This is a genomic window from Paenibacillus sp. FW104-T2, assembly GCF_058789975.1.
Map to the genome: position 1 here is coordinate 1 of NZ_JBYTCE010000009.1, position 57,671 is coordinate 57,671.

The window sequence follows — 57,671 nt, forward strand, 5'->3', positions numbered from 1 at the left end:
AAAACAATCTGTACCTAAGTGTATCCATTAAACTACTTTAAATTGATATCGCTTACATTCAAAATATTTAGTATGCAGTGGGGGTGAAATTTCTGAAAGGGTTTCGATAGAAAGAAGTGAAGATGGGAGCTGTCATGAAGTACTTTTAATTTTATCAAGTTTATTTGATCGGAGTGAATCAGATATGAAGTCAGAAACTGCTAAAACCACGCTTACGATGACCTCATTACGCAAAGAAAGCAGGTTGAGAACGGCTGGAGCCTTACTCCGCAAAGATTGGCAGCTGTATTCACTATTAATACTTCCAGTGATCTATCTGATAATTTTTAAATACGGGCCCATGATTGGTAATGTGATTGCCTTTAGAAGATTTGTACCCGGAGGCAGCATTTTTGGTGAAACCTGGGTTGGGTTAAGGTATTTTCAGATGTTCGTTCAGGACCCTACATTCTGGAAAGTATTTGGGAACACACTCATTTTAGGTGGGCTTGCATTACTCTTCACTTTCCCGGTTCCCATTATCTTTGCTCTGCTTTTGAATGAAGTAAAAAGTAAACGCTTCAAAAAGTTCGTTCAGACTGCATCCTATCTGCCGCATTTCTTATCGATCGTTATCGTAGCCGGTATGATTTTGCAACTTACGGCAGTGAATGGATCCATTAATGGCTTGGTTGCATTCTTTACTGGAGACAACATTCCTTTTATGCAGCGCGCCGAATGGTTCAGAACGATCTATATAACCTCTGAAATTTGGCAAGGCATGGGCTGGGGAGCCATTTTATATCTTGCCGCATTAACAACAATCGATGATTCTTTGTATGAAGCTGCACGGATTGACGGTGCTAATCGCTGGAAACAGACGATCCATGTAACCATCCCAGGCATTTTGCCAACGATTGTTACATTGTTAATTCTGAATATGGGTAATTTTCTTGCTGTCGGATTTGAGAAAATTCTCCTCCTTTACAATCCGCTTATCTATGATACATCAGACGTGATTTCCACTTATCTGTATCGTGTAGGTTTGCAATCCAGCAACTTCAGTTACGCTACTGCGATTGGGTTATTCGAATCACTCATCGGACTGATCTTGGTATTCTCGGTAAATGCAATCTCACGCAGACTAACACAACGAAGCTTGTGGTAAAGGAGGGGCAACATGCAGGAATCAAAATCATACAAAGTGTTCAAAGTGTTCAACGCCATCTTTTTGCTGCTCGTGGTATTCGTCACACTCTATCCGTTCCTGAATGTCGTAGCACAATCTTTCAGTAGCGAATCCTATATCAATTCCGGGAAAGTCAGTATCATCCCGAGAGGGTTCAATGTGGAAACCTATAAGACCATCTCGCGTGACAGCATGTTCTGGACCAATTATAAAAATACAGTTATCTACACCGTGGTAGGTACGTTGATATCCATGTTTATGACAACCATATTCGCGTATGCGATTTCTAAAAGGAGATTAATGGGACGCAAGTTCTGGACAATGTTTGCCGTGTTCACCATGTTTTTCAGTGGCGGATTGATTCCAAACTATGTCCTGATTAATTCCCTTGGCATGAACAATACGATGTGGGCATTAGTTGTACCTGGAGCAATCAGCATTTATAACATGTTAATTATGAAATCATTTTTCGAAAACATGCCTGAGGAGCTGGAGGAAGCAGCAGCCATCGACGGTTTAAACACATATGGTATTTTACTTCGTATCATATTGCCGCTAAGTAAGGCTGTAATGGCTACAATGGTTCTGTTCTACGCAGTGGGACACTGGAACTCATGGTTCCCGGCATTCCTATATCTCGACAAAAAGGAACTGTTCCCTGTGACCATTTATTTGCGGAACATGATTGCAGGTGCAACAGGAGGAGCTTCTGCTGGAGCGTCGGCTGATAATTTGACTCAAATCTCAGCCAATATCAAGTCGGTAACGATGGTACTTACAATTCTGCCTATCCTTACGATTTATCCGTTTGTGCAAAGATACTTTGTAACCGGTATCATGTTGGGATCTGTCAAGCAGTAATTCCAAGTGCATATAGTTAACATCTCTTAGACGCAAGGCCAATCTAAACCACATGCAGGGGGACAATGGAATGAAAAAGAGACCACGCAAGCTTGTAGGCAAGATGGTTTTGGCAACAATGATGAGTGTTGTTTTGGCAGCATGCAGCAGCGGAGCGGGAACCGAGAAGGCCGAACCTGAATCCAAAGGGGCTATGGAGTCCTACGGAGTGGGTGAAACGTTTAAAGCCTCGGAGCCATTCAACTTATCCATACTTTATAGTGATCAGCCAGCATATCCATATAAGAAAGATTGGTTGCTTTTCCAAAAAATCACCGAGCTGACGGGTGTGACCTTGGATCCTACCATTGTACCGATGTCTGACTATCCGCAAAAAAGATCTCTTTTGATCAGTTCGGGAGATGCACCTCTCGTAATCCCTAAAACCTATCCGGGTGAAGAATCTGCCTTCGTATCTTCTGGAGCCATATTACCCGTAAGTGACTATGTTGACTTGATGCCTAATTTCAAGGACAAGATAGAGAAATGGGGACTTGAGGATGAACTGGAGGGTCTCCGTCAGGAAGACGGGAAGTATTATGTTCTCCCTGGTTTGCATGAAGAAGTATGGCCAGACTATACACTGATTGTTAGAACGGATGTCTTCGAGGAAAACAACATTCCTATCCCAACAACTTGGGATGAACTATATGATGCTGCCAAGAAGTTGAAAGAGATCTACCCAGATTCGATTCCGTTCTCTGACCGATTTGAATTTAACAGTACGTTGAATATTGCGGCTGCTGGTTTTGGAACCAAGGGCGGGTGGGGTTTCGGCAATGGTCTTACGTATAAGGAAGACAAGGATGAATTCGTATATACATCCACTACTCCTGAGTACAAAGAAATGCTGACTTACTTCAACAAAATGGTGTCCGAAGGATTGCTGGACAAGGAAAGTTTCACTCAAGATGATGATCAAGCGACACAAAAATTTGTCTCTGGCAAGTCGTTTATCATTAACGGTAACTCTCAAACGTTAGTGCTGCATCGCAATGATATGAATAAAACGTTGGGTGAAGGAAAATTCTCCATTGCTAAAATTACGGTTCCGGGTGGTCCGAAAGGACAATTAATGTCTGGATCAAGACTTGAAAACGGTGTCATGATTTCCGGTAAAATCAAAGATAGTGAAAATTTCAAAGCAACAATGCAATTTATTGACTGGTTATACTACAGTGATGAAGGACAGGAGTTTGCCAAATGGGGAGTTGAAGGAGAGACCTTCACGAAACAGGATGGGATTCGCAAGCTTGCGGATGATGTGAACTATAATGGATTGAATCCTAAAGGCACAAAAGATCTGCGTATTGATTACGGTTTCTCTGGTGGCGTGTTTGCTTATGGTGGAACAACGGATCTGCTGCACTCCATGTTTAGTGAAGAAGAATTGAAATTCCAGCAGGACATGAAGGATACCAAGGAAGTTATTCCTGCTGAACCTCCAATCCCGTACTCAGATCTTGACCGTGAACAGGTGACATTGCTTAGTACTCCACTTAAGGACTACTCGGACCAAAATACCCTTAAATTTATTCTGGGCGAACGCAGTCTTGACGAGTTCGATGCATTTGTACAGGAGCTGGAAGGACAAGGGTTGTCTCAGTACTTGCAGATTTCCAACGATACGTACAAAAAGTATAAAGAGAACAAACAGCAGTAGCATGATAGACAAAGTTTAATCGATTGCCGTTTCGCTGAGCTCATTTTAGTGAAACGGCAATTTATGCTAAGATGAATGAATACGGCTGAGAGGAAGAGGTTAAGGCATGTCACTTAATCAAAAGATTAGAGGTTCGACCCGGGCTTATTCATATGAGCTGATAAAGGAAAGAATTTTGCACCTTGAGCTTAAACCTGGTACGAAGATTTCAGAGAAAGAAATAGCGGATGAACTTGAGGTTAGCAGAACACCCGTTCGTGAAGCTTTTATGAAGCTTGCTGAAGAGGAACTTTTGGATATTATCCCGCAGAGTGGAACAATCGTCTCACATATTAATCTGGAGCATGTGGAAGAAGGCAGATTTATGCGAGAAAAAATAGAAAAGGAAATTGTAGCGCTGGCGTGTGCCTCATTTGCAGAAGAATTCAAATTCAGATTGGAAACCAATATCGCCATGCAGGAAGTGTGCATGGATAAGAATAACTTCTATCGACTGTTTGAACTGGATGAGGAGTTTCATCAGATCCTGTTTCAGGGAACTGGAAAAATGAGAACGTGGAAAATGCTCCAGCAGCTTAACATTCCGTTTAATCGTCTGCGTATCCTTCGCTTGTCCGAAGACATGAATTCCGAAATTATTATCTCCCAACACAAGGAAATCTACCAGCTCATCAAGGAGCGCCAAACAGAACAAGCGATGAAGGTGATGGAAGCTCACCTTAGACTTGTCGTCGTTGAACAGGAGACGGTCAAAGCAAAGTATCCACATTATTTTATATAATCCATCTAATGTTGTATAATGATCCAAACCGCAACAAACCCCTGTTCAAATGGACAGGGGTTTGTTGAATGAACGATATCCGTAATATAAGATTAGGCCTGCTTAATGAACGTAGGATCCGGATACGGGTCAGCAACCCAGCCGTCTTTTTCGATAAAGAGACGGACAGCAATAATTTGCTTGTTCTCCATCAAAGTGAAGAAATGCGGAGTGTTTTCGGGTACGGAAATGACGTCTCCAGGAGACAATTCTACATTAAAGTAACCTACATCATCAGTACCTTTGATAACAAAGATCCCTTTACCAGCGACAATGGCACGGATTTCATCTTCGGCATGTGTGTGGATTTCCTCGAACTTGGCCAATTTTTCTTCGATATCTGGCGTTTGTTCGGAGAGGGTGATGACATCCCAGATTTGATATCCGCGACGTGCAGCGAGGTCTTTGATTTCATAATCAAAGGTTTCCAAGACCTGGTTTTTCTGATCATCAGTCAATCCAAAGTTATTTTGCAATTCAGCACTTAATTTGGATGCGTCCCATTTTTCATAGAGCACTTCATATTTGTCCAAGAAATTTCGAACATTTTCGTCTCCAGTGATACGTTCGTTCGTATTTCTGATCACAATTTCAGCCATGTTCTTTCCCTCTTTTCCACTTGGTTTAATAGATATTATATCGGATGTCTACCTTTTTGTCGATTCGCAAATTCGACCTTAATCGTCTGAAACCCGCCATACAGCTGAATAAAACCGATCTTTCACAATAAGTAAGTTTCTGTTAAACTAAGATTTAACGTTTTGCGGGGGTGAAGTTATTGGATAAGCTTAGTCTACATGATGCATTAAAACAACGAATATTAATCCTCGACGGTGCGATGGGGACCATGATTCAACAAGTTGATCTCACTGGTGCAGATTTTGGCGGAGAGGATCTGGATGGCTGTAATGAAATGTTGGTACTTACACGTCCAGAACTCATCCAGCGCATTCATGAAGAATATCTGGAAGCTGGTGCAGATTTAATCGAAACCAATACATTCGGAGCTACTTCGGTTGTATTGGCCGAATACGATATCCAGGATCGTGCCCGCGAGATTAACCTCGAAGCTGCTCGAATTGCGAGAGCTGCGGCAGATCGGTTTTCAACTCCAGAGTCCCCACGGTATGTGGTAGGTGCGATGGGACCAACAACGAAGACGCTCTCAGTTACGGGCGGCGTAACGTTTCAGGAGCTCATCGACAGTTATTCCGAGCAAGCGCTCGCTTTAATTGAGGGAGGCGTTGATGCGCTACTGCTTGAAACTTCGCAGGATACCCTTAATGTCAAAGCAGGCAGCATAGGTATCCAGCAAGCATTCGAGCAGAGCGGAATTAAGCTCCCTTTGATGATTTCAGGGACAATTGAACCGATGGGCACAACCCTTGCGGGTCAAAACATCGAATCCTTTTATATATCCCTAGAACACCTTAACCCAATTTCAGTGGGACTAAACTGTGCTACAGGCCCGGAATTTATGCGTGACCACATCCGTTCTCTTTCCGGAATGGCTTCAGTAGCAGTCAGCTGTTATCCGAATGCAGGTCTACCTGATGAAAATGGTAATTATCATGAATCACCTGATTCACTCGCTCAGAAAATTGGAGCATTTGCCGAACAGGGATGGTTAAACATTGCCGGAGGTTGCTGCGGTACAACTCCAGCACATATTCGGGCGATGCGTGATACGCTTGCCAAGTACCCCCCAAGAGAAATGAACGGAACACATCCGCCAGCATTATCCGGTATCGATCCCGTATATATAGAGCAGGATAATCGTCCATATATGGTTGGTGAACGGACCAACGTGCTTGGATCTCGGAAATTCAAGCGCCTGATCGTTGAAGGGAAATACGAGGAAGCTTCGGAAATTGCACGCGCTCAGGTGAAAAATGGAGCACATGTTGTCGACGTTTGTGTGCAGGACCCGGACCGCGAAGAAGCTGAGGATATGGAAAAATTCCTCGAACTGGTCGTCAAAAAAGTAAAAGTTCCGCTGATGATTGATACAACCGACGCAAAGGTGATCGATCTTGCTCTTCAGTACTCTCAAGGTAAAGCGATAATTAACTCCATTAACCTTGAGGATGGGGAAGAGAAATTCGAGCTTGTAACTCCTCTTATCCACAAATATGGCGGAGCCGTTGTAGTGGGTACCATCGATGAACGTGGACAAGCCATTAGTCGGGAAGATAAATTGGAGGTTGCCAAGCGTTCATACGATCTGCTGGTGAACAAGTATGGATTGAAGGCTGAGGACCTGATTTTTGATACTTTGGTGTTCCCTGTTGGCACCGGGGATGAGCAGTATATTGGTTCTGCCAAGGAAACCATTGAGGGGATTCGGGTTATCAAGGAAGCTATGCCTGAGTGTCATACGATTCTTGGTATCAGCAACATCTCATTTGGATTGCCTGAGGCCGGTCGGGAAGTCCTAAACTCTGTCTTTTTGTATGAATGTACGAAGGCAGGACTCGATTACGCGATTGTAAACACGGAGAAGCTGGAACGTTATGCTTCCATCCCTGAAGAAGAACGCAGATTGTCGGAAGAGCTGCTCTATAATACGAATGACGAAACACTCGCTGCATTCGTAGCGGCATTCCGGAACAAAAAGGTTGAGAAGAAAGAGAAAATTTCGAATCTTTCATTAGAAGAGCGTCTCGCCTCTTATGTTGTCGAAGGCAGCAAAGAGGGATTGTTGCCAGATTTGGAACAGGCTCTTGCCAAATACTCAGCGCTTGAAGTGATCAATGGGCCACTTATGCAGGGGATGGAAGAAGTAGGCCGACTGTTTAACAACAACGAGCTGATCGTTGCCGAGGTTCTGCAGAGTGCGGAAGTAATGAAGGCCTCAGTTGCTTATCTGGAACAATTCATGGAGAAAAATGAAACATCTGTGAAAGGCAAAATCATTCTGGCAACAGTTAAGGGTGATGTGCACGACATCGGGAAGAACCTGGTGGAGATCATCCTGTCCAATAACGGTTACCGAATCATTAATTTGGGTATAAAAGTACCACCAGAACGAATCATAGAAGCATATAGAGAAGAAAAAGTGGATGCTATCGGCTTATCCGGTTTGCTTGTCAAATCGGCACAGCAGATGATTGTCACCGCGCAAGATTTGCGTACAGCGGGTATCGACGTACCTATCATGGTGGGCGGAGCAGCACTTACGCGCAAATTCACCAAGAACCGGATTCGTCCTGAATATGACGGAATGGTTGTATACGCAAAGGACGCGATGGACGGTCTGGATTTGGCTAACAAGCTGATGAACCCGGTTTCCCGTGAAGCCATGCAGCTGGAGATGGAGGCTGAAAAAGAAGCGGATGCGTCCAGCACAGAAGCGGTTAAACCGCTACCGGAGCTTACGCGAGTAGAGCGGTCGGATATCGCAATCGACAATCCTGTTCTTGTTCCTCCGGATCTTGAGCGGCACACGCTGCGTAATTATCCACTGTCGCACATTTTGCCGTATGTAAACATGCAGATGCTGCTTGGTCATCATCTTGGCCTTCGCGGTTCTGTGGAGCAGCTGCTCGCTTCGGGTGATCCCAAAGCTACCGATCTCAAAGCGGTTGTAGACGGAATTATGCAAGAAGCAGTCCGGGATGGAATTATCCAGGCACATGCGATGTATCGCTTCTTCCCAGCACAATCCAGCGGCAATAGCATCATCATTTACGATCCCGAGAATACAAGCAATATTCTGCATACCTTTACATTCCCGCGGCAAAAGGTTGAACCGTTCCTGTGCCTGTCTGACTTCCTGAAGCCTGTGGAATCCGGAGAAATGGATTACGTTGGATTCATGGTTGTAACAGCCGGTCACGGTGTTCGTGAACTATCCACGGCATGGAAGGAGCAAGGGGACTACCTTCGATCACATGCTCTGCAATCTGTAGCGCTTGAAGTGGCTGAGGGATTAGCTGAACGAGTACATCATATGATGAGAGATATATGGGGCTTCCCGGATCCGGCGAACATGACCATGAAACAGCGTCATGGCGCGCGTTACCAAGGCATACGGGTGTCATTTGGATATCCGGCTTGTCCGGATTTGGAAGATCAGGGGCCACTCTTCAAGCTGATGCAGCCTGAGGATATTGGTGTGGAACTGACGGAAGGCTTCATGATGGAGCCGGAAGCTTCCGTATCCGCGATGGTGTTCAGTCATCCGCAAGCCAAATATTTTAATGTTGAAAAAGCATAGTCAATAAGAGGTCAGGCAGAGCCCTCCGCATCGTCGGAGGCTTTTTGCTGGCAACAGAAAGAGGTGCAATCCGGATGGAACTATATTTCCTGGGAACTAACGCTGGTGTACCTACACTGCAGCGGAATGTAACTTCCATTGGGCTCCGCATGTTGGATGAGCGAAGAGCTTTGTGGTTGTTTGACTGCGGGGAAGGAACCCAGCACCAAATTTTGAGTTCACCGCTAAAACTGAGTAAATTGGAGAAAATCTTCGTTACCCATCTTCATGGGGACCATGTATTCGGGCTTCCCGGCCTGCTTTCGAGCAGGGCTTACCAGGGAGGGACTACACCCCTTACGGTTTATGGACCGCCTGGGACAGAACGTATGATTACAACCGTAATGGAGTTAAGTCAGTCTCGGATTAACTATGAGTTGAAGATTGTTGAGCATACAGGTGGTTTGCTGTTTGAAGACGAGAGCTTCATTGTAGAGTCTGCTTTACTGGAACATCGGATCGACAGCTACGGCTACCGAATTACGGAAAAGGATCGTCCAGGCAGTCTCGATCAAGCCAAGCTGGCAGAGTATGGTTTGAAGCCGGGTCCTCTTTTTGGTCGTCTTAAACGCGGTGAGACGATTACCCTGGATGACGGCAAAGCTGTTCGTCCGGAGGATGTATTAGGAGCTCCCAAACGCGGCAAAGTGATAACCATTTTGGGAGATACACGACCGTGTGCAAATGTATTGCCCCTCGCTAAGCATGCAGATGTACTTGTACATGAAGCAACATTTATGGACGATTTGGCAGATACCGCTCATGAGTACTATCATAGCACTGCTAAGCAAGCGGCTGAGGCGGCCAGAGCAGCAGATGTTGGAGAATTGATTATGACTCATTTTAGCTCTCGTTATAAGGATGATGAACAGCTGCAGCCCCTTTTGGACGAGGCAAAGGCCGTTTTTCCCAACTCCAGATTGGCGAATGAGCATCAGTTAATTCCTGTCATTCATCATCAGAATGGATCTCAGTTATAATTAAGGCAGTTGGACTTCAAAAAATGTTCGTTTAAAGACGGCAATTCAGGCGGGACTGAAGGGGAGAGGCCCTGAGGTCCCTTTTGCAATCTGATCGGAAAGCGTGTAGGATGGGCAATATGAGCAGGGAAATGAACCAAATTATTTTCCGGGAAAGCGCAGGAAATGACAAGCTTGTACAGAAGGCGCGCGAGTGAAAACGTCTGGGTTCGATTCGGTTCGACGTGTTGCGTGCTCATACGAGCAAGCCCGTATTATTTTTGAAATACATAGCTATGGATCAAAAAACATCAAAATGTAATTAAGGACATGAATTGTTAATGGTCTAAAAGAAAGGAAGTGCTCTGTATGATTAAGGCCTATCTAATCGATCTGGATGGAACACTCTATCATGGCAGACATCGTATTGATGGGGCAGACAAGCTTATTCAGACACTGAATGAACAGGCAGTACCTTATTTATTTGTAACAAATAATTCTTCACGTACTCCGCAAGGAGTAGCAGATCACTTGAACGAAATGGGAATTCCAGCGGAAGCATCTCAAGTTTGTACTTCTGCAGTTTCTGCTGCTGAATATGTAGCTGAAGAATCTCCTGGGGCAAGAGTTGCCTGCATTGGAGAAGCTGGTTTACTTCAGGCTATCGATGAAGCAGGATTGCAAAGGACGGAAGAAAAGCCGGAATACGTCATTCAAGGCATTGACCGAGAATTTTCCTACCAAAAACTAACCAAGGCACTGCGCTGGATTAATGATGGAGCAAAATCAATTCTGACCAACCCAGATCTGCAGCTCCCCTCTGATGATGGCTTGACTCCAGGAGCGGGTACCATTGGTGCTGCGATCGAAGCGGCTACAGGTGTTTCACCAACTGTAATCGGCAAGCCTTCCAGCATTATTATGAAGTCAGCGATTGATCGATTAAATTTAAGGGCTGATGAAGTGGCAGTGATCGGGGACAATATGCGTACAGATATTGCAGCAGGAGCAGCAGCTGGATGCGAGACATTGCTCGTATTGACCGGAGTCACAACGAAAGAAAATATGGACACTCATATTAGCGCGACCAAGATACGTCCTGATCATGTGTTTGATGATTTGCATAAACTGATTGAGTGGCTGTCGCAACAAGCGAGCCAAGCATCCAAGAAGGGATAGATACAGATGCCGGAACTGCCGGAAATGGAAAACTACCGGACATTATTGTCCGCAGAAATACTTGATTTACCTATTACTGGTGTTGTCGTTAATCGGGAAAAATCCATCAATAAAGAGCCAGAGGAATTTACGCGCGAACTTACAGGCAATCGTATTATTTTTGTCGAGCGCCGGGCGAAGCATCTTATTTTCCATTTGGCAAACGGTAAACGACTGGTGCTCCATCTCATGCTGGGAGGCATGATTTACTGGGGGACTGAGGCAGATCGTCCCGATCGGTCGACACAAGTTGAGATTCAATTTGGTGATCATATCTTGTTCTTTATTGGACTCCGATTGGGTTATTTGCACCTGCTTACATCCAAGGAAACGGAAGAAGCCATGGCCGATCTTGGACCTGAGCCACTTGATCGACGCATGAATCCTGAGCGTTTTGCTTCATTGCTGAAAGGACGCCGCGGAACGCTCAAAACGACCCTGGTTAATCAGCACATTATTGCTGGTATCGGCAATTGTTACTCGGATGAAATTGCTTTTGCTGCAGGTTTGAGACCTAGTTCCAAAACACAGAACATCGCCAGTTCACCAGAACTCACAGAGCGTTTGTTCCGTTCTATGCAGTCGGTGCTCCGTGAAGCAGCTTCGAAGGGTGGTTATATGGAAATGCCGCTGATGCAAGGGGACACGAAAACAGGAAGTTTTGATGAGCAATGTAGGGTATATGATCGCGAAGGGGAAAGCTGTCCACGTTGTGGAGGCACGATTGCACGAGTGGAAATTACGGGGAAGAAGGCTTTCTTCTGTCCGAATTGTCAGCATGAGGCCTAATTACGGAATCGGCGCACACGTCAGCACGAGAGGTGGATTTTTACAAGCAGCCAAGAGGGCATATGAGATGGGGGCAACGGCATTTCAATATTTTCCGAAGAACCCCCGGAGCCTTGGTTTGAAAGATCCTGACCTTAAAAATGCTGAATTGTGCCGGGAGTGGTGTGAGGAGAATGGCATTGCGTCCATTGCACACTCACCCTATCCGACGAATCCGGCTTTGGGCATGACCCGTGGAGAGGCGGGGTTTCATGCTACCGTAGCTTCCATAAGGAATGATCTGCACATTGCAGATGTGTGCGGTTCAGTAGGAACGGTTGTTCATTTTGGTCATCTTAAGAGTGATCAGCCGCTTGAAGGATATCAGAATCTCATTCATTGTTTGGATACGGTTTTGGAAGACTGGAATGGAGAGGCAAAGATCTTGCTCGAAAATCAGGCAGGTGACCACGGTTCAATGGGCACGACCATGGAAGAAATGATTCAGATTCGCAAGCTGAGCCAATATCCGGAGCATATTGCTTTTTGTTTTGACACATGTCATGCTTTTGCTTCAGGGATGTGGCACAGCAATAGTGAACAGGATATGCTTCAGAAAGGCAGACAGCTTGGGTACTGGGATGCACTTGCTGCTGTGCATTTTAATGATTCCAAATATGCTTCCGGCTCGTGCAAGGATCGACATGCGCGAATCGGTCAGGGATTTATAGGAAGCAAAGCGATGCAAGAATTGTTGAGTTCACCTGAGTTCCAACGGGCTGTCGTTGTGTTGGAAACCGAGACAGGTGAGGATGGGACGCACAAAGATGATATTGAGGTCATGCGTTCCTGGTTGTAAACGGGGAGAGGAGTGGTCGTATGCATGTTTTCTTGGATGATTACCGGTCATGTCCCAAGGGATTTGTCTTGGCTACCAATGCTGAAGAATGTCTGATGCTGCTCAGGGAAGGTGACGTGGATATCCTGTCCCTGGATTATGAATTGGGTCCGGATTCGCCTAATGGTGGAGAAGTTGCAGCTGCCATTGTACGGGAAGGGCTGTTTCCGCGCGAAATTTATTTACACACCTCCAGCATGTATGGCAAACGTCAGATGTACGAATTGTTATATACCAATAAACCTGACACTGTAAAGGTACACAACGGTCCGATGACAGGTGAGGTTATGCTTCGGGTTGCTGCGGGAGAGCTTAGCTGATGAAGCCCATTCATTCGAAGCTTTTGATGCGCGGTGTGTGGGAAGGTATTCCTCAAGCTGTATTTATCTACACCCCTTTATGCGGTACTTGTGCTGCAGCGAGAAGAATGCTGGAAATCGCGGAGCATTTGCTGCCTGAGAACACATTATTTGAAATGAACATTCATGATATTCCGGATCTTGTGCAGCAGTTTAAAATTTCAAGCGTACCTGCAGTGATGCTGTTTGATGGAGAGCAGGAGGTACCTAAAATGATTTACCGAATGTCCTCGGTGGAGCACCTGCTAAATGAAATTCGAAAGGCGGTCCTGAAATGAGGATTATTTCGATGGAGCATGTTTCTCTCCGCCGTGAGGATAATCAGATCCTGGATGACGTTCATCTGCATATTGAGCAGGGCGAGCATTGGGTCATTCTGGGACGTAACGGTTCAGGCAAAACAACGCTGCTGGAAATGATGAATGGATATATGTTCCCCAGTCAAGGGCGTATTGAGGTGCTGGGGAACTTATATGGGCAATGTGACGTTCGTGAAGTCAGAAAAGAGATTGGTTATATCAGTCAAACGCTGATTGAAAAACTGACATTGCGAGATCCGGTCTGGGAGGTCGTTGCGACAGGTGCATTTGCCTTTTTGCGTTTTTATCAGACCATTCCCGATGAAGTAAAGACCAGAGCCTTGAATCTTCTGGATGACATGGGCTTCGCTAAACTGGCTAATCACCCGCTCGGTACACTTTCCCAGGGCGAGCGAAAAAAAGTCATGCTGGCACGTTCACTGATGGCGGACCCTAAGTTACTAATTATGGACGAGCCGTGCGCTGGACTCGATCTGTACGAACGGGAAAAAATGTTGGCTGAAATCGACCGACTTCGTCAGCGCAATATAACAGTAGTATATGTAACACATCATGTAGAAGAGATCATGCCCTTATTTACACATGTAGCATTAATTCGCGAAGGTCGTATTGCTGCGGCTGGAAACAAACATGAAGTTTTGACACAGGATACAATTATGCATACGTATGACATTCCGGTCGACATTGAGTGGGATCACGATCGACCATGGATTCGCGTACGTTCTGGAGGGTAACACAAGTTGAGTACACAGTCGTCTAGCGGAGAAGGGAACTTCTCCCGTTTTATCTGCACAGCCAATCATGGCTTTGCACCCTATGCTCAGGAAGAACTGCGCCGTACATTTGGTGCTGTTAAGAGCACGGTACTTGTACCGGGTGAAGTCCTTCTTGCCGGCTTACCGGTAACAGAAGAAGAGGTATCGATCAAACTCCTTGAGGAAAATCCAACGTTTTTACGTCACATTCAGCCTGTTCAGTTTCAGGAGAATACGGAAGATTCTAATCAGGCGATGGAGAAACTGATTGCCTTTATTACAAACCATACGGAGTTGACCGGAACCAAAGTGGCATTACAGGTTCGTAAAACGGAAGGTTCATTTTGGCTGGAGAACGCCGCTTCATTGAAGCAATGGTTGACCGAAAAGCTGGATACACTAGGCTGTGAGTGGGTTGTTCGTGATGCAGACTCTGTTATTTCTGTGTTTGCGGCAGATGATGTATTGTATGCTGGCATATCACGACCTGAACAGAACCTTTCCGACTGGAACGGGGGAGCTGTACGCTTTCAAAAAGAGGAAGGCCAGATCTCACGAGCCAAATTCAAGATGCTTGAGGCAGAGCAGACATTTGGCATCGATTTTGCATCGTTTCACAAGGCGCTTGATATTGGTGCGGCCCCTGGTGGTTGGACTTCCTTTCTGCTGGAACGAGGACTAGAAGTCACAGCAGTGGACCCGGCCAAAATGGATGCCACACTTCTGGAATCGCCCAAACTTACGTTTTTGAAAAAGAATGCAGGTGATGTTCGGTTCCGTGAAGGTGAATTTGATCTGCTTGTCTGTGACATGAGCTGGAGTCCCAAATTGATGAGCCGACTCGTTTCGGACTTGTTATACAGTCTTCAATCCGGTGGAACAGCGGTTGTTACGGTAAAATTGCTTCATAAAAAACCACTTGCGCTGATCAAGGAAGTCATTGACACGTTTGAGCGTTCACGAATGCAGATTCAACGATCCAAACAATTGTTTCACAATCGTGAGGAAATAACACTTTATATGATTAAATATTAAGCGGGTAAAGATTTTAAATTTACTACTTTACAACATCTTGTGGCGTATACTATAATGATACCAATATTAACCATAATGAATCCAAGGGAAAGCATCCCGAGGTGGACAAGTCCGGATAACCGGACTGTTGCACTTCGGTAAGCTTTCCCTTTTTTGTTATGCAGAAAGGAGGATTATACATGAGACATCCGGCGAGGCTGGAACACGGAAGCCTGCTGGGAGGACGATATCGAATCGAGTCCGTACTGGGTACAGGTGGGATGAGTCACGTATATAAGGCAGAAGATATGAAGTTGCCAGGTAAAACCTGGGCAATAAAAGAAAGTGTTGCTACGGTACCATATGAATCGAGTATGGAGACGGAAGCTGCTCTTTTAACCTCACTCAGGCATCCCAGATTACCGTTGATTGTTGATTTTTTTGTACCGGATGAAGAGGGCTACACGTACCTGGTAATGGAATACATTGAAGGTCAGACACTGAGTGATTATCACAAGCAATGTCGCGGAAAGATTCCCCTCGAACATATGACAGATTTTGTGCTCCAATTACTTGACGTGCTCAGTTATTTGCATGGTCTGAATCCAGCAGTGATCTATCGCGATCTGAAGCCATCCAACATTATGATAACCCCAGACCATGAAGTCAGGTTGATTGATTTTGGGATTGCTCGCAGCTTCAAGGCTCAGCATACAGAGGATACGGTGAAACTGGGTACGGCAGGGTTTGCTGCTCCCGAACAATACGGTACCGGACAGACGGATGCCAGATCGGATTTGTATGGGCTCGGAGCACTGCTGCTCTACCTCATGACGGGTGGTACATATACAGAATGGATACAAGGCGTCGAAAGTTCCATACGCAGTGATGTACCTCGCACTTACATTCCGGTTGTACGGCGATTGTTGAGACAGAACCCCGAGGAACGCTTCCAATCTGCCGATGAAGTCCGCAAAGAACTGCTTCGAAGACCTGGAATAACGGAGAGTAATGATTCGACAACATTGACAATTAGCGGTGGAACTAGAGTTATTGCTCTGACAGGAGCATCTTCCGGTGTTGGGGTGACGCATACCGCCATAGCCATTAGCCATTACCTGGAGAGACAACAGTTTAAGGTGGCAGTCATCGAGATGTCGCCGCGCTCCCAATCGTTTGCAAGGATTCAGCAAGTTGCCCAAGCTGGGAAACCATTATCGGCAGGAAGACAGTTTGCAGTAGACGGAGTGCACTATTGGAAGCAGTCCGGACGAGCAGACATTTTGTCTCTGCTGGGTGGCAGCTACCAATTCATCGTTATGGATCTGGGTAGTGGTCAGGATCAGAATCGACTGGAGGAATTTCTGAGAGCAGACCTGCCTATTGTTGTGGGCTCAGGTGCTGAGTGGAAGCAGGCAGAGATTAATGCATTTGTTCGTTCGCATCATCGTTATCCGAGAGACAAATGGATTTATTGTTTGCCGCTTGCAGCCACAGATGCTGTTCAACGTGTACGTAGAACTTTGAATACATCAAGTGTGTACGGACTTCCATTGCACATTGATCCTTTTGATAGGGATTCTCAGACAGACAAGGTATTAGCCCATATATTGAATCATTTGATCGGGCAGCAGCCCAAGAAGCGTTCGTTTTTTGCAAGAAGAATAAAATCATGATTAGAGGAGCTTGTGAAAGGAGAGCCTTTTTTGTCCAAATTAAGAAAACAAAGCCGACAAATGATCTATGCCGGATTAACCGGTGCGGGAGCAGTAGGATTATTATTCGGGGGATATGTCATCTACAACGTGATTACAATGAATGACACCAAATCTGAAATGGAGTCCCAGTATGCTTCAGCTTACGAACAAAAAGAAGCTGAGCTACTGCAGCAATGGAACACAGGAGCACAAGGCTGGGTAACGGTACGTGACGTTGAAGCAGGAGAACCGATCTTACCCCAGGATATTAAGCTTATCGCGATACCTGATGCTCAAGCGCCACGTAATTTATGGTCCAGCACCAAAGAGATGGATGGGCAAGTAGCCAAAATAGAACTGAAAAAAGGAACAGCCATAACAACCGAAATGGTTTATGAAGACACGCCAGCACCGCCAGATCTAAGAAATCGTGAACTGCAGGTCGTTTTATTACCCACTTCACTTGCACAAGGCGATAATATAGACATTCGCATCCAATTTCCAACAGGTCAGGACTATATCCTTCTGTCCAAGAAGAAAGTAGAGCGCCTGAATGAAGCGACGTTGTGGATTACCATGACCGAGGAAGAGATTTTGTCGCTGTCCAGCGCAATCGTAGATGCCTATTTACATAAAGCTTCAATTTATGCACTAACGTATGTTGAGCCTCAGTTTCAGACAGCTGCAATTCCAACGTACCCTGCCAATAGTGAAGTGCTGAAACTGCTTGAAAGTGACCCGAACATTGTTCGAAGGGCAGAACAGGAGTTGTCGAGACAGGTACGGAGTTCACTTGAGAGCTCTCTGGCTGCTTCCATGACAGCGCCCTCCCAAAGCGTTGAGCAAGATGTTGCACAATCATCCGTTTCTCATAACAGCAGACCTCGCTCTAACAATATTTCGGACGAAGTCATATGGAATGACGGATCAGGAAGCAATCAGCAAACGACAAATGGAAACAATCAATCCACGGAGTCTTCCGCATATACGGATGAACAGAAAAACCTGTTGACCGGAGGAGAGTAATAGACATTCGAAATGCAAAAATATAATGCTGATAACAACGTATTAATGCATAAAAGGAAGGAGTTGAGTGTCACGTGCATACTTGGATTTTCGCTGGATTATGTGAAAAAAATGATCTTATGTTATATCTGTGCAAAATTTTAGCCACTTCAGGCAAGCGGGTGTTACTGGTTGACGGAACTTTACAACAAAAGTATGGGTACGGGGTTGGAGAAGGACACCATGCTCTACGTATCACCGAATTTGAGGGTTTTGATATTGCCTGTCACTTTGTAACTTCGGCCGCGGTTGAGAGTCATCTGGAGGCTAGTGGAGAAGGTTTGGAATCCTATGATTTTGTCCTGTATGACATGGAAACCTCCCATTTCGCCTCTAGAGAATTATGGCTCACGGCTGATATTCGAGTCTGGGTGAGTGATTATGAACGTTACAATCTGGAACGAGGAAAAGGCTGGTTGAGGCGGCTTCTTGAAGAGCAATCATTACCAACAGAGCTTTCATTTCAGCGCATTCTGATTAATGCAGTTGACTGCAAATTGGAAGAACGTTACCTATGGGCCTATCTGGAAGGAAGTCCTTTTGTTTGGACAGGCGAATCTTTGATACTTCCATGGGATGAACTGACTGCTGCGGTGAAATTGGAAAATGAACATCACCGTCGGGTGCGGTTAGGGCCTTTGTCACGGAGCTACAAAAAATCACTATGTCGTTTGTTCGAACAATTGACTGGATGGGAAAGTGTTCGTAGTCGAAGAGCGATAAAGGAAGCGGAAAGGATGAGAGCATGAGCAACATTTTGTTTTGGAGTCCTTTTGCAGGTTCGGGCAGTACGTCCAGTGCAGTAATTAGCGCCTACGCCATGGCACTTCAATACAGGATCCGAGTTTTATTAGTGAACACAGGTCCAGTCGGCAGTGGTATTGAAGCACCGCTTCCATCTATGGAATTAGGGCAGGCTGACAGTCTGTTCAGATTTGAAGAGGGTGGTTGGGATGCAGTAGAACGACTACATATAAGCGGAAGCCTCAATAAGCATAATTTGAAGGATTACGCGAAGCCGCTATTACGGGATAGATTGGATTTATTGACCGGAAGAATTAACCAGATGGAACGTACGCCCAAAGAACACATTGAAACGTTGAAAGCACTGCTGGAAGTGGCAAATGAGTACTACGATATGGTTTTGCTGGATGTGGACCGTGAGGGAATGGATGCGACCGTTCTGCTGGCTCAAGCTGATTATGTTGTAGTGAATTTGACACAAAATATGCGGGATCTGGAATTGTTTTTTGAACACAACAAACCTGATCACTTAAGTAATCAAAACATGCATGTTGTCATCAACAAGTATGATCCGCAAGCAAGGGCAACTCTTAATAACATTCGCCGACGTTTCCGTTACAAGGGCTCCATATCCATTGTGCCTTATACGACTGCATTTCTGGATGCTGTGAATCGGAGGGATACGGCTACGTATCTGCAGCTTGAAGGATTGAGTGACAGTAGAGATCTTCGAAAAGGAAGCATGGCCGCCAGTATGGCTGAACTTGCTCGCCTGATTATGGACGGTGCAGGTATGCGTACTGTTCTGAAAAGGCTGGAAAGGGGAGCCTGAACCTTCAATGCTCTGGAATACGATAGGGATCAGTTTTATTGTAATAGCTGTTTTGACATACATCTGGATCAAAACGAAATCATTCCATCGGCAAAAAAATGCAGGAACTCCTGAACGCGAGGCATTTACGATTGGAACGCTAACTGAACAGGTGAAGAACTCGCTGCATGAATTAAGTCATAGTCAGCTTGCGGATATCGGTCTTCATGAAGAAGAATATCGCAGGAGAATCAATCAGCGTGCCGAGATGAGAAAAGCGCTGAAAGGCTGCGTCTCTGGCAGCATAAGTGACAAAACCTATGTAAAGAACCTGATCGCTGACTTACTTACTCGAAACATAGGTCTGAATAAAACCAATGTGGATGAAGTCATCCTTTTTGCGGAACCCGAGCTGTTATCCGTTCAAGACCAGTTTGAAATTGTCTTTTACCTGTACCGACAGCAGTTCGGCGTCGATGCCTTGTCACGCTTGATTGACACTTACGATCTGGGCAAACTCCGATTGGAGGATGGTGCTGAGGACGGCGGTGGATATTATGTTTCCGAGGAAGATATCCGGTATGTATTTGAATGCGAGTACCGTGAACTCGGATTTAGAGAAAAAACGGATATTATCGTCCAGCGGATATACCAGCATTACAAAGGCTTCTCGGTTGTAGATGAAATCAGAGACCAGCGAATTGACGGGGTTAGCGGTGGGGTTAGCGGTATGTTGGATGCCATGCAGGATATCGGAGTTAAGCACCCGGCTTCCTGGAATGATCTGTTGGAAGATGGCTTGGAGGATACACCCGTTGCCGTTCCGCTAAGTGGTATGGAGAGTGTTTGGATTTTTTACAAAGGGAAGTCGATCCATCTTTCATTTTTATCGTTTGGTAGTACACGGGAGCTGAAGAGGGTTTGTCAGAATATTTATAAATATAATTATCCTGGTCAGTTATCTGAAGCGAATGGATATAAGGTTAACGAAATGAAGGATGGCTCTCGTGTCGTTGTGGTACGGCCTCCTTTTGCAGAATCCTGGGCGTTTTTTGTCCGGAAATTCGATATTCCCAATGCGTTGCTTGAGCAATTAATAACCGGCAGCAATGCCGAACTGCCAATCACATTACTGAAGTACCTCATGAAAGGAAGTCGTATTACAGCTGTGACTGGTGCTCAGGGATCTGGTAAAACGACGCTGCTGATGGCGATGGTCAAGCATATCTATGCCTCATACACTCTGCGTGTACAAGAAATGGCATTCGAGCTGCAGCTGCGTCGAATCTACAGTCGTCGTAATATTCTGAGCTTTCGGGAGACGGAACATATTTCAGGTCAACAAGGACTGGATTTGCAGAAAAAAACAGATGGAACAGTCAACATACTGGGAGAGGTTGCGAGTGATGAGGTTGCTGCCTGGATGATTCAAATGTCGCAGGTGGCGAGTTTGTTCACTCTGTTTACCCACCATGCCAAGACATTCCGGGATCTGGTATTCTCGCTCCGCAACTCTTTGCTCAAAACAGGCATGTTTCAACATGAGCACATTGCTGAAGAACAGGTCGTCAGTGTCATCAATTTTGATGTGCACATGAAAAAGGACCCCGAAGGACGCAGATACATAGAGCGAATTACAGAGTGCCTGCCTCGTGCTGATCAGGTGGACAGTGTGGAAGAACGGGCAGGGTTTGCTTTTCGGAATGTCATTGAATACAAGGATGGCGAATATGTGGTAACCGCTCCCCTGTCACCTAGCTGCATTATGGATATGCGGGACCAAATGACATTGCACGATGCTGCACAGTTTGAACAGTTTATTGAGCGGCACTGGGGTGATATGCATGACAACTAAATCGTGGCTTATCCTTTTGCTGGGTATATGTATCTCCGGGCTCGTGATTACGCTCCTGACTCTCCAATTCTTTCAAAAGAGGGGGAAGGGCTTAAGCGATAGAGTTCCTGGAACAACAACTCCTGTTGCCAATCGAACGGTCCGGTTAAGGTCATTTCTGCTGCAGTCCTATCGCTGGGGTGCGAGGGTACCGATTTTGGCATCTTACATCTATTTAATTCAGAAGCGGATCTCATTCAGACATGTTGGAGACGAAGCATCTTTACGACGTATGACCATGACTGTTGTTCTGATTGTTGCGGGAGGATGCGGAAGTATTAGTATCGTGCTGTTCTTCATGCAACCAGGGATTGCTTTCGTCATTTTGTCTGTACTTTGCGCTGTCGTAATCCATAGTCTTGTTGTGGACTTGTGGTTGAATCGCACAGAGAAACGGCTGCTGGTCCAAATGTTGGATCTGTTTGCGGACGTGCGACATCGATACCACCAGCACGGGATGATCGAAGAAGCACTCTATGAAGCTGGAGAAGCTGGTGTGGGTGAAGCTGCCGATCAGGTATTGCTAATCTATGAGGCACTGACTTCACCAGATCCCAATGAAGCGTTGGAAAGGTATTACGAGATAGCCCCCAACCGATTTCTGAAGGCTTTTGCTGGCATCTCCTATATGGTAATGGAGTTTGGGGACAAGGACAGAGCTCAAGGTTCAATCTACCTGAAAGGTTTGGGAAACCTGACTCAGGAAATTCATTTGGAAATTTTACGGCGGGACAAGTTGGATTACCTTTTAAGAGGATTAAACATGATTGCGCTGGCTCCGGTATTATTTACGGCTCCCATTGAACGCTGGGCGAGAGGCAGTTTCCCGACCATGGATGAGTTTTACCGCAGCAAGCTTGGATTCATAACCAAAATATCCATCTATATCATCATAATTTTGGCCTACTTGCTGTTGCAGAGACTTCAGCATTACGATGAAACGCGATTCCGCTCAGGGCACAAACCTTCCATCATGGACCGTTTCTTGTACAACCAAAAATTCATTCGTAAATTGGCCATGTTGTTTGCTGCTAAACCAGGAAGTACAAATTATACCCAGACCGTAAGGCTGATGAGGGAGAGCAGCGCTGAATTAAAATACGAGTGGCTGGCGATCCGCAGACTGATGTTGTTTGTGTGCTCCTTTGCACTGGCTATCGGTTGTATATTACTGCTTCATCATATTGAACGAAATCATGTTCTATACGATCCGGTAAGAGATGACCGCATGTTTGGAGCAATGGCCGAAGCGGAACTGAATCAGGCTGCAGAAAAAACAGCTTTGGACCGAGAGGTAATGGAGCGGTTAGGCATGAAACGTGGAACTAGTTATGATGACGTGTTTAACATGTTACAACAGGTTTCCTCCATCCCACTAGACTCTGCTACACAAACTGAGACCAGTCTGCGCATTATTCAAAAGCTCGAAGTATACAACAAGCAGTATTTGCACTGGTGGGAGCTGCTGATTGCAATCTTTATCGGCGCGGCGGGATATTACATGCCCATATGGCTCATGATGTTCCAGCGTAAAATGCGAAGTATGGACATGAAACACGAAATTTACCAATATCAGACGGTGATCTCCATTTTGCGTGAGATGGACCGAATGTCCGTTGAAGAGATTTTGGAATGGCTTAATCGCTTTGCCGTCATTTTCAAACGACCCCTTCAAAAATGTCTGCTGCACTTTGAACATGGACCAGAAAATGCACTCGAGCAGCTGAAAGAGGATGCAGGGTTGCCTGAATTTCAGCGTTTGGTGGACAAACTGCAGCTTGCACTCGGTAAAATATCGATTCGTGAAGCGTTTGATGATCTGGACAGTATGATGACTTTTTATTTTGATCAGCGGAAGCAGGAGTATACCAGAATGATAGATGCAAAAGCCTCATGGGGCAGAATGATTGGCTTTACCCCGATGTATGCCCTTATTTTTCTCTATCTGGTCATCCCGCTTGTTGGTATGAGCTTCCTGCAAATGAACATTTATTATGAACAAATTCAGAAGCTGTAGCGGTTCAGGTTGAACCCGTTCAGGCTGATGTACATTTATTTATCAAAACTTAGGAGGATTTAACATGAATAATGCTTCAAGTGCTTTAAAGGTAGCCGCAGGGATCTTTTTGACGATTGCCCTTATTACGATTGTAGTGCTGCTGTTTATTTCTGCTCAGGAGGCGACCAAAACAGCGCAAAACAATTTTGCGGACATTCAGACAGAATTGTCTCAGGCCGCATTTACGGTGTATGACGGGACTACGATCAGTGGCTCCCAAGTTACTAACGCACTGCGAAAATATGCGGACAAGGATCAATTTGGTATCCAGGTCATTACAGGAAAAAACAAGGGTGGTCAGTGGTATGGCAATGAGTTGAACATTTCTCAGGATATTAATAATGCGGACTACGGTTCAGTTGTTGCTCCAGATAACAAAGTGGGCAGTATTAATCAGACGATGAGCGAAAAGGACAATCAATACGTTAACCCAAGTGGAAAGTTCAAGGCCGTTATCGTTAAAGACAAATCAAATGTGGTGAGAGGACTAATCTTCCAGCAATCCTGACAGGAGTTGGTTTCCATTGTCCCAGAATACACAGCAGCTCATGTTGTTTTGTACTGCAATTGTCCTGTTTGTAACAGCCTGTCTATATGGACAACAAAGCGTTAGCGTATTGGCCAGTGCTTTGAGTTCCAGCGTGCACACGAATGAAGACATGGAAGGAAGAATAAATACGACATTAAGAATAAGCAAACCCCTTCGTTACAGCGGAGCTGAGGTGTTACATACGGTTAGACAAATGACGGGTACAGCGGTGGAAGTGCAGGTTGACGGGAAAAAGTATACGATAGACCCGCTTATCAACCGAAGTGCGACCATACCTGTTCACGTGTCCGCTTCCTATAAACCGGAGTTTATGAGAGATGATAGCGGGGAATTGCTTCGAATTGCATTTTGGAGGGAGGCCAGTATCAATTGATAAATGCTGTATCCAAGCTGCTAGCAGTTATGCTGGCAGTACTTCTGCTATATGTATATCCGACTGCGGAAACGGCAGATCGACAAGACGATATAGCGCGAATGGTCACATATCAGACGGTTACCCGCTTTGTGGATTCAGTCAGAACGAAAGGTTACATTTCTCCTGGGATGTATGCCGAATTTGAAGAACAGCTGGCGCGAACAGGCAATGTTTATGATATTTCCATGGAGCATCTGCACAAAAAATATGTTCCTCATTACACGGATCCGATGGATCAAGGTACATTTACAGGAACATATGAGACGGTACAGGATGCATATTACTCAGCGCAAATCTTAGAAAAAATGTTCCCTGTCTCGGGCGCGTACGCAGCCGATGATCCGCTTCGTAGATACACGCTGACCGTGGGTGACTTTTTCACGATTACACTTAAAAATACCAATCGGACATCAGCCATGCTGATTCGCGAGTGGCTGAATGGTACGGCTCCTGCGGCAGCAGTGTTTACCACTTATGGAGGCATGGTTCTCAATGAAGATTACTGATTTGTCCATTGTGTTTGTTCTCGTATTTCTACCCTTTTTTTGGATGGTTTCTCGGAATACCCATGATGCGGATGAAGCTCAGCTTCTTAATCATAGGTATAGATCAGCCCTCCAAACAGCTGTATTGGACGCGGGAAACGTAATGCATCAGAATGAGAAGCAAAACAGTGAGGCAGGATATGATTCCACCAAATTCGTAAAGGCAGATAAGGAACTGGCGCTTCAGACATTCACTCAGACGATGGCCTTAAATATGGGCATACATGACGATCCAGAGGCAATACAAGCACTGTTTGATTACATACCGGCCATAGTTGTACTGGATTACGATGGTTATTATATCTTAGCTAAGGAAGCGGAGATGACTGGTGAGATTGATGATTCGTACCACCAGGTATGGAGTCCTAAAATGCCTTATACATATTCAGATTCAGACGGCAGCAGCATTAATTTTACACTTGACGGTTATGTTTATGCTTATGATGCCGTTCAGGGTAAATGGATTGAAGGTTTTCAAAGGGAACTCGCTTCGACTAGTGGAATTCCATTGCTGCAAAATTCAGATTCGTTTGAGCAGGTCAGACAAACTCGCATCGTCATGAGCGTACAGGAGAATCTCGCTGAAGTCATTAATCGGCATAATGAGTTTGCAAGAAGAAACGGGATATCCTATACGTTTACCTTGCCTCTTATTTCTCAGGAGGATTGGTACAATACGATTAATGATACGGGGATCATGGCCTTTATTCAAGGCTTGCCTGTAGGGATCCAGAAGGTAAACACCTATGCCATCGGTGGAGGAAGGTTGGTTAAAAGAACAGCAGTCATTGGAGGGATAGAACCTTCTACCGGCATAAAGTATTATTATCCAGCAACTTGTAAGAATAACTTCCGAGCTGAAGAAGTTTTTACCGATGCGAAGCAGGCAGCGGCGGCGGGGTATTTTGAGGGGAATTGTTACATAAACAAGGTTGTTCACTAAGTAAGACTGCTGCGCTTACTACATTGCTTTCAGAAAAGGCAGGTCCTGTGCTAAAATAGGGTTTCAGTTCAGAACTTGACCGGTATCAACAATACCGAATAAAAAGTAATGTTAAATAGATAGGAGCAACCTCATCTCATGAGTTTATTGTCAGTGGAGAACGTCAGTCACAATTTTGGTGACCGCACGTTATTTAAAAATGTATCTTTTCGTTTACTTGCAGGAGAGCGTGTAGGCTTGGTCGGAGCAAATGGTGTAGGAAAGTCCACTTTAATGAACATTTTGACCGGAAAATTGCTGAAAGACAGCGGGAAAGTAGAGTGGACACCAAAAGTCCGTTACGGATATTTGGATCAGCATACCAAGCTGACTCCTGGCAAAACAATCCGTGACGTTTTAAAAGATGCCTTCCTTCCCCTGCTTGAACTGGAAAAAGAAATGATGGCCATTACAGACCAGATGGCTGATGCAGACCCAGACCAGCTTGAAAAACTGCTGGAAGAAATGGGTGAAATCCAGGAGCAGCTTGAACAGGGCGATTTTTATTTGATTGATGTAAAAGTGGAAGAAATGGCGAACGGCCTCGGATTATCCGCTATTGGGCTTGATCGTGACGTCGCTGCTCTAAGCGGTGGACAACGGACCAAAGTATTGCTCGCCAAGTTGTTGCTCGAGAAACCGACGGCTCTTTTGCTGGACGAGCCAACAAACTACCTGGACGTGGAGCACATTGAATGGTTAACGCGATATTTGAAAGATTACCCTTATGCATTCATCCTGATTTCACATGATACGGAGTTCATGAATGAAGTCGTTAACGTCATTTATCATCTGGAATTTGCTAAATTGACGCGTTATGCTGCCAACTACAATAAGTTTCTTGAAATGGCCGATATGCAAAAAGCACAACATATCGACGCTTATGAGAAACAGCAGGAATATATTAAGAAACAGGAAGATTTCATTCAGCGTAACAAGGCAAGAGCCTCCACTTCCGGACGTGCCAAAAGCCGTGAGAAACAGCTGGGCAAGATTGAACGAATTGATCGCCCGGATGAAGCAGCAAAGCCGACATTTAAATTCAAAGATGCCCGTGCCAGCAGCAAAACAGTATTCGAGGGAATTGATTTCGAGATTGGTTATTCCTACCCTTTGCTGCCTAAGATGACAATGACCATTGAACGTGGTGAGAAAATAGCCATTGTTGGATGTAACGGTGTAGGTAAGTCGACACTTCTTAAAACCATATTGGGCAAAATCCCGCCGATCAGCGGTAAAACGTTCCTGGGGGATTATCTGGAAACGGCTTACTTTGAACAAGAAGTTCGGGCTGGTAACATTACCCCAATTGAAGATGTGTGGAACGAATTCTCCCATCTAACTCAGAATGAAGTACGCGGGCATCTGGCCCGCTGTGGTTTGAAAAACGAGCATATCACTCGTCCGCTGAGTGCACTTAGTGGGGGAGAACAAGCGAAAGTTCGCTTGTGCAAGCTTCTGATGCGTGAAAGCAACTGGATCCTGTTTGATGAACCGACAAACCACTTGGATGTAACAGCAAAAGCGGAGCTAAAACGAGCTTTACAAGAGTTTAAAGGTACAGTGCTGCTCGTTTCGCATGAACCTGAATTTTATCAGGATTGGGTCACCAAGACATGGGACGTTGAAGCCTGGTCTGAGAAAAACTAGTTGTTGCGGAGCAATCTAGTGCTCTACAATCAAAACATTCAGCAACATGAGTTTGAAAATCAACGGTGACAAAAAAAGGTGACTATGGTAACATAGGCTACAACTTCATACGATCACTAGGGGGGCCGCTCGATGCGGCTGAGATGGAATAATGCGATTCCGGACCCTTTGCACCTGATCTGGATTATACCAGCGTAGGGAAGTGGCGCGTTTTAGTTAATGATATGGGCAAATTAATATTCGATTTTGTAGCGAATGTGAATGCTCACAAGTGGAACATGAAGGTATCTCGTATATATCAGGGCTATGATTTAATAGCTTGTATACCTGACAACTGGCATGTGAAGCTCATTTAACTAACTGGACATGTTATCGCGGCCACTCCCTACGGGAGTGGCTTTTTTGTGCTTACATATTGTGACGGCAAGGAAGGTGAAACCAAACGGATACCTTTAAAAAACCTGTGAAATCACTATCGTTTGAACTGCATGCTGTTTCACCAGGGGTAGGGGATCAACAACGTTTTCTGAAGATTGCAGCGGATGCATGGCCTTGGCTTGACTATATCCACATCCGGGAAAAACATCTAACCACCGAACAAAAAATTCAATGGGCTCACAGTTTGCTGAACGCAGGAATTCCATCTGACAGGATCGTAATCAATGGTCTATGTGAGCTGAATAAGTTGGAGAAACATGTTTTCATTGAGAGGATTCATTGGGGTCAGTCCGATATGGCGACTACTCAAGGCAGCAGCCTGAACAAATGCGATCGACTTCGTCTCGGTATCTCTGTTCACTCTCTTCACGAAGCTAGAGCAGCTGAAGAACGGGGAGCGGATTATCTCTTTTATGGTCATGTATTTTCCTCCAGCAGTAAACCTGGGATCAAGCCGAGAGGGATAGATGCACTGTCTGAAATATGCTCAGCTGTTTCCATTCCCGTAATTGCCATTGGCGGAATTGAACCGGCAAACATAGCTGCTGTACGTGCAGCCGGAGCAAATGGTGCGGCAGTAATATCTTCGATCTGGACCAGTGATAATCCGGAAAGTGCGGCAGCAGCCTTGAGGTGGGCTATTGAACGATAGAAAGAAAGAATGAATAACGGAGGTGAATGAATGAACGGAGAAGCAAGAGGCCGAAGACGAAGTGGCAGCCTTTACCGAAATGGAGCAGCTTGTACGACCCAAATACGTGGAAATATTCGTGGCAAGCTTCATGCGGAAACTATTATTGTGGGAGGCGGCGTTATAGGTTGTGCCATCGCGTATGAGCTAGCTTCACGAGGTAAAGAAGTGATTTTAATCGAGCGTGTGCGTATTGCAAGTGAGACATCTTCTGCGGCAGCGGGCATGTTAGCTGCAGACAGCGAGACGTTTCATACTACTGTGATGTCAAAGCTAGCATATGAAAGTAGAAAACGACTGTATCAGCAAAAAGAACAGCTTGAACTACTAAGCGGCATTGAAATTGGCCTGCAGCAGAGTGGATTTATTACACCATTTCGGAATGAAGCCGAGATGAAAACGTATAGCGATTCGAGAAGAAGTACAGTTTTGCCTACAGAGCAAATGTGGTGGGATCATTCAAAGCTTCAACGTGAAGCCCCATGGATAAGCAAGGAAACTTTCGGGGCTCTATATAGGGCTTCAGAAAGTGAACTTCTCCCTGTCAATTTGGCACGTGCCTATGCGGGAGCAGCTCAAACAATGGGAGCTAAAGTAATCGAAGGTGTACACAATGTTAGTCTAACTGCGGATTCGAGTGGAATCCAGGGTGTGGAAACGTCGATTGGAAGATTAACGTGTAAACATGTGGTTATCACAGCTGGATTACAAGGTGGAGATATGTTGAAGCAGGTGGGTCTTAACCTGCCCACTCTTCCCGTAAAAGGTGAAATTGCAGCAATACAATTTCCGAAACATGATGCAGATTACAGACCTGACAAGACGGTTTATGCAGATAATGTATACATTGTCCCCAAAGCAAACGGCGAAGTTTGGATCGGAGCTACCAGTTTACCGGGACGCTCAGATCGAGAAGTTACTGTTGAAGGCATCCAAAAGCTGCTTGCATCCGCAGCAGGGTGGGTCCCTCGAATACAGCAAGCCCAGTTTATCCGTGCCTGGGCAGGGGTTCGACCATCAACCCCTGACGGTTTGCCTTATCTGGGAGCTTGTAAAAGCATACCCGGGTTATATACCGCGTTTGGACATTACAGAAACGGCATCTTACTGAGTGCAATTACCGGCAGCCTGATGGCTGATTTGATGGCTGGCCATTCTTCGGAGGAGCTTGGCATTGATGAATTGCGTCCAGAGCGTTTGAGCAGAAAGGAGATTATGCAGTGAACATCATCGTAAACGGGCAGAGCATGAACATTGACGACGATTTGAATCATGTGGATCAGTTGCTGCAATCCTTTAATTTGCAGGTGAAAACTGTGGTGGTTGAGTTAAATCGTCAGATTTTGATGAGGGAACACCATGCATCCACCGTATTAAGAGACGGAGACCGAATTGAGATCGTACATTTTGTGGGAGGCGGTTAAAACATGCTGAAGATAGGACACCATTCATTTCATTCTAGATTGTTGTTGGGTACGGGCAAATTTGACGATTTGGATGTACAGAGTCAAGCGGTAGAAGCGTCAGGAACCGAAGTGTTGACTTTTGCCGTTCGACGTTTGAACTTGGAAGATCGGGATAAACGCCACTTCCTGGATACACTCGATTTGAAGCGATTCACTTTACTCCCTAACACCGCGGGTGCTTCCACGGCAGAAGAGGCCGTCCGAATCGCTGAACTTGCCCGTGCCTCAGGACTTTGTGATATGATAAAAGTAGAAGTGATCGGAGATGGGATCACACTGCTGCCAGATCCGATCGAAACATACAAGGCCTGCGAGATCCTGTTGGAAAAAGGATTCATCGTACTGCCTTATATCTCGGATGATGTGATTTTAGCCAAACGGCTGCAGCTGCTTGGGGTTCATGCAGTCATGCCTGGAGCTTCACCGATCGGAGCAGGAAGAGGCATTATCAACCCGTACAACCTGGAAATTATAATGGAGCAAGCGGTTGTTCCTGTAATTGTGGATGCCGGATTGCGTTCCCCCAAAGATGCTGCATATGCCATGGAGCTGGGGGCGGATGGTGTGCTGTTGAATACGGCGGTATCCGGTTCGGGAGATCCGGTTAAAATGGCAAAAGCGATGCGAATGGGAGTTGAAGCGGGAAGACTTGCTTATGAAGCAGGCATGATACCCGTTAAGCGTTATGCGGCAGCCAGCAGTCCGGCGGAAGGAATGGTTCATACATGATAGAAGAAACAAATTCAACGGAGCAAAGTGATCGATATTCGAGACAGGAACGATACGCTCCGCTTGGCAAAGAAGGTCAGCGCAGACTGAACAACAGCAGGGTTGTTATCGTGGGTGCCGGTGCACTGGGAACCGGCATTGCAGAGACGCTCGCCAGGTCAGGTATTGGACACATTACCATTGCGGACCGGGACTATGTGGAATGGAGCAACCTGCAGCGACAGCAGCTCTATGTTGAACAGGATGCAGTTCAGCGAATGCCAAAAGCGATGGCAGCCGAAAAACGCCTGCTCGATATCAACTCCTCGGTTGTCATTGAAGGCAAGGTGATGGATGTCCGTGCAGACGAGCTGGAGGATCTCATTCAAAATGCAGATCTTATCATGGATGCCACGGATAATTTTGATACAAGGCTGCTGATTAATGACATGTCCCAGAAATACCGCATTCCCTGGATTTATGGAGGGTGTGTGGGAAGTTATGGTATCACGTATACGTTCCTGCCCGGGGATACCCCTTGTCTGAACTGTTTACTTGGCGAGGTACCGCTCGGTGGAGATACTTGCGATACATCGGGGATTATACCCCAGGCTGTGCAGATGGTAACGGCGAACCAGACAGCAGAAGCGATGAAGCTGCTTAGCGGTAATGAAGGTGCGCTGCGGCGTAAGCTGTTGTCGTTTGATGTATGGCGGAATGAGTACATATCCATTAATGTGGATGGTGCCAAAAAAGCAGATTGTCCTTCCTGCGGAAATACCGCTTCCTATCCATACCTTTCCGCTGCAAATCTGGAGAAAACGGATGTGTTATGCGGTAGGGATACAGTTCAGATTCGTCCTTCTCGCTCGATGAAGCTGAATCTTCAAGATACGGCTGAGCGTCTGAGGAGACTTGATGAAGGACCCGTTGAAGTCAATCCGTTCCTGATCTCTTTTACGACAGGGGTGCATCGATTGGTTATTTTTCAGGATGGACGTGTTCTGGTTCATGGCACAAAAGATACTGCAGAAGCTCGAACACTCGTACATCGATATTTTGGCTAAATGATTAAATTCAACAGTCTGTTCCCTATAGGGGAATGGACTTTTTCGTTTTACGGCATGCTAAGCAAACAATAGGTTGCTGTACTCCAGGTGGAAATGATAAGCGAACTGGTCATTTAACACCTTGACAGCGGTTGAGACAGGCCGGGTGAAACGAAATGAAAACGTCCATTTTACTTATTGGTGCCAAAGACCGAACGAACTCGATTAAGGAAGTGTTGTGTACCGAGAGTTACTCCGTTTTTGATATTAAATGGGAAGAACTGTATCAGGAACAGGACGCCCAGCTGGAAACCTGCAGCATGATAATTGGCGTAGTGGATGAGGAGCATGACAATTCAATTGTCGAGGAACTGCAATGGCTAATGGAGTATAAGGAAGGCGTCGTTCCTATTATCGTGATTACACCACAGGCAACCCCGGAACAGATCGTCGCTTGGCTTGATCAAGGCGCAAATGATGTCATTGTTGAACCGTTTCAGTGGAAGATCGTGATGGCGAGAATTCGAAATTTACTCCGAGTCTTCTCGAATGCAGCCCGAACGGATGAGGAGGTCATCGTTGTGCATGATCTTAAAGTGAATCTGCGTTCACGCAGGGTAAGCCGTTCAGGGGAATACCTCATGTTGACACCAAAGGAATATGAACTGCTGGAATTTTTGGCCAGGCATGTGAATGAGGCGTGTACGCGGAGTGCAATTCTAAGGGAAGTGTGGGGGTATGATTTTGCGATGGATACCAATGTAGTTGACGTATATATTAAACATTTGCGTGTTAAGGTTGATAAAGGGAGAGATATTAAACTGATCCATACCGTACGCGGCATCGGCTACATGCTTCATACCAGTTAATGAATGACTCCCAGCATCAATATGACCTTAAGTTACCAAAATACGCCTGTTTGTAATCCTGAGAAATCCGGGTAAATATAAAAGGACCGGATCCAAGATCCGGTCCCAACTGCCTGTCTATAGTAGAAGTTAGAGTATAACTACAGTACGCGGCGAGCTTTAATATATGTTCTTTTCCAAGTACCGGAATTCAGATCCGAGATGGTTACACCAGGAGAGCCGTAAGTGTGCAGAATTTTGCCATTGCCAGCGTATACTCCTACGTGAGTAATGTTTGAACCTGTGGAACGACTTCCGCTCGAGAAGAATACCAGATCTCCTACACGCAGGTTAGCCTTCGATACAGCCTTACCTTCTTTGGATTGTTTAACAGACGTACGTGGCAAATCTACACCATACTTCTTAAAGATATATTTCATAAAAGAAGAGCAGTCAAAATTTTTCGTAGTGGACGTTGACGCGCCAAATTTATATGGTGTTCCCGTAAATTTTTTGCCGTAGTTTACAATTTGTTGTCCAGTAGATACGGATGCAGTTGCTGCTTGTGCAACAGGTGCATTTGTCATTAATACAGCTCCAAAACCTAATGTAGCGCACAACCCGACGGTTACGGCCTTTTGGACTAAGATGTTTGTTTTCATGTTGTTTGTTACCTCCAAAATTCGTTTTCGTTAAGTTGCTAAAGCGAGTATAACAGGTTTGTAACAGCCTAGAAATTGGATACACCGCTATAATCCCTTGTACAGCCTAGCTTTGGGTTTCTTTATTAAAAAATAATTAAAAATGTCAAAAAATTAATCGTTGACTTATATGTTTGGACAGAAAACTAGAAAAGACCCTTGATAATCAAGGGTCTTTTCTAGTTATGATCTTATAATCCGTACATTTTACAGGTTACAAAAACGTAATAACTATCGTGGATATAGGTTTAATCTTTGCTCTGTATGATAAGTAATAATCCACTGTCTATGGATACAGTTCCTGATGCTCCAAGGAGTTTATTACTTATCCCCAAAGATTGTCCCATCCGTATGGTAGCTTGATCAAGAGGATACAGGAAGCCATCTAATGTAATACCCGTAACTTCTGGCGTGAGGGGGAGTAAGGAAATGTATTCATATCCCCGGTCCTCCACCTCTAATTTTGATGTTGTCAGCATCATATAGTTGTGTTCGTCCTGAATGGTACAGACGATATGATGCTGCATGGCACGAACCATAATATGTACATTGGCCAAGGTGTGGTCCAGTCTAGTGCCTGTAGCTCCAAGCATCAGGATATGGGTGGGTTCGTGGTCTAGTGCCGTCTCAAAGGCCATTTCAGTGTCTGTCCAATCTTTTGCGATAGGATCAACCGTGATCATGCGCTCACTGTTTTCACGCACCATTTGCCATTGCTGCTCTGTAATGGAGTCGAAATCTCCAACTGCTATATGAGGCTTTACGCCATGTTCAATTAAATACAGTGCTCCGCGATCGGCTGCGATAACCATATCATCCTGTCTAATTTCTTTGAGAAATTGAGGAGAGAGAGCCCCGCCTGTAAAAATCACAATGCGTTTCGTAGTCATTCCATTCATCCTTTCTATTAATGTAGAACGTATAACATCATTTCACAGTATTCGCGAATGCTCTCAGTATAAAACACAAAATGTGGTTGCACAATTTCAGTCCTCGCGGATACAATGGGTAGAGCGACATGGAGATGACTTGAAAAGTGAGGTTTGAACAGGTTGGACTTGCACATTTTTGAAGTGTTCAGCATTATAGGCACCGTTGCTTTTGCAATGTCTGGTGCTTTCGTAGCGATGGAAGAGGAATATGACATCTTGGGCGTGCTCGTATTGGGGCTGGTGACCGCCTTCGGTGGCGGGGTTGTTCGTAACGTACTGATTGGGGTGCCTGTTACTACGCTATGGAGTCAGGGTGGACTAATTATGCTAGCACTGGTATCTGTTGCTGTAGCCTTCTTGCTTCCGCTGAAGTGGATCGGTCACTGGAAGAGAACAGAAGCGCTATTTGATGCAATCGGACTGGCGGCGTTTGCCATCCAGGGTGGACTGTATGCTGCTAATATGGGACATCCCATCAGCGCGGTAATCGTTGCTGCAGTACTGACGGGGATCGGTGGAGGAATTATTCGTGATTTGCTTGCAGGCCGCAAGCCACTTGTCCTTCGCGACGAGATCTATGCGGTATGGGCCATGACAGCCGGATTTGTTATAGGTATGGGATGGTTTACCTCGAATGCGGGACTGTTGATATGTTTTGCAGCAGTTGTATTTTTCCGGATGTGTTCTGTACATTATAAATGGAAGCTTCCTCGCCGTTCCTTGGTAAGCGCAGAAGCAGTTCCATCACAGTCATCACAGTCATCACAGTCAGCGCTTAAGCGTACGTTAAGCAAGGGGGAGTAATCATGATTCGTGTTTTGTTTGTTTGTCTTGGTAACATATGTCGATCACCTATGGCAGAGGCGGTATTGCGTCACAAGATAGAGGAAAGAGGACTTCAGCACCTGATTCAGGTGGATTCGGCTGGCACAGGAGATTGGCATATTGGCAAGCCTCCGCATGAAGGAACGCGCAAGCTGCTGGATTCGTACCAAATTTCCTATGACAACATGGCTGCTAGGCAATTCGGAAGTGCTGACTTTGACCAATTTGACTATATCGTCTGCATGGATGATTCCAATGTTGCCAATGTGCGTAAGATAACTGGCGGAGCAGAGGCTGATATTATGAAATTTATGGATCTTCTGCCAAATGAATCCCTTCGGGAAGTGCCCGATCCATACTTTACAGGTAACTTTGAAGAAGTGTACAAGCTGGTAGAAGCGGGTTGCAATGTACTTTTGGAGCAAATTCAAAAAGATCATTCTCTTGCCTAATCCTAAGAAGTACAGGATTTGTTTCAACAAAGAGGTTATAGACAAGCAGGGGATTCCTGCTTTTTTTAAGTAGATAATTGTAAGCGTTATCAAATAAAGAGAAAAAAATAGCGGCCAGTACAGCCGCTTATAATATGAAGCACACTAGTTCTCTTGCAAGAAATACAACAAGGCTTCAGGCAGTTCCTTTTGCCAAAATCCCCATTGATGATGACCATCCTTTTCCCGATATGAGACGTGAGCACCGCGTTTTTCCAGCAAATCACGTGTGTCCCTGTTTAGCTGAACAAAATCATAAATGCCGGTATCCGCCTCAAAGGCAGTTTCCTGTAAACCGACGATCATCCAGATGGAAAGCCAGGACAAGTCTTCTTTCGCTGCATAGATTTCCTGGGAGGCAGAATAGAAGGCTCCAGACATGCTGATCACCCGTGTGAACAGATCCGGATAGAGCAGGGCCAGATGCAATGAAACACTGCCACCAAGGGAATCGCCAGCGAGAACGCGTTCCTGTGGAGAGCGTCTTACCGGATATTTCTCTTCAATAAAGGGAATAATCTCTTCAGCAAAGCATGAGGTATATGCTTTGAATCGATTACCGAATGGAGCATATTCCTGGGTTCGAACGGAGACATCAACCTGAACACCTACAATAATGAAAGGTTCAGCACCTTCATCCAGAATAATGCGGTTGGCAGTCGTAGCAATACGACCAAAGTTGAAGAATTCTTCGCCGTCCTGACAATAAACGACAGGGTAGCTGAGTAATTCGTTATAGCCTGGTGGGAGATAAATTCGAAGTGTGCGCTTTTCTCCAAGATAGCGGCTATCGATTTCTTCCTTAACAATCGTACGTTTCAAATAGCGGGAATCCGTCATAAAACGTCACCTTTCTCGGTTTATTTTTGCATTCGTCCGCGCAATACGGTAAGATTAACCTGGTGCGGGGATAGGTCAAACACGCAATCATGTATTATGCTGTTATACCAATATTAAGCCCCTGTTATACATACAATCCGGAAGGAAACATAAAAAAATTACGGATATCTTTGACGTATGCAGTGAAACAGGTGTATAATAATATTATAACAGCGGAACTTGATATTCAAATTTTTTGTTGAGGTGAAGAAAAAAATGAGCAAGGTTCCTTATGAAGTGTATACGGAGGATGTAGAAGCTCTGTCCGTGCTGTCTCCTGACGGCGAAATTGTAAACAAAGACATGATGCCTAAACTTTCCGACGATCAATTAAAAGAAATTATGTACCGCATGGTATTTACCCGTACTTGGGATGACCGTGCAGTAAACCTGGGCCGTCAAGGTCGTCTTGGTTTCTATGCTCCAGTATCTGGACAAGAAGCAACAATGGTTGGTAGTGAGTTTGCACTTGAGAAAGAAGACTTTATTGCTCCAGGCTATCGCGATATTCCGCAACTCGTGTGGCACGGACTTCCTCTTTATCAAGCATTCTTGTACTCCCGTGGACACCAACATGGTGGACAAATTCCTGATGGCGTTAACGTATTGATGCCGCAAATCATCATTGGTGCACAAATTCTGCACGCAATGGGTATTGCTATGGGTTATAAACTGAAGAAACAAAAGCAAGTTGTTATTACGTACACAGGTGATGGCGGTTCTTCTGAAGGTGACTTCTATGAAGGTCTGAACTACGCTGGTGTATACAAATTGCCAGTTATCTTCTTCGTACAAAACAATGGTTATGCCATCACAACTCCTTTTGCTAAACAAACAGCAGCTCTGTCCATCGCTCACAAAGCGGTAGCAGCAGGTATCAAAGGTGTTAAAGTTGACGGTATGGACATCTTCGCTGTTATCAAAGCGGTTCAGGAAGCTGCTGAACGTGGACGTAACGGAGAAGGCGCTACATTGATCGAAGCGGTAACTTACCGTTTCCGTCCTCACTCCCTTTCTGACGATGCTTCCAAATATCGTACTAAAGAAGAAGAGGCTGAATGGAGCGAAAAAGATCCAATCGCACGTTTCGCTAAGTATCTGGAGAAAAAAGGTCTTTGGACTGAAGAAGATACAGCTCGTGTGAAAGAAGAAGCAAAAGCTAAAGTAAATGAAGAGATCAAAAAAGCGGAAAAAACCGAGAAAATGACGATTTCAGGCTTGATCGACAGCATGTTCGAACAAACGCCTAAGCACTTGGAAGAGCAAAAAGCTGATTTCCAATAAGTTTTTTCCGATAAAGCATAAACATCCGGCGCCGGCTCTGGTGTCTCGGTATACATGTATGAATTCAAATGTGAACTGTCAATGTTTAAGGAGGAAATGAAGCAAATGGCACAATTGAACATGAAAGAAGCAATCCGTGATGCGCTTCGCGTTGAGTTGAAACGTGATCCTAACGTTCTGCTTTTCGGTGAAGACGTAGGTAATGTAGGCGGCGTTTTCCGTGTAACGGAAGGTCTGCAAAAAGAGTTTGGCGAAGAGCGTGTATTTGATACTCCGCTGGCTGAGTCCGCTATTGGTGGTTTGGCTGTAGGTTTGGGTATTCAAGGCTTCCGTCCGGTAGCTGAAATCCAATTCGTAGGTTTCATCTTCGAAGCACTTGACCAAATGGTAGTGCAGGCTGCTCGTATGCGTTTCCGCTCCGGCGGAAAATACAATTCTCCAATCGTATTCCGTACACCATTCGGTGGCGGTGTAAAAGCGGCAGAATTGCATACAGATTCTCTGGAAGGTTTGCTCACGCAAACTCCGGGTATTAAAGTAGTAGTTCCTTCTAACCCTTACGATGCAAAAGGTCTGATGATCGCTTCCATCCGCGACAACGATCCTGTATTCTTCATGGAGCACTTGAACCTGTACCACGCTTTCCGTGCAGAAGTGCCTGAAGAAGACTACGTTGTTGAACTGGGTAAAGCAAACGTTGTTCGTGAAGGTTCCGACGTTACGATCATCACTTACGGTATGATGGTTCATACTTCCGTTAAAGCAGCGGAAGAGCTTGAAAAACAAGGAATCAAAGTTGAAGTCATCGACCTTCGTACGATCAGCCCGATCGACATCGATACTGTTGTTGCTTCCATTAAGAAAACAAATCGTGCAATTGTTGTACAAGAAGCTCAAAAGAGCGCAGGTGTTGCAGCTGAAGTCATTGCCCAAATCAATGAAAAAGCGATTCTTCACCTGGAAGCTCCGGTTCTGCGTGTAGCTGGTCCGGACACTGTATATCCATTTGCACAAATTGAAGATACATGGCTGCCTAACCCAGCACGTATTGTTGCTGCGGTTAACAAAGTCGTAAATTTCTAATTTGATCATCTGACATGCCGCAAGGCGCAGTATGGTGATTCACATCGCAGCACAGGCTGCACTGTAAACAGCCATTAGCCCCTTGATTGACAGTTATTTGCATTAGCGGTAACAGTTAGTTCTTGGAGCTAAGGGTTGTTTTCAGGATTGAGCACATAATCAAGGAGGTTTTTCAGTTGGCTAAATTTGAATACAAATTCCCTGAACTAGGCGAAGGCCTTCACGAAGGCGAAATCATCAAGATGCACATCAAAGTCGGGGACAAAGTAACTGACGACGATATCATCATGGAAGTACAAAACGACAAAGCGGTAGTAGAAGTACCTTGTCCGGTTAACGGAACAGTTACTGAAGTATTCGCTAAAGACGGTCAAATCTGTCACGTTGGTGAAGTAGTTGCTGTTATCGATGCAGAAGGCGAACTGCCTGAGCAAGACGACGCTCCTGCTGGCGACCAAGGTGCACAAGAGAAAGACGCAGCTCAAGGCGGAGCTGACACTAGTGGTTCTTCTGCAGCAGCTTCCAGCTCGGATGCAGCTCAAGAAGGCGGCAACAACAGCGTTCCGGCAGTACCTGCCAAGGACGTTCTGGCAACTCCAAGCGTGCGCAAATTTGCTCGTGAGCAAGGTGTAGACATCGCTCAGGTTAACGGCACTGGAAACAACGGTAAAGTAACCAAAGAAGATGTTGAATCCTTCAAAAATGGTGGTGGCCAATCCGCAGCAGCTTCCGCAGCTCCTGCTCAAGAAGAGAAAAAATCCGCAGCACCAGCAGCGGCAGCAGCTGACCAACGCCTTGAAGAAGAGCGCGTACCATTCAAAGGTATCCGTAAAGCAATCTCCAATGCTATGGTTAAATCGGCTTACACTGCACCTCACGTTACAATCATGGACGAAGTGGACGTAACCGAGTTGGTTGCTTTCCGTACTCGCATGAAACCAATCGCAGAGAAAAAAGGAACGAAAGTTACTTATCTGCCGTTCATCGTTAAAGCATTGGTTGCAGCTTCCCGTCAATTCCCTGCTCTGAATGCAATGATTGATGAAGAAGCTAACGAAATTGTTTACAAAAAATACTACAACATCGGTATCGCAACAGATACAGATAACGGCTTGATCGTTCCTGTTATCAAAGATGCTGATCGCAAATCCATCTGGATGATCGCTGATTCCATTCGTGATCTGGCAGCTCGTGGCCGTGATGGCAAATTGAGCGCTAACGAAATGAAAGGAAGCACAATTTCCATCAGTAACATCGGTTCTGCTGGCGGTATGTTCTTCACTCCGATCATCAACTTCCCTGAAGTTGCAATCCTCGGAACTGGACGTATCAGCGAAAAAGCGGTTATCAAAGACGGCGAAGTTGTTGCAGCTCCTGTAATGGCTCTTTCCTTGAGCTTTGACCACCGTATCATCGATGGCGCAACAGCACAAAACTTTATGAACTACATTAAACAGCTGCTCGCTAACCCTGAGCTGCTTGTTATGGAGGTGTAAGATATGGTAGTAGGCGACGCTTCTCTCAATATCGACACATTAGTAATTGGTGCGGGTCCTGGCGGCTATGTAGCTGCCATCCGCGCTGCTCAACTAGGCCAAAGCGTATTGATTGTAGACAAATCCGAGCTTGGTGGCGTTTGTTTGAACCGTGGATGTATCCCATCCAAAGCCCTGATCTCTGCTGCACACCAATATGAAAATGCACTTCACGGTGAAGCATTCGGTATTTCTGCTGAAAACGTAAAAGTGGACTTCGGCAAAACTCAAGAATTCAAAAACGGCGTTGTTAAGAAAATGACTGGCGGCGTAGCTGGTTTGCTTAAAGGCAACAAAGTTGAAGTTTTCAACGGTGAGTGCATGTTCATCAACGAAAACGAAGCGCGTGTATTCAACGATCACGAATCTCCGCGTTACAAATTCAAAAATGCAATCATTGCAACAGGTTCCCGTCCAATCGAACTGAAGCCTTTCCCATTCGGCGGACGCATTCTGTCTTCGACAGAAGCATTGAACCTGCCTGAAGTACCGAAAAGCCTGATCGTTATCGGTGGCGGTTATATCGGTGCTGAGCTTGGTCAAATGTACTCCAAATTCGGTGCTAAAGTAACGATCATCGAAGGTTTGGATACTGTACTGCCAGGATTCGATAAAGACATGACTAGCCTTGTGGCTAAAAACATGAAGAAAACAGGCATCGAAATCGTAACGGGTGCAAAAGCTGAAAGTGCTGAGCAAACGGACAAAGATGTAACTGTTAAATATTCCGTAAATGGTGAGTCCAAAGAAGTAACTGCAGACTACCTGCTTGTTACTGTTGGACGTCGTCCAAACACGGATGGTGAGCTTGGTTTGGACCTGATCGGTGTTGACGTTGACGAGCGTGGATTCGTTAAAGTTGACCACCAAGGCCGCACTAGCATTCCTCACATCTTCGCAATCGGTGATATCGTATCCGGTTTGGCACTTGCCCACAAAGCTTCTTATGAAGGTAAAGTGGCTGCTGAAGCAATCGCAGGACAACCATCTGTAGTTGACTACAAATGTATGCCAGCTGTTGTATTTACAGATCCAGAGTGCTCCAGCGTAGGTTACACTGAAAAAGAAGCCAAAGAAAAAGGCTACAAAGTTAAAGCAGGTAAATTCCCTTATGCGGGTAACGGCCGTGCAGTATCTTTGAACCATGCTGAAGGCTTCGTGAAAATCGTAGCTGACGAAGAAAGCGGCCTTGTACTTGGTTGCCAAATCGTTGGTCTGGAAGCTTCCAACCTGATTGCTGAGCTTGGTCTTGCAATCGAAATGGGTGCTACTCTGGAAGATCTGGCTCTGACTATTCACGCTCACCCAACTTTGGGCGAAATCGTGATGGAAGCTGCGGAACTGGTTATGGGTCACCCGATCCACATCATTTCCCGCTAATATCGTCTAAGCTTCGGACTCGTCCGGCATCATACGTAAATCAAGAGGTGAATAGCGCTAACGCGTTATTCGCCTCTTTTTTTTGAGTGTAGAAGGCTTCCGTAGAGTTATATCATGTACATTGTGTTGTAAACATGGGCAAAATTGAATGTGTTTTCAACTCTTTTTCCATCGTGCACAGTGTGATAAACTGTTAAGATGATCAGTCACGATGGTACTCAGACCAATCTGGAACTGAGTGGCAACATATATAGAGATGCGAGGGGAAATCAACTTGAAAAACTATCTCGATTTATTACAAGATATATTGCATAACGGTGTTCATAAAGGGGATCGTACCGGAACGGGCACACAATCGGTGTTTGGCAGACAGCTTCGTTATAATCTGTCCGAAGGCTTTCCGCTTGTAACCACGAAGCGAATCCATCTTAAATCCGTCATTCATGAACTTTTATGGTTCTTAAGTGGGGATACGAATATTGCCTATCTGAAAGAAAACGGAGTGAAAATCTGGGACGATTGGGCAGACGAGAATGGTGATCTAGGCCCGGTTTACGGTTCGCAGTGGAGAACATGGGAAGCACCAAATGGGGAGAAAATTGATCAGATTTCAGCAGTTATCGATTCGATTAAAAATAACCCGGATTCACGCCGGCATCTGGTAAGTGCATGGAACGTGGCAGAGATTAACAACATGAAGCTTCCGCCTTGTCATTTTGCGTTTCAATTTTACGTGGCGGAGGGTAAATTATCCTGTATGCTTACGATGCGCTCCGTGGATACGTTCCTGGGGTTGCCATTTAATATTGCCAGCTACGCGTTACTGACACATATGATTGCCCAGCAGTGTGACCTTGAAGTGGGAGATTTCATCTGGTCGGGTGGCGATGTACACATTTATTCAAATCATGTGGAGCAAGTGAAAACACAGCTCGAGCGTGAGCCATTCGCGCTGCCTAAGTTGATCATTAAACGTAAGCCGGATTCGATTTTTGATTATAAGTTTGAGGATTTTGAGTTTGAGAACTATCAGCATCATCCGGGGATCAAAGCTCCAATTGCGGTATAAGCAGACTCGAAGAAGGAGTGTAGCATTTTGAGTATTGAACTTGTGTGGGCTATGGGTGAAAATGGTGTTATTGGCTTGAATAACTCCATTCCATGGCGATTGCCCAAAGATATGGCTTTTTTTAAGCGTCGTACGTTAAATAAAACGATTATTATGGGTCGCAATACATGGGAATCCTTTGGTGGTAAGCCGCTCCCGCAGCGCCGGAATATTGTGGTCACCAGAGATCTGAACTACAAGGTAGAGCAGGCAGAAGTGGTGCATTCCATTGAAGAAGGTTTGGAGGCTACCAAAGGAGAGGAATTATGTGTAATCGGTGGCTCACAGGTATACCGTGAGTTCCTCCCGCTGGCGGACCGATTAGTGGTTACCAGGATCCATGAGGAATTTGAGGGAGATACCTTTTTCCCGGATGTGGATTGGTCCGAATGGGAGCTGAAGGAGCAGATTGAGGGCGAGCAGGATGAGAAAAATGTGTACGCCTATACGTTTGAGTTTTATGAACGCAAACGCTGAAGCTAACCTGTAAGAGTTGATAATTCATTAGAAATTTGATGTGTGGAAATGAAAAATAGAAAAGGCGCTGATTGACGAAATATACGTGAATAGCGTCTTTTTTTTATTATTTTTAAAAATGTAGGTTGCCCTCTGCCATGATTTGCGGTTTACACGAATATAACATTTGTAACCATGAGAAATTGGAGCTCAAAATTAAGCTTTTCAACATAATTGGTAAAAAAGTATAAAAGTTATGGGCATTTACCGTTGTAAAGCCCTAAATTCGAGTGAATATTCGGAATTGGGAGGTGTGTAGGGTTGAATTGCTTGATTTTAATGGCAAATTAGCTCACATTTACATGACGCTCTTTTTGTTTTTCGACATAATAAACGTTAGATCAGACTTTTGATCATTATTTTCAGCTCCAAAATAAGGGTATTGACCACAGGTAAACCTGACGATATGATGTATAAAATACAAATAATTATGCGGATAATCCATTTAATATTCAGTTGTCGAAATGCTACTATAATTGAAATATCTTTGAGAAGTTTTTGTGATACAATAGACAAAAAACTCAGCATGAGTAATCCATTTCATATAGAACCATGCCAATGAAAGGATTAAGACGAGAACGGATGGGGGAAAACGTAAGATGTCTACACCTACTGGATTTATGGAATACAAACGGCAGCTGCCTGCGGACAGGGAGCCGGCTGAGCGGATTAAGGATTGGGAAGAGTTTCATAAACATATGGCTGAAGAAGAGCTCAGAACACAAGGTGCACGATGCATGGATTGTGGTACCCCGTATTGCCATACAGGTATAGATATGATTGGCGGAACGTCGGGCTGTCCTGTGCATAACCTGATTCCGGAATGGAATAATCTTGTATATCGCGGATTGTGGAGAGAAGCGCTGGATCGTCTGCACAAAACAAATAATTTTCCGGAGTTTACAGGTCGTGTCTGTCCAGCTCCATGTGAAGGGTCTTGTACCGTTGGCCTGATCGGCCAGCCGGTTACCATCAAAACGATTGAAGAAGCTATTATCGAAAAAGGATTCGAAGAAGGCTGGGTGGTTCCCCAACCTCCGGAGAAACGCACAGGTAAGCGTGTAGCGGTCGTTGGTTCTGGCCCTGCAGGTCTTGCAACGGCAGCTCAGTTGAACAAAGCAGGCCATACGGTAACTGTATATGAGCGTTCGGACCGTGTCGGTGGTTTGCTGATGTATGGTATTCCTACAATGAAACTGGACAAAAAAGTGGTGCAGCGTCGTGTGGATCTGCTTGAAGCGGAAGGCGTTCAGTTCGTGACAAACACCGAGATTGGCAAGGATATTCCTGCTCAGCAATTGGTGGACGAGTATGATGCAGTCGTGCTGTGTGGTGGCGCTACGAAGCCGCGGGAGTTCAATATTGAAGGAAGCGACTTGAAAGGCGTACATTACGCGATGGACTTCCTGAATGGCAGTATCAAAAGTTACCTGGATTCCAACCTGGAGGACGGAAACTACATTTCTGCAAAAGATAAAGACGTTATCGTTATTGGTGGTGGAGATACTGGTTCGGACTGTGTGGCTACATCGCTCCGTCACGGTTGTCGTACCGTAACTCAATTTGGTACACATACCCAAGCACCAATGGAACGTGATCGTATTAACAACCCTTGGCCGCAATTCCCTAACGTTTATACATTGGACTATGCACAAGAGGAAGCCAAAGCATTGTTCGGGCAAGATCCGCGTGAATTCTCCATCATGACAACCAAATTTGTTGGAGATGAAGAGGGCAACCTCAAAGAGCTGCATACGATTCAAATCGAGCGTATTGTCGATGAAACAGGTCGTAAGATCTACCAGCCAATCTCTGGAACAGAGCGCGTTTTCCCGGCACAAATGGCAATGATCGCGATCGGGTTTGATGGTCCGGAGCAAACGCTGGTTGAACAGCTGGGACTTGCGACAGATCGTCGGACCAATGTTAAAGCTCGCTACGGCAAATACAATACCAATGTGGATAAAGTATTCGCTGCAGGTGACATGCGTCGCGGACAAAGTCTGGTTGTGTGGGCAATCAATGAAGGACGCGAAGCCGCTCGTGAGGTAGACAAATACCTGATGGGTGCCACCGTTCTTGCTTAATTTGTAATAAGCAATAATTTCATAAATTATATCGGAATAAAAGATGTGATACAAAAAACAACTCTCGCTTATAGTGGGAGTTGTTTTTTTATTTCATAACTCTATTGCACAGCAAATAATTTGGGCTAGTGTGCGGTATAGCATTGCTTTTTAAGTCGTAAAGATTTATTATTAGATTATAATAATTATAAATAAGACAACAAATGACATTGTTAAATAGAGAATTTAAATCCGGAGGTGCGACAGCTATGGCAAGAAACCGGGAGAAGTCCATTTCAGAACAAATATTTGACATTAAAAAGCAATTGGTAGACAAAGGATATAAATTGACACAACAACGTGAAGTGACGGTACGTGTGCTGCTTGAACATGAAAAGGATCATTTCAGTGCTGAGGAAGTGTTTCTGCTGGTGAAGGAGCAGTTTCCTGAGATCGGCCTGGCAACCGTATATCGGACACTAGAGCTGCTAAGTGATCTTCAGGTTGTAGAGAAAATTAATTTTGGAGATGGTGCTGCACGCTTCGATCTGCGGAGTACAGATGGCTCCCATCATCACCATCATTTGATCTGCACAGAGTGCGGAACCGTGGAAGAAATTATGGAAGATGGGTTGCTCCGTCTGGAGCAGCAGATTGAACGTCAATACGGATTTGCCGTGACGGATCATCGTCTTGACTTTCAGGGGGTATGCAGGGAATGCCGGGAAAAGCAGGCCATAAATGAACAAGCTGCAGGCTAATTGTTCCACGGAGGATGCTCCCGGAATCAAAATCTGATATAATAGGATTCAGAAGCAAGGGGCTTCCGTGGGCGGAAGGCCCCTTTTTGCCGTCATGCGGACGGTGAAGGAGGAGAGATGGACGGATGAAGACATTGGTTATAGCGGAAAAGCCTGATATGGGTCGAACCATTGCCGCCGTCATAGAACCAAGAGCCAAGAACAATCGCAGTTATCTTGAAGGTGAGCATTATATTATCACTTGGGCGATTGGTCATCTGCTCGGGCTTGCTGAACCGGATGCATATGATACGAAATACAAACGATGGAATATTGCGGATCTGCCCATTATTCCGGATCAGTTCAAAATCGTGCCGAATCCCAGAACAAAAGATCAGCTGAAGATCATTGGAGAGCTTGCCAAACGAGCATCATCGATCGTAAATGCATGTGATGCCGGGCGTGAAGGCCAGTATATTTTTGCATTGATTCAACAGCAGTTGAAGCTGCGTCAGCCGGTTAAACGACTATGGATTTCGGACCTGACTGCTGAGAGCATTAAACGTGGCTTTGACGGGCTTAAGGATGCATCAGAGTTCGAAAATCTGACTCATGCTGCTCGCGCCCGAAGTGAGGCCGATTGGCTGATTGGCATGAATGCATCACGTGCCTTTACGACTCGGCATAACGCGCTGTTATCTGTGGGGCGTGTACAGACACCCGTTCTTGCGTTGATCTATGATCGGGAAATGGAGATTGAAGCATTTCAATCACAGACATTTTATGAAGTCGCCGCATGGTTCCGTCAGGAGGGTGTAGAGTACAGAGGTTTACGCCAAGGAGACAAGCTCACAGACGCGGAGGCTGCTGAAGCGATAGCGAGCAGTGTGAAGGGCAAGACCGGACATATTACCAAGTATGAGGCGAAGCAAACGAAGGAGTATCCGTACAGACTATATGATCTGACTCTGCTGCAGCGTGAAGCCAATGCCAAGTATGGGTATGGAGCGAAGAAGACACTGGACATTGCACAGGCCTTGTACGAGAAACACAAGGTTATTTCCTATCCGCGGACGAATTCCAACTATGTTACGGAACAGAATATTGAGGGTATGCACAAAACATTAAACCTGATGAAGAATGGGCCCTATAGTGAACTGGCCATTGGTGCAAAACCTGAATTGGTTCATAAGAATAACAAGGGAGTCTGCAATCCCTCCAGGGTAGAAGATCACCATGCCATTTTACCTACGTTAAAAAGGCCAGGTACCTTATCGAAGGATGAGCAGAACATCTACGACCTGATCGTGAGAAGGTTTTTGTCTCATTTCTATCCGCCTGCAGAGTATAAACAGCATACCGTACTGACTGAAGTTGAGCAGCATCAGTTCAAAACTTCTGTGAAGGAGCTGCTGTCACTCGGATGGAAAGTCGTTCTGCCTTCTACAGATCAAGAGCAGAATGGCTCGGGAAAGAAAAAAACGAAGAAGAACAATAATGAGGAAGAAGAATCCGAAGAATGGACGGATAAGTCGTTCTCTGTGCAGCCAGAGCTTCCAGTGCAGTGTAGCAAGAGCGAGTTCAAGGAGAAAGCAACCCAACCTCCCAAAAGTTATACGGAGGGAACTTTGCTGAAAGCGATGGAAAGTGCGGGGAAGCAGATCGAAAACGAGGAACTGCGAGATGCCATGAAGGACAGCGGTCTGGGCACGCCAGCAACACGAGCTGCAACCATCGAGCGGCTCAAAAATGTTGGTTATATCACGATGCAGGGGAAAAAGATGCAGTTGACGTTAAAAGGCCGAACAGCGATCGAATTGATTCGGCGAGCCGGAGTTGATTTGTTAACCTCTCCGGAGATGACTGGACAATGGGAGAGAAGATTGTATCAGATCTCCAAAGGGGAAGCCGGTCAGGACAAATTTATGGAGAACGTTAAGAAATTCACCATGTCCATCATTGATAAGGTGCGTGTACAAGCCCCTGCACCTGCAGATGCCTTTGGTGAAGATTCACGCGGGGGACGTGGCAAAGGCAAGGGAGCAAAATCCTCAAAATCAGGAACGAAAACAACAGCGAGAACAGCAGCATCAGCTGCCAAATCATCACGGCAGTCTTCAGGATCTGTCTCCAAATCGAGTAACACAGCAGTCTCAGTAGCAAAGACTGCATCTGCGAGCTCGGCAAATGCTGGTGTTCGTGAGCCCTTGGCATCTTGTCCCTCGCCGGGATGCACCGGTCAGATTATTGAGGGGAAAAAAGGCTATGGGTGTACGCGGTTTAAGGAAGGCTGTGGGTTTGTCATCTGGAAAGAGTACGTTGGCAAAAAAATAACCAGTACGATGTTAAAGTCTTTAATTGAGAAAGGAAGCACACAGGTGCTGTCTTTCAAACGTAAGGACGGGAGTACGGTTAAGGCCCGGATCATCCTGCAGGATCAATCTTCGGGCAAGCTGTCAGCTGAAAGGCAGGAGTCATAGAATCGAGTGAACGAATGAATCGAATAAAGAACGAACTAATAATTATCACCGATGTACGCAAAAAAGGACCCTTAACCAAGGGTCCTTTTTTGTTGCTGTTGTTGAATATTTTCATGTATGATCTTCGGAACCTCTTCGAGAGCGGTGATGGTGTACATCGTCGTCTCCGGATTGGGCTGAAGTTCAACAATGTTATACTGCCATTCATTTGGTTGTTTGATATATATGCTGTGGATTCCAGCCGTAACCGCTGGCAAAATATCCGTGCGTAATGAGTTTCCGATCATCCATGTTGTTTTGCGGTCGAAGGGGCCAGAAGATAAAATGCCTTCAAGTGCTTCGACGTTCTTATGCTGCCTAATATAGATACGGTCATCGAAATAAGCGGATAACTTCATCTGATCAATCTTCCGTTGTTGAATCACCGTTTCGCCTCCGGTATACAGATAGAGGGCATGTCCGGCTGATTGCAGGCTTTCCAGTGTTTCAACCATATGAGGGTAAGGTTCAACCTCCCGATCATATACACTCATGCCAAGCTTAGTGAGGAACGTTTCTTCTTCAGTGGAAGTGGCTCTTGCATATTTCTGAGAGAAATAGCGATACGTATCAATAAGAGACTGTGGAAAATGGTGACTGGCGAATCCGACCTGGTTCACACCGGTCACGTCAATCTCCAGTTGTTTATCACGAATGTCCTGAACGGTTAATGCATGTTTGTCAAACCACTCCTGCATGTTCTCGAAGAATTCACCGAGGACTAAGTTGAAATATTTGTTGCAATAGACGAGCGTATCGTCCAGATCGAAAATGATATGCTGTTTAATCGTGTTCATTTCAAAATCACTCCTTGCAGCCGGCAACTCCAGTTACATCCTCATTTATATGCGAATATAGGATTCCAGGAACATGTTCAATTCAGACACGCCATCCGGCCGGATACTGTATTTCTCTTTGCGGTTACTGCCGAGCAGATGGGTTCGCAGCAAACCTGCGACACGTAGCGCCATAACCTGATCTTTAACCATGTCTTCGTCTTTGTTCAATTCTTCACACATCTCCGCAAGCGACTTTGGCTCATCAGATACGTAACGAAGCAAGCGAAGGCGTTCGGGATCAGCCAATGCATGTGTAAAACGCAGCAGACAGGTTGGCGGCTGATCTTCATTCTCTTCAGGAGTATCAACCGGGTATTGCATAATCATCATGCCTTCGTAGAAGCAGTAAATATTAATCGGACGGTTATGTACTGTGGGGAATAGAATCACTTCATCTAATCCGGGCATTGGCTCCACAATAACACCTGCTGTAGCATATTCGATAAGCAGTTCAGGTCCCATTTTCTCCAAAAGAATTCGCTTCTCATGAGCGTCTTCTTCCAGCCAGGTGCGATAATCGTCACTTATATTCTGACAGTAATGCTGGTCCCAGAGACGTAGAAGCGGCACGTAACTGTCCCGAATACGATTTGTTTCTTCTATAGTAATACTCGGCAGAAGAGGAGATACACGTGCAAACAATTCCTCTGCAGGCAGACTCGCAAGCATATGAAGAAAATCCTGATTCTCTGAAGAGCAGGTCCGGTAGGCAGCCCATGCGAACAAAACATCAAAATCATCAAAAGGCCAAGTCGACGCAGGTGCCAGAGCAGCACGTACGTTGGAACTTAGTTTGCCTTCCACTTCAAGAATCCATTCGGGGCCAACATCCAGATGTTGAATCCATTTTTTCGTGACATATACAAGAAAACTGTTCAGCATTTCATATATCGGTGAAACATCAATCTTGACATGATAAGTCATAACGATGCAGAATCCTCCCGTCACATCTAAATGTACGCAGCGACTTATGTACTATTATGGCTTGTTTTGCAGGGCGTTGTCCACTATAATGTTCAAGTCCGGGGCAAATGTACCGGTGAAGCAGCGCTTTATCATATGAATATGAATAACATGCGAAAAGTCGTCAGCGATGGCGATTTTTCTTTTGGTTGTCCGCAGGAGGAATGAAATTCGTGTCATCTATTAATGTCGCAAAATCATCAAATTCTACATCCAACTATTTCATCCTGATCATCGTTATAGTTGTAGCAGGGATTAGCCAGGGATTATTGCTTCCCGTACTATCCATTTTTCTGGAGCAAAAAGGGGTATCACCAGGGTTGAATGGCCTTAATGCAGCAGCGCTGTATGTAGGTTCCTTTGCAATGACTCTGGTCGCTGAACGGCTGCTCGGAGCGGTTGGTTTTAAAAAGCTGATTGTCGGCGGCCTGCTATTTGTTATGTTTCCCCTGATTCTTTTTCCGTATTTACCGGATATTAAAATATGGTTTATTCTTCGTCTTGTCGTTGGTATAGGCGATAGTGCTTTACATTATGCTGCTCAGCTCTGGGTCCTTCTCGTGACGGCACCCGAAAAGAGAGGTCGTTACATATCCCTATATGGCATGTCCTACGGACTTGGCTTCAGTATCGGGCCTTTGGGCATCAAGCTGCTCCGATTTGGCGAGGCAGTGCCGTTCTGGGTTCTTTTCGTTTGTATGGGGGCTGTGCTCCTGCTTGTATTAATGAAGCTTCCTGATACCAAACCGGAAAAAGCAGAGCATGGTCAGCTTCCGGAACACCGATTCCGTCGTAGCTGGGCCTGGGCATGGTATGCATTAATACCAGCTCTACTTTATGGCTATATGGAAGCCGGGATGAACAGCAATTTTCCGGTATATGGATTGCGGATTGGTTTAGACGCCAATCAGATCTCATCTTTACTGCCGTTTGTGGGAATTGGAGGATTGTTTCTGCAGCTGCCTCTGGGCATCCTCAGCGACCGCTTTGGACGTAAAAAAGTGTTAATGTCTGCTGGTATTGCAGGCGGGGTTATGTTCATGCTGGTACCTGTAGCCGGAACTCACTTCTGGTGGACGCTGGTATTACTGACCGTAGCAGGTGGGCTGGTAGGGTCCTTTTTCTCACTTGGACTTGCCTATGCAGCAGATATTTTGCCAAAGGCACTTCTTCCTGCAGCAAACGTCGTGGCCTCGTTCCATTTTACGATAGGCAGTATTCTGGGGCCGAATTTGGGTGGTCAGATGATCAATTGGATCTCACCCGGGAGCATGTTTATCCTGCTTGGTTGTTTTTATTTGCTTTTTGGTGCCGCAGGTGTCCTGTTCCAACATAAACCAAGTTCTCATTCTGTGTTAAAATAGAAGCTGGTGTTCGCATGGAAATTGATGTCCATTTCCGAGTACACTATATAGTAGGGAAAAACATGGACAAGAGGAGACATCGCGATGATCAGAGTTGAGAATTTGAGTAAATCCGTTGGAGCGGACCGTGTTCCGGTTCTGCGGGATATACGATTTGATATGCAGCAAGGTGAAATGATCGCAGTAGTCGGTTCAAGCGGCAGCGGAAAAAGCATGCTGCTCAAGTGCCTGGCCATGATGGAGAAATGGGATGGCGGCCGATTTACGGTTGACGGTGTCGAAATTTTGAAAGAAGGCTGGTCCGGCAAACGGAAAATTAAGCGTGAATGGGCATACTTGGAACAGAATCCTCAGCTCTATCCTAGAAAGTCAGCACTCAAAAACGTATTAATTGGTCGGTCTGGTCAGACGCCTTGGTGGAGAATGGTGACTGGAATGGTCCGTTCCGATGATTATATGGGTGCCATGGATTATCTTGAAGGACTCGGTCTTTTGGATAAAGCTCATCAAACCGCAGAAAAACTAAGCGGCGGTGAGAAGCAGCGTGTAGCGATTGCCCGTGCACTCGCCCATGGGGCCAAAGTCATTCTCGCGGATGAACCAGTAATTGGGCTTGACCCACATACTGCCGATACCGTTCTTGAGACACTGCGGAAACTATGCGAAGAGGAACGGGCAACCGTTATTGCCGTTTTACCAATCGAGATGGCGGAGAAGCATGCAGCTCGCATCTGGGGTCTTGCAGAAGGCAAGATTGCCTTTGATATACGTGGACGTAGACTGACACAGAAGGAAAAAAACATGATTTAAACTATTGAAATGAGTGATGAAATTGCTTAACTCAAGATGGGGGCGCCTGTTAGCGTGTGGAGCAGTGACGGTGGTGCTCGGCTCCGTTCTTAGCGGATGTACGGTCATAAGCGACCCCAAGGGCTTGATGAAGAAACCCATGCTGTCCACGGACAAACAAAAATTGTTTTACGTTGTTCAGAAGGAGCAGCCGCCAGAGAGCAATCTGATTCGTCCCAAAGACATGAACAATACCAGCATGATTCGTGTTGAAGATCTCGACGGGGACGGAACGCGCGAAGCTATCGTATTTTACGAAACACCCAATGAGAATGTGCGTATCCACGGCATGCTTCTGGAGGAACAGGGAGATACGTGGGTTAAGAAACTGACGTTTGACGTTCCGGGAAGTGAATTGCAATCCTTTAAAGTGTTGGATATCACGAACGATGGGAACCCGGATATCATACTCGGTGTGAGTCTGCAAGAGCAAAAAGCACTGACGGCGTATTCATATAATGGCGGTGCACTTGAGCAGGTATTGGGTGGAGTACCTTATAACCAGTTTATTATTGATGATCTGCAAGGTAACACACTGGACCTGAATGGGGATGGAAAAAGCGATTTTGCCATTGTAGCCCTAAATAACAGTGGGTTTGCAAGTGTAGCGTTGTATCAGTATGACGAAGGCAGCTTTAAGGAAGTTGATCGGCTGCAGACCGATTATACCGTTAAAGAGATCTACAATGCACTTGGAGGAGAAATCGCCAAGGATAAGATGGGTATTGTGCTGGACGCAGAGCTGGATGACCGCAGTTCTTTCTCACAACTGATCTATGTGAAGGATAACAAACTGGTAAATGCCTTCAAATCACCTGATCAAACCTATAGAGATGACAAAATTTTAAGCGGTGATTTCAACAATGATGGTATTATTGAGTTTGGACTAAAGGAAACGCCAAAAGGCTGGGAACATTACGTGTTTGATTCCCGCATGTGGTTTTATACCTTTTATCAATGGGATGGCAAGGATGGAAAGGAATTTGTCTCATTCCAGTACCGTGATGATGCCAATCTGTTTCATTTAAACTTAAAACCTGAGTGGTACGGCAAGATTACAATCGACACCAAATCGGAAAAGGAAAAATATATTCGATTTAAAATGATTGACACGGATGAAACCGTGGGTGAAATTAAATATTTCACGCTTTCTCAGTGGGAACAGGACAAAGGAAAGAGATGGAAAGAAATTACCCGAACAAACGACCGGGTGATTGCTTCACGTAATGCGCAGGATAGTAATGATGGATTACTTGATAATATGTCTCAGCTGAACAGAAAGGGAGAACTAAATGAGTAAAGTACTTATTCTTGAGGATGAAGAATCCATCCGCAGTTTTATCGTTATCAATTTGAAGAGAAACGGGTTCGAAGTGCTTGAAGCAGGAGATGGGCATGAAGCACTTCGCATCTTGCAAACTGTACCAGATATTGACCTGGCTCTTCTTGATGTCATGGTACCTGGAATTGACGGTTTTGAAGTGTGTCGGCGCATCCGTGAAACCAATGAACGTTTGGGCATCATTTTCTTGACGGCCAAGGTTCAGGAACAGGACAAGGTATATGCTCTTTCTGTTGGAGCAGACGATCATGTAAGCAAACCATTTAGCCCAACTGAACTGATCGCACGAATTCAATCCTTGCTGCGCAGAGTAAATGTGCATCGGGAGACTGCAGCTAAGGTCACATTCCAATCGGGGCCGTTTTCTCTTGATTTGATCTCCAAACAATTTAAAAAACAAAATGAATTGATTGAATTGACTCCAACCGAATTTTCACTTATTCAATTCTTCCTGGAAAAAGAGAATACACCACTTAGCCGTGATTTGCTCCTGGATCATGTATGGGGCAAGGAATATATGGGAGATCCCAAAATTGTGGATGTGAACATTCGCCGCTTACGCCAGAAAATCGAGAATAATCCTTCCGAACCTGAATACCTGCAGACTGTATGGGGTCACGGTTATAAATGGAAGGGCCGGGAGCAATGATTAAAAAAGGCATCACCAGGCAGATCGTACTACATTATTTTTTCGTAGTTCTGCTTGCTCTGTTATTGGTGGAATTTATTTTTATGCTTGCGGTGCAGCGGTATTATTACGAGAGTATCTACAATACCATCAGCTCTCATATTTCCATGTCAAAAGACTTTTTGGAGCCCATCGCCCGCGAGGATAATGCGGATAATGGTAATCTGTCGAAGTTGCTTTCGAACCTGGAACTATCCAGCACAGAGCTCGAAATTCTTGATCTCAATGGACGAGTTCTTGCCAGCTCTGCGGCCTTCGAGTCTGACCGGGCTGTAATGCAGACAAGTGATATCATGCAGGCCATAAATGGCAATACGGGACGGTGGGTAGGCAGACAACCGGGCACCGGTGAGCAAGTCATGGCCGTTTCGCACAAACTTGATCTGGGTGGGGAGAATACGTACATTGTTAGATATCTGACTTCACTCGAAAATGTAAACTCGAAGCTGCTTGTCATGGGATTGCTTGCCGTTGCCGTCGGGATTGCCGTTATGGCTATTGTTCTGATTATCAGCATTGGTATGGCGAACTCCATCGTCCGTCCCATTAACAATATTACCGCGGTATCTGCCCAGATGGCGAGAGGACGTCTGGATGTCAGAGTCAAAGGGAACTATAAGCATGAACTTGGTGAACTGGCATCCACACTGAATTTTATGGCTCATGAGATTGTTCGCAGTAACCAGATCAAGGATGATTTTATCTCATCCATTTCTCATGAGCTCAGAACACCACTGACTAGCATTAAAGGCTGGAGTGAAACGCTGGATTCAGGCGGATATGATCCGGATGAGACACGTATTGGCATGAGCATTATCTCGAAAGAAACAGAACGCTTAATCGGGCTGGTTGAAGAGATGCTGGATTTCTCCAAACTGCAGCAAAATCAGATGAAGCTGGTCAAAGGTACGGTCAGCATTCGTGAGATTGTGCAGGAAACGATGTTGAACGTTTGGGCCAAAGCGGAACAAAAGCAAATACATTTGAAGCTGGACACAGATGAGACCCGTGCTTTTAACGTGCATGGTGATGGAAATCGCCTCAAGCAGGTATTCCTGAACATCGTGGATAATGCAATTAAATTCTCACACGAAAATTCGTGGATTTATCTGTCGGTAAAAGAAGAGGACGGGAAGATCATAGCAGCTGTGCAGGATACCGGGATCGGGATTAGCGAGGAGCATCTCATCAAAGTACGTGATCGATTCTTCCAGGTCAATCACCAGAATGGTGGAACAGGATTGGGGCTTGCCATTACGCAAGAACTCGTGGAACTGCATGAAGGAACGATTACGATACAAAGTGAACTCGGATCGGGTACAACCGTCACGATAGAACTGCCCGCTTTGCCGGAAGAAGAGATCGTAACTGAGCATCAGGTGAATGAACTCGCTTCAGAAACGCAACAAGGAAGCGGGTCACAACATATTAATCCGGATTCAGATACAGGCAAAAGCGAATAAACACCCGATTACCATAGACACATTCTGAATGCACCAAAAAAGGCGAGCCATTAACGGCTTGCCTTTTTTGGTATATTATGAAGAGAGTTCGCCAGCGCGCAAGCGACCGGTTTTCTCATATACTTCTTTCAGAATACGTGCAGGCTGAGTGCGGACTGCCGGTTTGGCAGATACAACCTCATTAGGGCCTACAACGACAATTTCATCAGCAGTGCCTTTGACAATGGCGCCGTCCTTGATAATGGCATCTTCACCAATAATGGCACGTTCGATATGAACACCTCTACCGATACGGGCGTTTGGCATAATAACACTGTCTTTGACTTCAGAACCTTTTCCTACTTCAGCACCGCAGAAGATAACTGAGCGCTCTGCACGACCTTCAATGGCGCACGACTCATGGACCATGGAGGAGGCATGCTCAGCACGGGAATGACGAGCTTTGTGAGCACTTAATTTGGTTTTCCAGTCACGAGTAAACATCGGCCAGTGTTCTTTGTGCAGGCTCCAGTTTTCTTCGTTATGCAGCAGATCCATGTGAGCATCCCACAAGCTTTTTACAGTACCAACATCTTTCCAGTAACCATCGAAGTTATACACGAAAAGAGAGTTGTTTTCATTAAGCATTTGAGGAATAACGTCTTTACCAAAGTCGTGACTGGAATTCGGGTTAGCCGCATCCAGCAGAAGATGGCGTTTCAGATACTCCCAATTAAACATGTAAATCCCCATGGAAGCCAGGTTGCTTTTTGGTTCAGCTGGCTTTTCTGCAAATTCGGTCACACGCATATTTTCATCCGCAGCCATAATTCCGAAGCGATGTGCTTCATCCCAAGGAACTTCCATGACTGAAATAGTCGCAACCGCTTTATTGGCTTTATGGGATTCCAGCATGTCGCGATAATTCATGTGATAAATGTGGTCTCCCGACAAAATTAGAACATTTTCGGGGTTTTGCTGGTCAATATAGTCGATATTTTTATAAATGGCATCCGCCGTTCCCAAGTATTCGTCATTTCCTGTATGATAAGATGGAAGCAGGGAGATTCCTGCCTCTTCCGAATTCCCATGTCCCCATGGTTCTCCTCCACCAATGTGATCGTGTAAAGATTCAGCTTGGTACTGCGTCAATACTCCAACTGTATCGATTCCTGAGTTTACGCAGTTGCTGAGAGGAAAATCGATAATCCGGTAGTGCCCGCCAAACGGTACAGCGGGTTTAGCAATACTTGAGGTCAATGGGGCTAATCTTTTCCCCTCTCCTCCCGCCAACAGCATAGCGATGCAATCTTTATTAAACATAATCGTTTCCCTCCCAAGATATTTGTCCAGTGTAGTACTTACATAAACGCAAAGTGGTGCTGTTGAAACGATGTATACTGTAAAATTCCT

At 45.4% G+C, this 57,671-nt stretch carries 53 protein-coding genes and 1 riboswitch; of the genes, 46 read left to right on the forward strand and 7 right to left on the reverse strand.

Features of this window, described 5'->3' with window-relative positions; all coding sequences use genetic code 11:
• Nucleotides 1-217 precede the first annotated feature (217 nt).
• The 4 genes from AC3WQ3_RS13065 (at nucleotide 218) to AC3WQ3_RS13080 (ending at nucleotide 4,512) form a co-directional block, all read left to right on the forward strand.
• On the forward strand, nucleotides 218-1,147 hold the full coding sequence (locus tag AC3WQ3_RS13065) for an ABC transporter permease (RefSeq protein WP_371859930.1): 930 nt from the start codon (nucleotides 218-220) through the stop codon (nucleotides 1,145-1,147).
• A 12-nt stretch (nucleotides 1,148-1,159) separates the two neighbouring features.
• Entirely contained in the window at nucleotides 1,160-2,029 is an 870-nt protein-coding gene (locus tag AC3WQ3_RS13070) for a carbohydrate ABC transporter permease (protein ID WP_127536699.1), read from the forward strand.
• A gap of 70 nt (nucleotides 2,030-2,099) precedes the next feature.
• The gene (locus tag AC3WQ3_RS13075; protein ID WP_492472465.1) at nucleotides 2,100-3,731 is read left to right on the forward strand and encodes an ABC transporter substrate-binding protein; all 1,632 of its coding nucleotides are present in this window, start codon (nucleotides 2,100-2,102) and stop codon (nucleotides 3,729-3,731) included.
• A 106-nt stretch (nucleotides 3,732-3,837) separates the two neighbouring features.
• On the forward strand, nucleotides 3,838-4,512 hold the full coding sequence (locus AC3WQ3_RS13080) for a GntR family transcriptional regulator (RefSeq protein ID WP_336781995.1): 675 nt from the start codon (nucleotides 3,838-3,840) through the stop codon (nucleotides 4,510-4,512).
• 92 nt (nucleotides 4,513-4,604) lie between these two features.
• Here AC3WQ3_RS13080 and AC3WQ3_RS13085 read toward each other — a convergent pair whose 3' ends face one another.
• A complete protein-coding gene (locus tag AC3WQ3_RS13085) occupies nucleotides 4,605-5,150 on the reverse strand; it encodes a cupin domain-containing protein (RefSeq protein ID WP_095286447.1) in 546 nt (181 codons plus the stop codon).
• 179 nt (nucleotides 5,151-5,329) lie between these two features.
• Between AC3WQ3_RS13085 and metH the strand changes: the two genes are divergently transcribed.
• The 26 genes from metH to AC3WQ3_RS13215 all read left to right on the forward strand — a co-directional run bounded on the left by metH (nucleotide 5,330) and on the right by AC3WQ3_RS13215 (nucleotide 32,733).
• Nucleotides 5,330-8,770 (forward strand): methionine synthase, encoded by a 3,441-nt coding sequence (gene metH / locus AC3WQ3_RS13090; protein WP_336781994.1) that lies wholly within the window; start codon nucleotides 5,330-5,332, stop codon nucleotides 8,768-8,770.
• A 74-nt stretch (nucleotides 8,771-8,844) separates the two neighbouring features.
• Complete coding sequence (rnz, locus tag AC3WQ3_RS13095; protein ID WP_492472466.1) at nucleotides 8,845-9,789, forward strand: ribonuclease Z; 945 nt, start codon at nucleotides 8,845-8,847, stop codon at nucleotides 9,787-9,789.
• A 348-nt stretch (nucleotides 9,790-10,137) separates the two neighbouring features.
• Nucleotides 10,138-10,947, forward strand: coding sequence for a TIGR01457 family HAD-type hydrolase (locus tag AC3WQ3_RS13100; RefSeq protein ID WP_336781992.1), 810 nt, complete (start codon nucleotides 10,138-10,140; stop codon nucleotides 10,945-10,947).
• Between the two features lie 6 nt (nucleotides 10,948-10,953).
• The gene (locus AC3WQ3_RS13105) at nucleotides 10,954-11,775 is read left to right on the forward strand and encodes an Fpg/Nei family DNA glycosylase (RefSeq protein ID WP_492472467.1); all 822 of its coding nucleotides are present in this window, start codon (nucleotides 10,954-10,956) and stop codon (nucleotides 11,773-11,775) included.
• A complete protein-coding gene (locus AC3WQ3_RS13110) occupies nucleotides 11,765-12,613 on the forward strand; it encodes a deoxyribonuclease IV (protein ID WP_336782078.1) in 849 nt (282 codons plus the stop codon). The genes AC3WQ3_RS13105 and AC3WQ3_RS13110 overlap by 11 nt, the downstream gene beginning before the upstream one ends.
• A 20-nt stretch (nucleotides 12,614-12,633) precedes the next feature.
• Nucleotides 12,634-12,972, forward strand: coding sequence for a cyclic-phosphate processing receiver domain-containing protein (locus AC3WQ3_RS13115; protein WP_095286453.1), 339 nt, complete (start codon nucleotides 12,634-12,636; stop codon nucleotides 12,970-12,972).
• Entirely contained in the window at nucleotides 12,972-13,289 is a 318-nt protein-coding gene (locus AC3WQ3_RS13120; protein ID WP_154893801.1) for a thioredoxin family protein, read from the forward strand. Before AC3WQ3_RS13115 ends, AC3WQ3_RS13120 begins: the two co-directional genes overlap by 1 nt.
• A 2-nt stretch (nucleotides 13,290-13,291) precedes the next feature.
• The gene (locus AC3WQ3_RS13125; RefSeq protein WP_154894359.1) at nucleotides 13,292-14,065 is read left to right on the forward strand and encodes an ATP-binding cassette domain-containing protein; all 774 of its coding nucleotides are present in this window, start codon (nucleotides 13,292-13,294) and stop codon (nucleotides 14,063-14,065) included.
• A gap of 6 nt (nucleotides 14,066-14,071) precedes the next feature.
• A complete protein-coding gene (locus AC3WQ3_RS13130) occupies nucleotides 14,072-15,121 on the forward strand; it encodes a 23S rRNA (cytidine(2498)-2'-O)-methyltransferase RlmM (RefSeq protein ID WP_492472468.1) in 1,050 nt (349 codons plus the stop codon).
• A 179-nt stretch (nucleotides 15,122-15,300) separates the two neighbouring features.
• Nucleotides 15,301-16,776 (forward strand): serine/threonine protein kinase, encoded by a 1,476-nt coding sequence (locus tag AC3WQ3_RS13135; protein ID WP_492472469.1) that lies wholly within the window; start codon nucleotides 15,301-15,303, stop codon nucleotides 16,774-16,776.
• A gap of 30 nt (nucleotides 16,777-16,806) precedes the next feature.
• Complete coding sequence (locus tag AC3WQ3_RS13140) at nucleotides 16,807-17,823, forward strand: SAF domain-containing protein (protein ID WP_492472470.1); 1,017 nt, start codon at nucleotides 16,807-16,809, stop codon at nucleotides 17,821-17,823.
• A 74-nt stretch (nucleotides 17,824-17,897) separates the two neighbouring features.
• Nucleotides 17,898-18,611 (forward strand): hypothetical protein, encoded by a 714-nt coding sequence (locus AC3WQ3_RS13145; RefSeq protein WP_336781986.1) that lies wholly within the window; start codon nucleotides 17,898-17,900, stop codon nucleotides 18,609-18,611.
• Complete coding sequence (locus AC3WQ3_RS13150; protein WP_492472471.1) at nucleotides 18,608-19,438, forward strand: CpaE/TadZ family protein; 831 nt, start codon at nucleotides 18,608-18,610, stop codon at nucleotides 19,436-19,438. The genes AC3WQ3_RS13145 and AC3WQ3_RS13150 overlap by 4 nt, the downstream gene beginning before the upstream one ends.
• Before the next feature lie 7 nt (nucleotides 19,439-19,445).
• Nucleotides 19,446-21,272, forward strand: coding sequence for a pilus assembly protein CpaF (locus tag AC3WQ3_RS13155; protein ID WP_492472472.1), 1,827 nt, complete (start codon nucleotides 19,446-19,448; stop codon nucleotides 21,270-21,272).
• A complete protein-coding gene (locus AC3WQ3_RS13160) occupies nucleotides 21,262-23,328 on the forward strand; it encodes a hypothetical protein (RefSeq protein WP_492472473.1) in 2,067 nt (688 codons plus the stop codon). The genes AC3WQ3_RS13155 and AC3WQ3_RS13160 overlap by 11 nt, the downstream gene beginning before the upstream one ends.
• Nucleotides 23,329-23,392: 64 nt before the next feature.
• Nucleotides 23,393-23,878 (forward strand): ABC transporter permease, encoded by a 486-nt coding sequence (locus AC3WQ3_RS13165; RefSeq protein WP_095286462.1) that lies wholly within the window; start codon nucleotides 23,393-23,395, stop codon nucleotides 23,876-23,878.
• 16 nt (nucleotides 23,879-23,894) lie between these two features.
• Nucleotides 23,895-24,293, forward strand: coding sequence for a hypothetical protein (locus tag AC3WQ3_RS13170; RefSeq protein ID WP_336781982.1), 399 nt, complete (start codon nucleotides 23,895-23,897; stop codon nucleotides 24,291-24,293).
• Nucleotides 24,290-24,841 (forward strand): hypothetical protein, encoded by a 552-nt coding sequence (locus AC3WQ3_RS13175; RefSeq protein ID WP_336781981.1) that lies wholly within the window; start codon nucleotides 24,290-24,292, stop codon nucleotides 24,839-24,841. The genes AC3WQ3_RS13170 and AC3WQ3_RS13175 overlap by 4 nt, the downstream gene beginning before the upstream one ends.
• A complete protein-coding gene (locus AC3WQ3_RS13180) occupies nucleotides 24,828-25,823 on the forward strand; it encodes a hypothetical protein (RefSeq protein ID WP_492472474.1) in 996 nt (331 codons plus the stop codon). The genes AC3WQ3_RS13175 and AC3WQ3_RS13180 overlap by 14 nt, the downstream gene beginning before the upstream one ends.
• 138 nt (nucleotides 25,824-25,961) lie before the next feature.
• A complete protein-coding gene (locus AC3WQ3_RS13185) occupies nucleotides 25,962-27,512 on the forward strand; it encodes an ABC-F family ATP-binding cassette domain-containing protein (RefSeq protein ID WP_095286466.1) in 1,551 nt (516 codons plus the stop codon).
• Nucleotides 27,513-27,620: 108 nt separating this feature from the next.
• A riboswitch (TPP riboswitch) is annotated at nucleotides 27,621-27,730 on the forward strand.
• A 245-nt stretch (nucleotides 27,731-27,975) separates the two neighbouring features.
• Nucleotides 27,976-28,602 (forward strand): thiamine phosphate synthase, encoded by a 627-nt coding sequence (locus tag AC3WQ3_RS13190; protein WP_336781979.1) that lies wholly within the window; start codon nucleotides 27,976-27,978, stop codon nucleotides 28,600-28,602.
• Nucleotides 28,603-28,632: 30 nt separating this feature from the next.
• Nucleotides 28,633-29,865 (forward strand): glycine oxidase ThiO, encoded by a 1,233-nt coding sequence (thiO, locus tag AC3WQ3_RS13195; RefSeq protein WP_492472475.1) that lies wholly within the window; start codon nucleotides 28,633-28,635, stop codon nucleotides 29,863-29,865.
• Nucleotides 29,862-30,065, forward strand: coding sequence for a sulfur carrier protein ThiS (gene thiS / locus AC3WQ3_RS13200; RefSeq protein WP_336781977.1), 204 nt, complete (start codon nucleotides 29,862-29,864; stop codon nucleotides 30,063-30,065). The genes thiO and thiS overlap by 4 nt, the downstream gene beginning before the upstream one ends.
• 3 nt (nucleotides 30,066-30,068) lie before the next feature.
• Nucleotides 30,069-30,836 (forward strand): thiazole synthase, encoded by a 768-nt coding sequence (locus AC3WQ3_RS13205; RefSeq protein ID WP_336781976.1) that lies wholly within the window; start codon nucleotides 30,069-30,071, stop codon nucleotides 30,834-30,836.
• Nucleotides 30,833-31,882: a ThiF family adenylyltransferase gene (locus tag AC3WQ3_RS13210; protein ID WP_430197232.1), complete on the forward strand. Its 1,050-nt coding sequence runs from the start codon at nucleotides 30,833-30,835 to the stop codon at nucleotides 31,880-31,882. Before AC3WQ3_RS13205 ends, AC3WQ3_RS13210 begins: the two co-directional genes overlap by 4 nt.
• A gap of 158 nt (nucleotides 31,883-32,040) precedes the next feature.
• Nucleotides 32,041-32,733: a winged helix-turn-helix domain-containing protein gene (locus AC3WQ3_RS13215; protein WP_492472476.1), complete on the forward strand. Its 693-nt coding sequence runs from the start codon at nucleotides 32,041-32,043 to the stop codon at nucleotides 32,731-32,733.
• Between the two features lie 140 nt (nucleotides 32,734-32,873).
• Here the strand turns inward: AC3WQ3_RS13215 and AC3WQ3_RS13220 are convergent, their stop codons facing one another.
• The gene (locus tag AC3WQ3_RS13220) at nucleotides 32,874-33,374 is read right to left on the reverse strand and encodes a C40 family peptidase (RefSeq protein ID WP_095357394.1); all 501 of its coding nucleotides are present in this window, start codon (nucleotides 33,372-33,374) and stop codon (nucleotides 32,874-32,876) included.
• Nucleotides 33,375-33,661: 287 nt separating this feature from the next.
• Nucleotides 33,662-34,303, reverse strand: a complete 642-nt coding sequence (locus tag AC3WQ3_RS13225; protein ID WP_336781973.1) for a thiamine diphosphokinase — start codon at nucleotides 34,301-34,303, stop codon at nucleotides 33,662-33,664.
• Nucleotides 34,304-34,471: 168 nt separating this feature from the next.
• Here AC3WQ3_RS13225 and AC3WQ3_RS13230 point away from each other — a divergent pair, with 168 nt between their 5' ends.
• Both AC3WQ3_RS13230 and AC3WQ3_RS13235 read left to right on the forward strand, forming a co-directional pair.
• Nucleotides 34,472-35,149, forward strand: a complete 678-nt coding sequence (locus AC3WQ3_RS13230; protein ID WP_492472571.1) for a trimeric intracellular cation channel family protein — start codon at nucleotides 34,472-34,474, stop codon at nucleotides 35,147-35,149.
• Between the two features lie 2 nt (nucleotides 35,150-35,151).
• Complete coding sequence (locus tag AC3WQ3_RS13235; RefSeq protein WP_492472477.1) at nucleotides 35,152-35,622, forward strand: low molecular weight protein-tyrosine-phosphatase; 471 nt, start codon at nucleotides 35,152-35,154, stop codon at nucleotides 35,620-35,622.
• A gap of 144 nt (nucleotides 35,623-35,766) precedes the next feature.
• Here the strand turns inward: AC3WQ3_RS13235 and AC3WQ3_RS13240 are convergent, their stop codons facing one another.
• Nucleotides 35,767-36,501 carry an alpha/beta hydrolase gene (locus AC3WQ3_RS13240; protein ID WP_492472478.1) on the reverse strand — a complete coding sequence of 245 codons (735 nt, stop codon included), beginning with the start codon at nucleotides 36,499-36,501 and terminating at the stop codon, nucleotides 35,767-35,769.
• Nucleotides 36,502-36,756: 255 nt separating this feature from the next.
• On the opposite strand from AC3WQ3_RS13240, the gene pdhA reads away from it, so the two are divergent.
• The 9 genes from pdhA to AC3WQ3_RS13285 all read left to right on the forward strand — a co-directional run bounded on the left by pdhA (nucleotide 36,757) and on the right by AC3WQ3_RS13285 (nucleotide 48,732).
• Complete coding sequence (pdhA, locus tag AC3WQ3_RS13245; protein ID WP_095286477.1) at nucleotides 36,757-37,824, forward strand: pyruvate dehydrogenase (acetyl-transferring) E1 component subunit alpha; 1,068 nt, start codon at nucleotides 36,757-36,759, stop codon at nucleotides 37,822-37,824.
• 105 nt (nucleotides 37,825-37,929) lie between these two features.
• Nucleotides 37,930-38,907 (forward strand): alpha-ketoacid dehydrogenase subunit beta, encoded by a 978-nt coding sequence (locus AC3WQ3_RS13250; protein ID WP_095286478.1) that lies wholly within the window; start codon nucleotides 37,930-37,932, stop codon nucleotides 38,905-38,907.
• Nucleotides 38,908-39,083: 176 nt separating this feature from the next.
• Entirely contained in the window at nucleotides 39,084-40,403 is a 1,320-nt protein-coding gene (locus AC3WQ3_RS13255) for a dihydrolipoamide acetyltransferase family protein (RefSeq protein WP_095286479.1), read from the forward strand.
• 3 nt (nucleotides 40,404-40,406) lie between these two features.
• Nucleotides 40,407-41,822, forward strand: coding sequence for a dihydrolipoyl dehydrogenase (gene lpdA / locus AC3WQ3_RS13260; RefSeq protein ID WP_095286480.1), 1,416 nt, complete (start codon nucleotides 40,407-40,409; stop codon nucleotides 41,820-41,822).
• A gap of 274 nt (nucleotides 41,823-42,096) precedes the next feature.
• Nucleotides 42,097-42,891, forward strand: coding sequence for a thymidylate synthase (gene thyA / locus AC3WQ3_RS13265; RefSeq protein WP_492472479.1), 795 nt, complete (start codon nucleotides 42,097-42,099; stop codon nucleotides 42,889-42,891).
• Nucleotides 42,892-42,918: 27 nt separating this feature from the next.
• Nucleotides 42,919-43,407 (forward strand): dihydrofolate reductase, encoded by a 489-nt coding sequence (locus AC3WQ3_RS13270; RefSeq protein WP_095286482.1) that lies wholly within the window; start codon nucleotides 42,919-42,921, stop codon nucleotides 43,405-43,407.
• 638 nt (nucleotides 43,408-44,045) lie between these two features.
• Nucleotides 44,046-45,533 carry a glutamate synthase subunit beta gene (locus tag AC3WQ3_RS13275; RefSeq protein ID WP_492472480.1) on the forward strand — a complete coding sequence of 496 codons (1,488 nt, stop codon included), beginning with the start codon at nucleotides 44,046-44,048 and terminating at the stop codon, nucleotides 45,531-45,533.
• Nucleotides 45,534-45,781: 248 nt separating this feature from the next.
• Nucleotides 45,782-46,273: a ferric iron uptake transcriptional regulator gene (gene fur / locus AC3WQ3_RS13280; protein WP_281280768.1), complete on the forward strand. Its 492-nt coding sequence runs from the start codon at nucleotides 45,782-45,784 to the stop codon at nucleotides 46,271-46,273.
• Between the two features lie 125 nt (nucleotides 46,274-46,398).
• Entirely contained in the window at nucleotides 46,399-48,732 is a 2,334-nt protein-coding gene (locus AC3WQ3_RS13285; protein ID WP_336781970.1) for a type IA DNA topoisomerase, read from the forward strand.
• A gap of 71 nt (nucleotides 48,733-48,803) precedes the next feature.
• Here the strand turns inward: AC3WQ3_RS13285 and AC3WQ3_RS13290 are convergent, their stop codons facing one another.
• Together AC3WQ3_RS13290 and AC3WQ3_RS13295 are read right to left on the reverse strand one after the other, a co-directional pair.
• Nucleotides 48,804-49,568 carry an HAD family hydrolase gene (locus AC3WQ3_RS13290; RefSeq protein ID WP_492472481.1) on the reverse strand — a complete coding sequence of 255 codons (765 nt, stop codon included), beginning with the start codon at nucleotides 49,566-49,568 and terminating at the stop codon, nucleotides 48,804-48,806.
• 45 nt (nucleotides 49,569-49,613) lie between these two features.
• Complete coding sequence (locus AC3WQ3_RS13295; RefSeq protein ID WP_127536729.1) at nucleotides 49,614-50,534, reverse strand: ArsR/SmtB family transcription factor; 921 nt, start codon at nucleotides 50,532-50,534, stop codon at nucleotides 49,614-49,616.
• A gap of 203 nt (nucleotides 50,535-50,737) precedes the next feature.
• Between AC3WQ3_RS13295 and AC3WQ3_RS13300 the strand changes: the two genes are divergently transcribed.
• The 5 genes from AC3WQ3_RS13300 to AC3WQ3_RS13320 all read left to right on the forward strand — a co-directional run bounded on the left by AC3WQ3_RS13300 (nucleotide 50,738) and on the right by AC3WQ3_RS13320 (nucleotide 56,279).
• Entirely contained in the window at nucleotides 50,738-51,937 is a 1,200-nt protein-coding gene (locus AC3WQ3_RS13300) for an MFS transporter (RefSeq protein WP_492472482.1), read from the forward strand.
• Nucleotides 51,938-52,021: 84 nt separating this feature from the next.
• Nucleotides 52,022-52,747 carry a phosphonate ABC transporter ATP-binding protein gene (locus AC3WQ3_RS13305; protein WP_127536731.1) on the forward strand — a complete coding sequence of 242 codons (726 nt, stop codon included), beginning with the start codon at nucleotides 52,022-52,024 and terminating at the stop codon, nucleotides 52,745-52,747.
• 16 nt (nucleotides 52,748-52,763) lie between these two features.
• On the forward strand, nucleotides 52,764-54,086 hold the full coding sequence (locus tag AC3WQ3_RS13310; protein ID WP_492472483.1) for a hypothetical protein: 1,323 nt from the start codon (nucleotides 52,764-52,766) through the stop codon (nucleotides 54,084-54,086).
• Nucleotides 54,079-54,777 carry a response regulator transcription factor gene (locus tag AC3WQ3_RS13315; RefSeq protein ID WP_095286490.1) on the forward strand — a complete coding sequence of 233 codons (699 nt, stop codon included), beginning with the start codon at nucleotides 54,079-54,081 and terminating at the stop codon, nucleotides 54,775-54,777. The genes AC3WQ3_RS13310 and AC3WQ3_RS13315 overlap by 8 nt, the downstream gene beginning before the upstream one ends.
• The gene (locus tag AC3WQ3_RS13320) at nucleotides 54,774-56,279 is read left to right on the forward strand and encodes a sensor histidine kinase (protein WP_336781966.1); all 1,506 of its coding nucleotides are present in this window, start codon (nucleotides 54,774-54,776) and stop codon (nucleotides 56,277-56,279) included. Before AC3WQ3_RS13315 ends, AC3WQ3_RS13320 begins: the two co-directional genes overlap by 4 nt.
• A 75-nt stretch (nucleotides 56,280-56,354) precedes the next feature.
• Here the strand turns inward: AC3WQ3_RS13320 and AC3WQ3_RS13325 are convergent, their stop codons facing one another.
• Nucleotides 56,355-57,581: a glucose-1-phosphate adenylyltransferase gene (locus AC3WQ3_RS13325; protein ID WP_492472484.1), complete on the reverse strand. Its 1,227-nt coding sequence runs from the start codon at nucleotides 57,579-57,581 to the stop codon at nucleotides 56,355-56,357.
• Nucleotides 57,582-57,671: the final 90 nt, after the last annotated feature.

Coding starts and splice junctions, on each gene's coding strand:
- AC3WQ3_RS13110 (WP_336782078.1), top strand. CDS start 11,765: ATGAGGCCTAATTACGGAATCGGCGCACACGTCAGCACGAGAGGTGGA.
- AC3WQ3_RS13185 (WP_095286466.1), top strand. CDS start 25,962: ATGAGTTTATTGTCAGTGGAGAACGTCAGTCACAATTTTGGTGACCGC.
- AC3WQ3_RS13155 (WP_492472472.1), top strand. CDS start 19,446: ATGCTCTGGAATACGATAGGGATCAGTTTTATTGTAATAGCTGTTTTG.
- AC3WQ3_RS13205 (WP_336781976.1), top strand. CDS start 30,069: ATGCTGAAGATAGGACACCATTCATTTCATTCTAGATTGTTGTTGGGT.
- lpdA (WP_095286480.1), top strand. CDS start 40,407: ATGGTAGTAGGCGACGCTTCTCTCAATATCGACACATTAGTAATTGGT.
- thiO (WP_492472475.1), top strand. CDS start 28,633: ATGAACGGAGAAGCAAGAGGCCGAAGACGAAGTGGCAGCCTTTACCGA.
- AC3WQ3_RS13210 (WP_430197232.1), top strand. CDS start 30,833: ATGATAGAAGAAACAAATTCAACGGAGCAAAGTGATCGATATTCGAGA.
- AC3WQ3_RS13305 (WP_127536731.1), top strand. CDS start 52,022: ATGATCAGAGTTGAGAATTTGAGTAAATCCGTTGGAGCGGACCGTGTT.
- AC3WQ3_RS13275 (WP_492472480.1), top strand. CDS start 44,046: ATGTCTACACCTACTGGATTTATGGAATACAAACGGCAGCTGCCTGCG.
- AC3WQ3_RS13165 (WP_095286462.1), top strand. CDS start 23,393: ATGAATAATGCTTCAAGTGCTTTAAAGGTAGCCGCAGGGATCTTTTTG.
- AC3WQ3_RS13320 (WP_336781966.1), top strand. CDS start 54,774: ATGATTAAAAAAGGCATCACCAGGCAGATCGTACTACATTATTTTTTC.
- AC3WQ3_RS13075 (WP_492472465.1), top strand. CDS start 2,100: ATGAAAAAGAGACCACGCAAGCTTGTAGGCAAGATGGTTTTGGCAACA.
- AC3WQ3_RS13100 (WP_336781992.1), top strand. CDS start 10,138: ATGATTAAGGCCTATCTAATCGATCTGGATGGAACACTCTATCATGGC.
- AC3WQ3_RS13160 (WP_492472473.1), top strand. CDS start 21,262: ATGACAACTAAATCGTGGCTTATCCTTTTGCTGGGTATATGTATCTCC.
- AC3WQ3_RS13235 (WP_492472477.1), top strand. CDS start 35,152: ATGATTCGTGTTTTGTTTGTTTGTCTTGGTAACATATGTCGATCACCT.
- rnz (WP_492472466.1), top strand. CDS start 8,845: ATGGAACTATATTTCCTGGGAACTAACGCTGGTGTACCTACACTGCAG.
- AC3WQ3_RS13105 (WP_492472467.1), top strand. CDS start 10,954: ATGCCGGAACTGCCGGAAATGGAAAACTACCGGACATTATTGTCCGCA.
- AC3WQ3_RS13150 (WP_492472471.1), top strand. CDS start 18,608: ATGAGCAACATTTTGTTTTGGAGTCCTTTTGCAGGTTCGGGCAGTACG.
- AC3WQ3_RS13115 (WP_095286453.1), top strand. CDS start 12,634: ATGCATGTTTTCTTGGATGATTACCGGTCATGTCCCAAGGGATTTGTC.
- AC3WQ3_RS13215 (WP_492472476.1), top strand. CDS start 32,041: ATGAAAACGTCCATTTTACTTATTGGTGCCAAAGACCGAACGAACTCG.
- AC3WQ3_RS13135 (WP_492472469.1), top strand. CDS start 15,301: ATGAGACATCCGGCGAGGCTGGAACACGGAAGCCTGCTGGGAGGACGA.
- AC3WQ3_RS13225 (WP_336781973.1), bottom strand. CDS start 34,303: ATGACTACGAAACGCATTGTGATTTTTACAGGCGGGGCTCTCTCTCCT.
- AC3WQ3_RS13085 (WP_095286447.1), bottom strand. CDS start 5,150: ATGGCTGAAATTGTGATCAGAAATACGAACGAACGTATCACTGGAGAC.
- AC3WQ3_RS13070 (WP_127536699.1), top strand. CDS start 1,160: ATGCAGGAATCAAAATCATACAAAGTGTTCAAAGTGTTCAACGCCATC.
- fur (WP_281280768.1), top strand. CDS start 45,782: ATGGCAAGAAACCGGGAGAAGTCCATTTCAGAACAAATATTTGACATT.
- AC3WQ3_RS13290 (WP_492472481.1), bottom strand. CDS start 49,568: ATGAACACGATTAAACAGCATATCATTTTCGATCTGGACGATACGCTC.
- AC3WQ3_RS13285 (WP_336781970.1), top strand. CDS start 46,399: ATGAAGACATTGGTTATAGCGGAAAAGCCTGATATGGGTCGAACCATT.
- pdhA (WP_095286477.1), top strand. CDS start 36,757: ATGAGCAAGGTTCCTTATGAAGTGTATACGGAGGATGTAGAAGCTCTG.
- AC3WQ3_RS13300 (WP_492472482.1), top strand. CDS start 50,738: ATGAAATTCGTGTCATCTATTAATGTCGCAAAATCATCAAATTCTACA.
- AC3WQ3_RS13250 (WP_095286478.1), top strand. CDS start 37,930: ATGGCACAATTGAACATGAAAGAAGCAATCCGTGATGCGCTTCGCGTT.
- AC3WQ3_RS13120 (WP_154893801.1), top strand. CDS start 12,972: ATGAAGCCCATTCATTCGAAGCTTTTGATGCGCGGTGTGTGGGAAGGT.
- AC3WQ3_RS13315 (WP_095286490.1), top strand. CDS start 54,079: ATGAGTAAAGTACTTATTCTTGAGGATGAAGAATCCATCCGCAGTTTT.
- AC3WQ3_RS13310 (WP_492472483.1), top strand. CDS start 52,764: ATGAAATTGCTTAACTCAAGATGGGGGCGCCTGTTAGCGTGTGGAGCA.
- AC3WQ3_RS13180 (WP_492472474.1), top strand. CDS start 24,828: ATGAAGATTACTGATTTGTCCATTGTGTTTGTTCTCGTATTTCTACCC.
- AC3WQ3_RS13240 (WP_492472478.1), bottom strand. CDS start 36,501: ATGACGGATTCCCGCTATTTGAAACGTACGATTGTTAAGGAAGAAATC.
- AC3WQ3_RS13325 (WP_492472484.1), bottom strand. CDS start 57,581: ATGTTTAATAAAGATTGCATCGCTATGCTGTTGGCGGGAGGAGAGGGG.
- AC3WQ3_RS13220 (WP_095357394.1), bottom strand. CDS start 33,374: ATGAAAACAAACATCTTAGTCCAAAAGGCCGTAACCGTCGGGTTGTGC.
- AC3WQ3_RS13065 (WP_371859930.1), top strand. CDS start 218: ATGACCTCATTACGCAAAGAAAGCAGGTTGAGAACGGCTGGAGCCTTA.
- AC3WQ3_RS13080 (WP_336781995.1), top strand. CDS start 3,838: ATGTCACTTAATCAAAAGATTAGAGGTTCGACCCGGGCTTATTCATAT.
- AC3WQ3_RS13295 (WP_127536729.1), bottom strand. CDS start 50,534: ATGACTTATCATGTCAAGATTGATGTTTCACCGATATATGAAATGCTG.